Origin of the sequence: Streptomyces sp. NPDC007917, assembly GCF_042959105.1 — a bacterium.
Taxonomy (GTDB): Bacteria; Actinomycetota; Actinomycetes; order Streptomycetales; family Streptomycetaceae; genus Streptomyces.
The window spans coordinates 1-56566 of record NZ_JBIBKK010000038.1 but is presented as its reverse complement, the minus strand read 5'-3'; the positions used below and the strand labels follow the sequence as shown (position 1 = coordinate 56566).

Annotated in this window: 48 protein-coding genes and 1 pseudogene (1 of these 49 cut by a window edge); 27 read left to right on the top strand and 22 right to left on the bottom strand. The window is 73.3% G+C overall.

The features are described 5' to 3' along the window. The 3 genes from ACFZDL_RS43145 to ACFZDL_RS43135 form a co-directional block, all read right to left on the bottom strand. On the bottom strand, positions 1-359 hold the 5' end (the start) of the coding sequence (locus ACFZDL_RS43145; protein WP_353596059.1) for a sugar ABC transporter permease. Its footprint begins 622 nt before the window's first position; the window shows 359 of its 981 coding nt (coding positions 1-359); its start codon is at positions 357-359; the stop codon falls past the left edge of the window. After that, positions 356-1660: a sugar ABC transporter substrate-binding protein gene (locus ACFZDL_RS43140; protein ID WP_353596058.1), complete on the bottom strand. Its 1305-nt coding sequence runs from the start codon at positions 1658-1660 to the stop codon at positions 356-358. Before ACFZDL_RS43140 ends, ACFZDL_RS43145 begins: the two co-directional genes overlap by 4 nt. A gap of 96 nt (positions 1661-1756) precedes the next feature. After that, positions 1757-2989, bottom strand: coding sequence for an aminotransferase class V-fold PLP-dependent enzyme (locus ACFZDL_RS43135; RefSeq protein ID WP_353596057.1), 1233 nt, complete (start codon positions 2987-2989; stop codon positions 1757-1759). Positions 2990-3229: 240 nt separating this feature from the next. Between ACFZDL_RS43135 and ACFZDL_RS43130 the strand changes: the two genes are divergently transcribed. The 4 genes from ACFZDL_RS43130 (at position 3230) to ACFZDL_RS43115 (ending at position 7839) form a co-directional block, all read left to right on the top strand. Continuing rightward, a complete protein-coding gene (locus ACFZDL_RS43130) occupies positions 3230-3943 on the top strand; it encodes a FadR/GntR family transcriptional regulator (protein ID WP_353596056.1) in 714 nt (237 codons plus the stop codon). 152 nt (positions 3944-4095) lie between these two features. Then, positions 4096-4731, top strand: coding sequence for an extensin (locus ACFZDL_RS43125; protein WP_353596055.1), 636 nt, complete (start codon positions 4096-4098; stop codon positions 4729-4731). Positions 4732-5188: 457 nt separating this feature from the next. Then, a complete protein-coding gene (gene dnaK / locus ACFZDL_RS43120) occupies positions 5189-7096 on the top strand; it encodes a molecular chaperone DnaK (RefSeq protein WP_353596054.1) in 1908 nt (635 codons plus the stop codon). After that, complete coding sequence (locus ACFZDL_RS43115; RefSeq protein WP_353596053.1) at positions 7093-7839, top strand: YoaK family protein; 747 nt, start codon at positions 7093-7095, stop codon at positions 7837-7839. Before dnaK ends, ACFZDL_RS43115 begins: the two co-directional genes overlap by 4 nt. Here ACFZDL_RS43115 and ACFZDL_RS43110 read toward each other — a convergent pair. Further along, positions 7830-9020, bottom strand: coding sequence for a sugar diacid recognition domain-containing protein (locus ACFZDL_RS43110; protein ID WP_353596052.1), 1191 nt, complete (start codon positions 9018-9020; stop codon positions 7830-7832). The two genes, ACFZDL_RS43115 and ACFZDL_RS43110, sit on opposite strands and share 10 nt — an antisense overlap. A gap of 182 nt (positions 9021-9202) precedes the next feature. Here ACFZDL_RS43110 and ACFZDL_RS43105 point away from each other — a divergent pair, with 182 nt between their 5' ends. Next, a complete protein-coding gene (locus ACFZDL_RS43105) occupies positions 9203-10474 on the top strand; it encodes a VWA domain-containing protein (protein WP_353596051.1) in 1272 nt (423 codons plus the stop codon). After that, the gene (locus tag ACFZDL_RS43100) at positions 10474-11325 is read left to right on the top strand and encodes a hypothetical protein (RefSeq protein ID WP_353596050.1); all 852 of its coding nucleotides are present in this window, start codon (positions 10474-10476) and stop codon (positions 11323-11325) included. The genes ACFZDL_RS43105 and ACFZDL_RS43100 overlap by 1 nt, the downstream gene beginning before the upstream one ends. A gap of 173 nt (positions 11326-11498) precedes the next feature. Here ACFZDL_RS43100 and ACFZDL_RS43095 read toward each other — a convergent pair whose 3' ends face one another. Together ACFZDL_RS43095 and ACFZDL_RS43090 are read right to left on the bottom strand one after the other, a co-directional pair. Further along, entirely contained in the window at positions 11499-12044 is a 546-nt protein-coding gene (locus ACFZDL_RS43095) for a DoxX family protein (protein WP_353596049.1), read from the bottom strand. Positions 12045-12173: 129 nt separating this feature from the next. Then, the gene (locus ACFZDL_RS43090) at positions 12174-12665 is read right to left on the bottom strand and encodes a macro domain-containing protein (RefSeq protein WP_353596048.1); all 492 of its coding nucleotides are present in this window, start codon (positions 12663-12665) and stop codon (positions 12174-12176) included. A gap of 79 nt (positions 12666-12744) precedes the next feature. Here ACFZDL_RS43090 and ACFZDL_RS43085 point away from each other — a divergent pair, with 79 nt between their 5' ends. Beyond that, positions 12745-13173, top strand: coding sequence for a cytidine deaminase (locus ACFZDL_RS43085; protein WP_353596047.1), 429 nt, complete (start codon positions 12745-12747; stop codon positions 13171-13173). 18 nt (positions 13174-13191) lie between these two features. Here ACFZDL_RS43085 and ACFZDL_RS43080 read toward each other — a convergent pair whose 3' ends face one another. From ACFZDL_RS43080 to ACFZDL_RS43055, 6 genes are all read right to left on the bottom strand, one after another. Further along, positions 13192-13539 (bottom strand): hypothetical protein, encoded by a 348-nt coding sequence (locus tag ACFZDL_RS43080; protein ID WP_353596046.1) that lies wholly within the window; start codon positions 13537-13539, stop codon positions 13192-13194. Between the two features lie 118 nt (positions 13540-13657). Then, complete coding sequence (locus tag ACFZDL_RS43075; protein ID WP_353596045.1) at positions 13658-14842, bottom strand: anhydro-N-acetylmuramic acid kinase; 1185 nt, start codon at positions 14840-14842, stop codon at positions 13658-13660. Beyond that, on the bottom strand, positions 14833-16251 hold the full coding sequence (locus tag ACFZDL_RS43070) for an MFS transporter (RefSeq protein WP_353596044.1): 1419 nt from the start codon (positions 16249-16251) through the stop codon (positions 14833-14835). Before ACFZDL_RS43070 ends, ACFZDL_RS43075 begins: the two co-directional genes overlap by 10 nt. Positions 16252-16371: 120 nt before the next feature. After that, positions 16372-17820, bottom strand: a complete 1449-nt coding sequence (gndA, locus tag ACFZDL_RS43065; RefSeq protein WP_353596043.1) for an NADP-dependent phosphogluconate dehydrogenase — start codon at positions 17818-17820, stop codon at positions 16372-16374. Positions 17821-17980: 160 nt separating this feature from the next. Then, a complete protein-coding gene (locus tag ACFZDL_RS43060; protein ID WP_353596042.1) occupies positions 17981-18901 on the bottom strand; it encodes an AEC family transporter in 921 nt (306 codons plus the stop codon). Between the two features lie 75 nt (positions 18902-18976). Next, positions 18977-20191, bottom strand: a complete 1215-nt coding sequence (locus ACFZDL_RS43055) for a pyridoxal phosphate-dependent aminotransferase (protein WP_353596085.1) — start codon at positions 20189-20191, stop codon at positions 18977-18979. Between the two features lie 86 nt (positions 20192-20277). Here ACFZDL_RS43055 and ACFZDL_RS43050 point away from each other — a divergent pair, with 86 nt between their 5' ends. The 3 genes from ACFZDL_RS43050 (at position 20278) to ACFZDL_RS43040 (ending at position 22651) form a co-directional block, all read left to right on the top strand. After that, positions 20278-20934: a winged helix-turn-helix transcriptional regulator gene (locus ACFZDL_RS43050; RefSeq protein WP_391194106.1), complete on the top strand. Its 657-nt coding sequence runs from the start codon at positions 20278-20280 to the stop codon at positions 20932-20934. A 237-nt stretch (positions 20935-21171) separates the two neighbouring features. Continuing rightward, on the top strand, positions 21172-21642 hold the full coding sequence (locus ACFZDL_RS43045) for a VOC family protein (RefSeq protein WP_353596040.1): 471 nt from the start codon (positions 21172-21174) through the stop codon (positions 21640-21642). A gap of 304 nt (positions 21643-21946) precedes the next feature. Next, positions 21947-22651, top strand: a complete 705-nt coding sequence (locus ACFZDL_RS43040; protein WP_353596039.1) for a prephenate dehydrogenase — start codon at positions 21947-21949, stop codon at positions 22649-22651. Positions 22652-22794: 143 nt separating this feature from the next. Here ACFZDL_RS43040 and ACFZDL_RS43035 read toward each other — a convergent pair whose 3' ends face one another. After that, positions 22795-23880, bottom strand: a complete 1086-nt coding sequence (locus ACFZDL_RS43035) for a galactosyldiacylglycerol synthase (protein ID WP_391194138.1) — start codon at positions 23878-23880, stop codon at positions 22795-22797. Positions 23881-24189: 309 nt separating this feature from the next. Here ACFZDL_RS43035 and ACFZDL_RS43030 point away from each other — a divergent pair, with 309 nt between their 5' ends. The 3 genes from ACFZDL_RS43030 to ACFZDL_RS43020 all read left to right on the top strand — a co-directional run bounded on the left by ACFZDL_RS43030 (position 24190) and on the right by ACFZDL_RS43020 (position 26909). Then, positions 24190-25008 carry an SDR family NAD(P)-dependent oxidoreductase gene (locus ACFZDL_RS43030; RefSeq protein ID WP_353596037.1) on the top strand — a complete coding sequence of 273 codons (819 nt, stop codon included), beginning with the start codon at positions 24190-24192 and terminating at the stop codon, positions 25006-25008. Positions 25009-25012: 4 nt separating this feature from the next. Further along, positions 25013-25999: a DMT family transporter gene (locus tag ACFZDL_RS43025; protein WP_353596036.1), complete on the top strand. Its 987-nt coding sequence runs from the start codon at positions 25013-25015 to the stop codon at positions 25997-25999. Positions 26000-26114: 115 nt separating this feature from the next. After that, the gene (locus tag ACFZDL_RS43020; protein ID WP_353596035.1) at positions 26115-26909 is read left to right on the top strand and encodes a polysaccharide deacetylase family protein; all 795 of its coding nucleotides are present in this window, start codon (positions 26115-26117) and stop codon (positions 26907-26909) included. A gap of 121 nt (positions 26910-27030) precedes the next feature. Here ACFZDL_RS43020 and ACFZDL_RS43015 read toward each other — a convergent pair whose 3' ends face one another. Further along, complete coding sequence (locus ACFZDL_RS43015; RefSeq protein WP_353596034.1) at positions 27031-27891, bottom strand: SMI1/KNR4 family protein; 861 nt, start codon at positions 27889-27891, stop codon at positions 27031-27033. A gap of 52 nt (positions 27892-27943) precedes the next feature. Between ACFZDL_RS43015 and ACFZDL_RS43010 the strand changes: the two genes are divergently transcribed. The 6 genes from ACFZDL_RS43010 to ACFZDL_RS42985 all read left to right on the top strand — a co-directional run bounded on the left by ACFZDL_RS43010 (position 27944) and on the right by ACFZDL_RS42985 (position 38372). Beyond that, positions 27944-30163, top strand: coding sequence for a serine/threonine-protein kinase (locus tag ACFZDL_RS43010; protein ID WP_353596084.1), 2220 nt, complete (start codon positions 27944-27946; stop codon positions 30161-30163). A 129-nt stretch (positions 30164-30292) separates the two neighbouring features. Next, positions 30293-32737 carry a PQQ-binding-like beta-propeller repeat protein gene (locus ACFZDL_RS43005; RefSeq protein ID WP_353596033.1) on the top strand — a complete coding sequence of 815 codons (2445 nt, stop codon included), beginning with the start codon at positions 30293-30295 and terminating at the stop codon, positions 32735-32737. A gap of 4 nt (positions 32738-32741) precedes the next feature. Continuing rightward, a complete protein-coding gene (locus ACFZDL_RS43000; RefSeq protein WP_353596032.1) occupies positions 32742-35087 on the top strand; it encodes a serine/threonine-protein kinase in 2346 nt (781 codons plus the stop codon). A 192-nt stretch (positions 35088-35279) separates the two neighbouring features. Further along, positions 35280-36740 carry a DHA2 family efflux MFS transporter permease subunit gene (locus ACFZDL_RS42995; protein ID WP_353596031.1) on the top strand — a complete coding sequence of 487 codons (1461 nt, stop codon included), beginning with the start codon at positions 35280-35282 and terminating at the stop codon, positions 36738-36740. A 122-nt stretch (positions 36741-36862) separates the two neighbouring features. After that, positions 36863-37822: a TIGR03564 family F420-dependent LLM class oxidoreductase gene (locus ACFZDL_RS42990; protein WP_353596030.1), complete on the top strand. Its 960-nt coding sequence runs from the start codon at positions 36863-36865 to the stop codon at positions 37820-37822. Positions 37823-37883: 61 nt separating this feature from the next. Continuing rightward, positions 37884-38372, top strand: a complete 489-nt coding sequence (locus ACFZDL_RS42985) for a GNAT family N-acetyltransferase (RefSeq protein ID WP_353596029.1) — start codon at positions 37884-37886, stop codon at positions 38370-38372. A gap of 34 nt (positions 38373-38406) precedes the next feature. Here ACFZDL_RS42985 and ACFZDL_RS42980 read toward each other — a convergent pair whose 3' ends face one another. After that, a complete protein-coding gene (locus ACFZDL_RS42980; RefSeq protein WP_353596028.1) occupies positions 38407-39114 on the bottom strand; it encodes a FadR/GntR family transcriptional regulator in 708 nt (235 codons plus the stop codon). Positions 39115-39402: 288 nt separating this feature from the next. Between ACFZDL_RS42980 and ACFZDL_RS42975 the strand changes: the two genes are divergently transcribed. The 7 genes from ACFZDL_RS42975 (at position 39403) to ACFZDL_RS42945 (ending at position 47337) form a co-directional block, all read left to right on the top strand. Further along, positions 39403-41040, top strand: a complete 1638-nt coding sequence (locus tag ACFZDL_RS42975) for an ABC transporter substrate-binding protein (RefSeq protein WP_353596027.1) — start codon at positions 39403-39405, stop codon at positions 41038-41040. 11 nt (positions 41041-41051) lie between these two features. Continuing rightward, the gene (locus ACFZDL_RS42970; RefSeq protein ID WP_391194135.1) at positions 41052-42005 is read left to right on the top strand and encodes an ABC transporter permease subunit; all 954 of its coding nucleotides are present in this window, start codon (positions 41052-41054) and stop codon (positions 42003-42005) included. Beyond that, positions 42002-42907, top strand: coding sequence for an ABC transporter permease subunit (locus tag ACFZDL_RS42965; RefSeq protein WP_391194096.1), 906 nt, complete (start codon positions 42002-42004; stop codon positions 42905-42907). Before ACFZDL_RS42970 ends, ACFZDL_RS42965 begins: the two co-directional genes overlap by 4 nt. Beyond that, positions 42904-43929, top strand: coding sequence for an ABC transporter ATP-binding protein (locus ACFZDL_RS42960; protein ID WP_353596025.1), 1026 nt, complete (start codon positions 42904-42906; stop codon positions 43927-43929). Before ACFZDL_RS42965 ends, ACFZDL_RS42960 begins: the two co-directional genes overlap by 4 nt. Then, positions 43926-44954, top strand: coding sequence for an oligopeptide/dipeptide ABC transporter ATP-binding protein (locus ACFZDL_RS42955; protein WP_353596024.1), 1029 nt, complete (start codon positions 43926-43928; stop codon positions 44952-44954). Before ACFZDL_RS42960 ends, ACFZDL_RS42955 begins: the two co-directional genes overlap by 4 nt. Before the next feature lie 117 nt (positions 44955-45071). Then, the gene (locus ACFZDL_RS42950) at positions 45072-46886 is read left to right on the top strand and encodes a gamma-glutamyltransferase (protein WP_353596023.1); all 1815 of its coding nucleotides are present in this window, start codon (positions 45072-45074) and stop codon (positions 46884-46886) included. Between the two features lie 100 nt (positions 46887-46986). Further along, entirely contained in the window at positions 46987-47337 is a 351-nt protein-coding gene (locus ACFZDL_RS42945) for an MmcQ/YjbR family DNA-binding protein (protein WP_353596022.1), read from the top strand. Positions 47338-47358: 21 nt separating this feature from the next. Here ACFZDL_RS42945 and ACFZDL_RS42940 read toward each other — a convergent pair whose 3' ends face one another. The 6 genes from ACFZDL_RS42940 to ACFZDL_RS42915 all read right to left on the bottom strand — a co-directional run bounded on the left by ACFZDL_RS42940 (position 47359) and on the right by ACFZDL_RS42915 (position 54448). Beyond that, a complete protein-coding gene (locus ACFZDL_RS42940) occupies positions 47359-49059 on the bottom strand; it encodes an NAD(P)/FAD-dependent oxidoreductase (protein WP_353596021.1) in 1701 nt (566 codons plus the stop codon). A gap of 257 nt (positions 49060-49316) precedes the next feature. Next, positions 49317-50282, bottom strand: coding sequence for a threonine/serine dehydratase (locus ACFZDL_RS42935; protein ID WP_353596020.1), 966 nt, complete (start codon positions 50280-50282; stop codon positions 49317-49319). A gap of 59 nt (positions 50283-50341) precedes the next feature. Further along, positions 50342-51025: an alpha-ketoglutarate-dependent dioxygenase AlkB gene (locus tag ACFZDL_RS42930; protein WP_353596019.1), complete on the bottom strand. Its 684-nt coding sequence runs from the start codon at positions 51023-51025 to the stop codon at positions 50342-50344. A 217-nt stretch (positions 51026-51242) separates the two neighbouring features. Further along, positions 51243-51737: a methylated-DNA--[protein]-cysteine S-methyltransferase gene (locus ACFZDL_RS42925; protein WP_353596018.1), complete on the bottom strand. Its 495-nt coding sequence runs from the start codon at positions 51735-51737 to the stop codon at positions 51243-51245. Beyond that, positions 51734-53299: an AlkA N-terminal domain-containing protein gene (locus ACFZDL_RS42920; protein ID WP_353596017.1), complete on the bottom strand. Its 1566-nt coding sequence runs from the start codon at positions 53297-53299 to the stop codon at positions 51734-51736. The genes ACFZDL_RS42925 and ACFZDL_RS42920 overlap by 4 nt, the downstream gene beginning before the upstream one ends. A 153-nt stretch (positions 53300-53452) precedes the next feature. Further along, positions 53453-54448, bottom strand: a complete 996-nt coding sequence (locus ACFZDL_RS42915) for a TauD/TfdA family dioxygenase (RefSeq protein WP_353596016.1) — start codon at positions 54446-54448, stop codon at positions 53453-53455. A gap of 247 nt (positions 54449-54695) precedes the next feature. On the opposite strand from ACFZDL_RS42915, the gene ACFZDL_RS42910 reads away from it, so the two are divergent. Beyond that, complete coding sequence (locus tag ACFZDL_RS42910; RefSeq protein WP_353596015.1) at positions 54696-56024, top strand: enolase C-terminal domain-like protein; 1329 nt, start codon at positions 54696-54698, stop codon at positions 56022-56024. A 432-nt stretch (positions 56025-56456) separates the two neighbouring features. Here ACFZDL_RS42910 and ACFZDL_RS42905 read toward each other — a convergent pair. After that, a pseudogene (locus ACFZDL_RS42905) lies at positions 56457-56566 on the bottom strand (6-phosphogluconate dehydrogenase); the annotation flags it as partial.

Sequence of the window (56566 nt, the reverse complement as noted above, 5' to 3'; positions counted from 1 at the left end):
AAGCCGATCACCAGCTGGGGGACGAGCGAGGCGACCACCCAGATCGCGGTGTTGTCGAGCACGGTGTAGAACACCGGGTCGTCGAAGATCCTTCGGAAGTTCTCGATCCCCACCCACGAGGTGTCGGTGAGGTCATTGAGGTTCCAGTTGCGGAACGCCATCTGACTGCCCGAAATCATCGGGTAGTAGATGAAGACCGCGACGAAGAGGGCGGCCGGAGCCATGAACCCGGCGATGGCCAGGCTCCGGCGGACGGTGAACACCGGTTTGCGGGAGCGCCCGCCCGTCGTCTTGACGGGCGCGGGCCGGGCGCCCCGCCGGGTGGGGCGCCCCGCCTGCTTGGAAGTCGACAGGCTCACGTCCGGCTCTTCCACTTCTTCGTCCAGTACGCGTCCCAGCCGGCCAGCAGCTGCTCGGGCGTCATCTTGCCCAGCAGCATCTTCTGCACGTCGGCGTCGGACTTCTGGACCCACTCGGTCCACCAGGACGCGTCACGCGGCTGGGTGACGGTGAGGTAGGTGTCCGGGTTCTCGGTCATCGTCACATAGCTCGCCCAGGGCCCGGTCTTGTAGAAGGAGTCCTCGCTCGCGCCCTTGAGGATCGGGACCAGGCTGTTCTCCTTGGTGAAGGTGGTCGAGGCGTCGCCCTGCGAAAGGAACTCGATCAGCTTGACGGCCTCCGCCTTGTGCTTGCTGCCTGCGGCTATGCCCCAGCCCGCGGTCGCCACCGGCTGGACGGCCTTGCCGCTGGGGCCGGCCAGCAGGGGGGCCGTGGTCCACTGGCTCTCCTTGATCGACTTCGACTGGCGCACCGTGGCGATGACCTCGGGGTCCTGCAGCAGGAAGGCCGTGGAGCCGTTGGAGAAGCCCTCCACCATCTCCGGGTAACCCCAGGCGACGGACGAGGGCGGCGACGCCTTCTTGAACAGCTTGAGGTAGGTCTTCATGGCGTCGAGCGCCTCGGGCGCCGAGAAGATCGTCTTGCCGTCGGTGAGCTTGAACCCGTTCTCGCGGTCGATCTTGTCCGCGACATACGCCTCGATGACGGCGACCGCGTTGCTGTTGGCGTTGGCCCCGCCCCGGAACGCATAGCCGTAACTGCGCTTGGACGGGTTCTGGATCGCGCTCGCCTGGTTCAGCAGCTCCTCCCAACTGGCCGGAGGCTTCTTGAAGCCCGCCTCCTTGACCAGGTCGGAGCGGTAGAACAGGCTCAGTCCGTAGAAGCCGTAGGGGATGTAGTACGTCCGGCCCTTGGCGTCCTTGGAGTACTTGGCGGCGTTGTCGGTGAGGTCCTTCCAGCCGGCCCAGCCCTTCAGGTCCTTGCTCATGTCGTAGAGCCACCCGTTGGTCGCCCACGGCCCGGAGGTGATGTCCCGGACCTCGAGCGCGTCGACCCCGCTGCCGGACTGCAGCATCTGCTGGATCTTCTGGTCCGCCTGGTCGGTCGGCGGCGAGATGAGATCGACCTTGATCTTCGGATTCTTCTTCTCGAAGTCCGCGATGAGCTTCTTCAGGACCGCGGTGCGGCTGGGGTTGGTCAGGCTCTCCACCATCTTGAGATGGACTTTGCCGTCGCTCACCCCGGAGGTACAGCCCGTCAGGGCCGTCATGACCGTGGTGGCGGCCAGGCCGAGGGCGACGACTGCCTTCCTTCTTCTCATCCCTGTCCTCATTCCATGGATCTTGTGTGGGAGTTCCGCGGGCGTCGGTATGCGCCACGGGCGCCGTGGCGGGTCATGAAGGTGTGCAGTGCGGGATCACGGGGCGACGCCCGGAGTGCGGGCCCATTCGGCGAGCTGGGGGACACAGCGCTCGGCGAAGTACTCGAAGTCGGCCGCCGTGTTGTACACATGCGTCGACAGACGGAAGTAGCCGACGCCGCCGAAGCTGGTGAAGGCCGCCTCCACCGCCAGCTCGCGCGCCACCCGGTCGCGCAGCGCGTCGGCCTCCAAGCGGGTGGTGCCGAGCCCCTCCGGCAGCCGCACCAGGCGCATGGCGCCCACCGGCATCCCGACGTCCACGGCCGCGCTCTCGCCCATGACCTCGGCGAAGGCCTCGCCGATGACGCGCTCCGCGTAGTCGGCCAGCTCGCTCATATAGGTACGGGCGCGCTCCCAGCCCCAGGTGGTCCCGATGAAGTCCGTCGCGGTCGACGCCGCCAGATAGCTGGTGGCGTCCACCGTCCCCTGGGTGTCGAACCGGTCGGGGAAGGGCTCGGCGGCGCCCCAGGAGTCGATCAGCGGATAGAGCTCCTCGCGCAGCGGACCCCGGGCCACCAGCGCCGCGGTGCCGCGCGGCGCGCAGCCGAACTTGTGCAGATTGGCGATCCAGAAGTCGCAGTCGAGCCCCGCCAGCGGGTCGTCGAGCAGACCGGGCACATGCGCCCCGTCCACCAGCAGCGGAATGCCCCGCTCCTTCGCCACCGCGGCGATCCGCTCCACCGGCATCCGACGGGCGGTCGCCGAGGTGATGTGGTCCAGCACGATCAGCCCGGTGGCCTCGCTCAGCTCGGCCACCACGGCCGCACAGGCCTGCTCCGCATCGGCGTCGAGCGGTACGCGCGCGGTACGGACCGTGCCGCCCCGGCGCCGGGCCAGGCGCTCGGCCCCCATGGTCACCGCCCCGTACCCGTGGTCGGTGACCAGGATCTCGGCGCCGGACCGCAGCGGCACATTCGCGTACACGACGCTCGCGCCGCCGCTCGCGTTCGGCACCAGCGCCAGGTCCTCGGGGGCGACGAGCAGAAACCCGGCCACGGCGGTCCGGGCCGCGGCGACCCGGCCCGGAAGCGTCGCGAACCACAGCACGGGTGACCGGTCCATCTCCTCGCGCAGCCGCTGCTGCTCGCGCTGCGCCACCACCGGAACCGCTCCGAAGGACCCGTGGTTGAGATGGCGCTCCCCGGGATGCAGGGACCACGCCTCCGCGGCGGGGCGGCCGTCGGCGAGGAGCAGGGGGCGCGGCGCTGTGCTGACGTCGGTCTCGCTCACGTGACTGGACACTCCCAGGAATCGGACCGAGACATCAGACGCTCGATGAGAACAGATCTGATGACTTGGTCGGTGACTTGGCCCGGGATCCTGGCACAGCAGCCAGGATGGAGGCAATAGGTGTCCGCCACCGACAAGTCATCTGATGACTTTCTGCTGTGACGGGGGAGATATCTGATGACTCGGTAGAGTGAGAACCTGAGGCACGGCGCCGTCGCCGAGCCACGGGGAAGGGAAGCGATGTCCGCAGTCGACAAGGCCTTTCACGGCCTACGGCACATGATCGCCACCGGCCGGCTGGTCGCCGGGCAGCGCATTCCGCCCGAGAACGAGCTGTGCGACGGGCTGGGGGTCTCCCGGGGGTCCCTCCGTGAGGCGGTGCGCATGCTGGCGGCCCTGGGCGTCATCGAGCCGCGCCACGGCTCGGGCACCTATGTCTCCCAGCTGCGCCCGGAGGACATCGTCGGCAGCCTCTCGCTGACCGTCGACCTGCTGCCGCTCGAGGGGCTGCTGGAGATGTTCGAGATCCGGCGCGTCCTGGAGTCCCACGCCGCGGCGCAGGCGGCCGCGCGGATGACGCCCGAGACGCTGGCCACGCTCTTCGAGTACATCGAGGCCATGGAGGCCACCGAGGACCCGACCGAGGTCTCCGAGCTCGACCACCGCTTCCACGCCGAGATCGCCCGGGTGGGCGGCAACCCCACCCTCGGCTCGCTGCTCGGGGTGTTCCGCGCGCGCTCCCGGGCCTACCAGGTGTTCACGCTGCCCGAGGGGCCCGGCATCAAGCGCGCCAGCGACGAGGACCACCGGGCGATCGCGGGAGCCATCGCCCGGCGCGACCCGGCCGCCGCCGGGAACGCGGCCGCGGCGCATGTCGCCCACACCGAGAAGTGGCTGCACGCGTTTCTGCCGGGCCGGCCCGATCCGGCCGACACCGATGGCTCGGACGGGTAGCCGGGCGCCCACCGCCCGGCCCCTGACCAGGCATCGGGGGACGAATCGCCCCGTCGCGTAACAACTCCGTATCGGAAATGCCCTTCGAGCCGGTGATCAGGCTTTACTGGGGCGCCGTAGCAAGGACATGTCATACGGGAGACTCGAGCGAGATGGGCCGACACAGCCGCCCCACCCCTGCGCAGCAGGCACGTGCCAACACGATCAAGGCTGCCGCCGCCCTGGGGGTGGCGGGCACCATCGCCTTCGCTCTCCACTCGTCGGTCGGCAGCGACAAGACGGTTCAGGCGCGCTCCGACGTCAGCTCCCAGCCGACCGGGACGCCCGAGACCGACCCCGCCGGCGCCGACCGGCCGAGCGGCGCGCACCGGTCCACCGACACCGACCGGCCCACCGGTGGGGGCCTGGCCCCCACCGCCTCCGCCAAGCCGAAGCTCGTACAGGACGGTGACGGCGAAACCTCCCGGGGTGACACCGCGCGGACCCGCGAGCCGTCGCACACCCCGGCGAGCGGCGCCCCCACGACCGCGCCCACGAGCGACCCCGGTTCCGCGGCGCCCTCGGCCTCCGAGCCGGACACCACGAAGCCGTCCTCGCCCGACCAGGACCCCACCACCGACCCGGCCACCCCTGGTGGGTCCGACGACCAGCAGTCCGGTGGTCAGCAGTCCGGCGGCCAGGAGGGCGACGACTCCGGGAAGGGCAAGGACCGCGGGCTGGTGGGCGGTGTGATCGACGGCGTCGGCGACACGGTCGGCGGCGTGCTCGGCGGTCTCCTCGGCGGCTGAGCGTCCCTGCCGACCGGCCCCGGGACCTCGGCCGTCTCGGCGCGGTCACGGCCTTCTTCTCCCTGCTGACGCCGGACCGCCCCCCGGGCCCCTGGCGCTGCGGCCGCACACCACCGGCCCCGGGCCCCGGAGCCGGACACCGAGCCGGAGACCGGCCCCGGGGTGGCCGACCCCGCGCCGCTGACCGCCACCGGCAGGTTCGCCGAGGTGCTGCCGGCCGGGCGGCCGGTGTTCGGCGACACGCCGGGGATCGCGACGGCGGTGGGCCGGCTGCCGCGCGGCGGCGCCGGCGGCCATGGGCCCGTACCGTCGGCCCAGCGGCTGCGACGACTGGCCGCAGCTGCCCCGGATGCGCCGCGCCCGGCTGGTAAAACCACAAAGATGTTGTTTTGTAGCATTGGGCATAAATCGGATCACTCTGTGAAGGACTCCCATCTCGCAGGAGAGGAGTGCTGAGATGACCCGCGCAGTCGGGATCGACCTGGGGACGACGAACTCCGTGGTGTGTGTCCTGGAGGGCGGTGAGCCGACCGTCATCACCAACACCGAGGGCGCCCGGACCACCCCTTCCGTGGTGGCCTTCGCCAAGAACGGCGAGGTGCTGGTGGGCGAGGTGGCCAAGCGCCAGGCGGTGACCAACGTGGAGCGCACCGCGCGGTCGGTCAAGCGCCACATGGGGGAGGCGCAGTGGCGCTTCCCGGCCACCGGCGAGGTGGACGGCAAGCGCTACACCGCGCAGGAGATCTCCGCGCGCGTGCTGCAGAAGCTCAAGCGCGACGCGGAGGGCTACCTCGGCGAGGACGTGACGGATGCGGTGGTCACCGTCCCGGCGTACTTCAACGACACCCAGCGCACCGCCACCAAGGAGGCGGGCGAGATCGCCGGCCTGAAGGTGCTGCGGATCATCAACGAGCCGACGGCCGCCGCCCTGGCCTACGGCCTGGACAAGGAGAACGACCAGACCATCCTGGTCTTCGACCTCGGCGGCGGCACGTTCGACGTCTCGCTGCTGGAGATCGGCGAGGGGGTCGTCGAGGTCAAGGCCACCAACGGCGACACCCACCTCGGCGGCGACGACTGGGACCAGCGGATCGTCGACCACCTCGTCACCCGGTTCAAAGGCGGCTACGGGGTCGACCTGTCCAAGGACAAGATGGCGCTCCAGCGGCTGCGCGAGACGGCGGAGAAGGCGAAGATCGAGCTGTCCGCCGCGTCCGAGACCACCATCAACCTGCCCTACATCACGGCCTCCGACCAGGGCCCGCTGCACCTGGACGAGAAGCTCACCCGCGCCCAGTTCGAGCAGCTGACCGAGGATCTGCTGGACCGCTGCAAGGGGCCGTTCCACCAGGCGATCAAGGACGCCGGGATCAAGGTGTCCGACATCGACCATGTGATCCTGGTCGGCGGCTCCACCCGGATGCCCGCCGTGACCGGGCTGGTCAGGGAGCTGACCGGCAAGGACCCGCACCGGGGCGTCAACCCGGACGAGGTGGTCGCGGTCGGTGCCTCGCTCCAGGCCGGTGTCCTCAGGGGTGAGGTCAAGGACGTCCTGCTGCTGGACGTCACCCCGCTGTCCCTCGGCATCGAGACCAAGGGCGGCATCATGACCAGGCTGATCGAGCGCAACACGACCATTCCGACCAAGCGCTCGGAGATCTTCACCACGGCCGAGGACAACCAGCCGTCGGTGCAGATCCAGGTGTTCCAGGGCGAGCGCGAGATCGCGGCGTACAACAAGAAGCTCGGCATGTTCGAGCTGACCGGCCTGCCGCCGGCCCCGCGCGGTGTGCCGCAGATCGAGGTCACCTTCGACATCGACGCCAACGGGATCATGCATGTGTCGGCGAAGGACCTCGGCACCGGCAGGGAACAGCGGATGACCGTCACCGGTGGCTCCGCGCTGCCGAAGGACGACATCGACCGGATGATGCGCGAGGCCGAGCGGTACGCGGACGAGGACCGCCGCAAGCGCGAGGCGGCCGAGACCCGCAACTCCGCCGAAGCCCTCGTCTACAACACCGAGAAACTGCTGCGCGACCAGGCGGACAAGGTGCCGCAGGACGTGCGGCAGGAGACCGAGACGGCCATCGCCGAGCTGAAGGAGACGCTGAAGGGCGAGGACTCCGGCCGGATCCGCGCGGCCACCGACAAGGCGGCCGCCGCCGCGCAGAAGATCGGTGCGGCCATGTACGCCCGGGCCGGGGCGCAGGGTGACACCGCCGGGCCGGCCGGCGGCGGGGGTGGCGACGGCGCGGGCCCGGACCACGGGCCCGACGACGACGTCGTCGAGGCGGAGATCGTCGACGAGGACCGTCCCAAGGGGGACGGGGCACAGGACGGGCCCAAGGGGGGCGCCGGATGAGCGACCCCCTGCCACCCCGGGACGGCGGTCCGGCGGGTCCGGCCGGCGGCTTATCGGGCGGGCGTGGCCAGGTCGGGCCGGGCGGTGGTGGTCTGGCGGCCGCCCTGGCGCTGACCGTGGCCACCGGCTCGATGGACGCGATCGCCTTTCTCGCGCTCGGCGAGGTCTTCACCAGCGTGATGACCGCGAACCTCTCGCTGCTCGGCATGGCGGCGGGGACCCGCGACCCCGCGCTCGCCGGCCACGCCGCCGTGGCGGTCGTCGGCTATGTCCTGGGGTCGCTGGTGAGCGGGCGGATCGTCAGGGGGCCCGACAAGAGACGGCCGGCCTGCCGGGCGCTCGGCGGCGAAGTGCTCGCGCTCGGCGTCCTGTGGGCACTGTGGGCCGCCGCCGGCGGCCACCCCGACGGAGGGCTGCGGCAGGGGCTGCTGGCCCTGGCCGCCGTGGCCATGGGAGGGCAGAGCACATTGGTGCGCGCCGTCGCGCCGGCCGGGGTCTCGACCACGTACTTCACCGGCATGCTGACCGGCCTGCTGGCCGACCTCGCCGCCACCGGCCGGGTGCGCGGGTCCCGTGTGGCGCTGCTGTCCGCCCTGGTCACCGGGGCGGTCGGGGGAGGGCTTCTGCTCACCCTGGCGCCCCGGACCGCGCCCGCGCTGCCGACCGGGCTGGTCGCCGCCGTCTGGCTGGGCTCCCTCGTGGGCGAAGCCTGCGAGGATCGGAGAGCGGAGAGTCAGGGCTGAGTGTCGAGCTGATCGGCCAGACAGGCCAGGTAAAGGGCGAGCGTGGTGCGGTGGTCGCGCAGCGGGCGGCCGCTGATCTGCTCGATCTTGTTCATTCGGTAGACGAGGGTGTTGCGGTGGATGTGCAGCGCCGAGGAGGCGCGGACTAAGTTGAAGCCGTTCTCGCACCAGGCCACCACGGTGTCCCGGAGCACCGGCCAGTCCGGCTGCTCACGCAGGTCGGCGGCGGTGAGCGTGAGCAGCCGGGCGCGGGTGTGGTGGCCGGCGGAGGCGAGCAGCTGGTGGGCGCGCAGATCGGAGACGAGGTGCACCGGCAGCTCGGGCGCGACCCGGGCCCCCAGACGCAGCGCGTCGCGCGCGTCCTGGTACGAGTCGTGCAGACCGCCGACCGAGGTGGCCGGCTCGCCGATCCCGACCCGGGCCTCGAGGCCGTGCTGGACACCCACGAGGTCCGCCAGCCGCTGACAGGCCGTCATCACCCGGCTGGCCGAGCCCTGTTCCGGCAGCCGGTGCAGCACCCCGATCCACCCCGGAGCCGCCCCCGCGACGACGTCCTGCGGATCGGCGAACACCTCCCGCACCGTGCGCAGCAGCTCCGAGCGGACCAGCGAGGTGTCCGGCACAGGCGGCCCGGCGCGGTGGCGGGCGCCGCTCGTCCCGCCGGACGCGGACACCTCCACGACCACCGCGATCCGGCGCAGCCGCAGATCGAAGCCCACCTCGGCGGCGCGGAAGACGATGAAGTCCGGCTCGACGGCCTCGGCGTCGTACGTGGCGACATCGGCGAGCAGATCCTCGAGCACCCGCTCCCTGACCACGTGTGAGCGCAGCACGGCCGATTCGCGCAGCAGGATCTCCGTCTGCCGCTTGACCACCAGACCGAAGCGCCGCACCTGGGCAGGCGTCCCCGTGATGCCGACCGTGCCCACCGCGTGTCCGTCCATGACCAGCGGCAGTGTCACCCCGGCGCGCACCCCTTTGAGCTCCTGCGCCTGGGTGGCGGTGTGTATGGCGGCCTCCTGAGTGCGCATCACCTCCACGGACGCCTCGTGGAAGGTGCCGACGCGGCTGCTGTCACCGCTGCCGATGACGATGCCCTCGCTGTCGGTGATGAGGACGTTCAAACCGATGACCGCGGAGGTGTCCCCGGCGATCTCCTGGGCGAGTGAGGGGCTGAGCACGAACTGGATCCTCCGGCCGGTGGGCTGGACGCACCGTACAGCGCCATGACCCCGGTTCGCCACACATTCATACGGAGTGACCAACGACCTTGCGGCTCGGCCACCGCACCGCCCCGCAGACGGCGAGCCGCCGCACACCACCGCTTTTGGAGCGGTCATATGAAGCTCCATAAGATGCCGCGGTGATCATAAAGAAACGCCTGGCGACAGGCGCCTTCGGGCTGCTCGCGGCCGTGGCCTGCGGCCTGTTGTCCCCGGCCGCGGCCGTCGCCGACGACGAACCGGCCCGCGAGTCCCCCAAAGTCGAACTCGTCCTGGACGTCAGCGGCTCGATGCGCGCCCGCGACGTCGACGGCATGTCCCGCATGGCCGCGGCCAAACAGGCGTTCAACGAGGTGATCGACGCCGTGCCCGACGAGGTGCGGCTCGGCATACGCACCCTCGGCGCCACCTACCCCGGCAAGGACCGCGAGACCGGCTGCCTGGACAGCAAACAGCTCTACCCCGTCGGGCGGGTGGATCGCACCGAGGCCAAGACCGCCGTCGCCACGCTCCGCCCCACCGGCTGGACCCCCATCGGACTCGCCCTGCGCGGCGCGTCCAAGGACCTCGCCGGCGGCGACGCCACCCGCCGGATCGTGCTCATCACCGACGGCGAGGACTCCTGCGGGCAGCCCGACCCGTGCGACGTGGCCCGGGAACTGGCGGCCCAGGGGACCCATCTGGTCGTCGACACGCTCGGGCTGACCCTGGACAGCAAGGTCCGTGACCAGCTCAGCTGCATCGCCGAGGCCACCGGTGGCACCTACACCGCGGTCCAGCACACCGACCAGCTCTCCACCCGCATCAAGCAGTTGGTACGGCGCGCCGCGGACACCCCGGTCCAGACCCCGGCCGCGGTACAGGGCGCCGAGGCGTGCGCCCAGGCCCCGGTGCTCGGCGCGGGCCTCTACAACGACCGGGAGGGCTTCGGCGAGCACCGCTGGTACCGGGTGAAGGTCGCCCCCGGCCAGGAGCTGCGGGCGTCGGCGACCGTGGGCGCCGACCGCGCCGTCGACCCGGACTACGGCGTGCTGGTGCGGGCGGTGACCGAGCGCGGCCGCGAGCTGGTGCGCGGCAGCGAGGCGGGCAGCGGCCGCACCGATGTCATCTCGACCGGGCTGCGCTACCCGGTGGCCGAGGGCCGCGACGTGGAGGACCGTACGCCGCGCACGATCTGCCTCGAGGTGAGCCAGTCGTTCTCCGCGCCCGCCTCCGTCAAGCGCACCCCCGGACTCCCCGTGGAACTGGCCGTGAACATCGTCGACGCCGGCGACCCGCCCGGTGACGTGGCCGCCTTCGGCCTCGGCCGCGGCTGGGTGCTGCTGGCCGTGCTCGCCGTCACCGGGCTGCTCGTGGGACTGCTGTGGGGCTGGCTGGCCCGCTGGCGCGTCACCGTCTGGAGGACCAACTGATGCGTGCCCTACGTACCGCGGGCGCCGCGTTCGCGCTGTGCGCCGCCCTGTTCGCCGCCGCGCCGGCGGCGGTTGCCGACGCGTCCCCGAGCGCGAGTGCGGGCACGGACGGCGACGACGGGCCTTCCGAGGCGGGCACCGGCTTCCGGACCGCCACGGCGATCGAGCAGGGGCAGACCGCCACCGCCTCGGCGTCGGTCGGCGACTACCTGTACTGGGTGTTCCCCGCGGCGGCCGGGCAGGTCCCCACCGTCAAGGCCACCGTCAAGCTCCCCGAGGCACAGGCCCGGCACGGCAGGACCACCTGGCAGCTCGATGTCTACGACGGGCTGCGCCGCCGCCAGGCCTGCACCTCGGGCAGCCAGACCGCCACCGCGGCCCAGCAGGACGCCTCCGTCGACCTCAGCTGCCGGCTGCGCCGGGTGCGCCCCTGGTCCGAGGCCTGGGCCAACGATCCGCTGCCGGGCTCGTACTACGTCCGCCTGACGGTCGTGAACCTGCCGGAGCAGGACCTCGGGCTGTCCTTCACCACCGAGATCACCGCCTCCACCCGGGACGTCGGCGGAAAGCACGCCGAGGGCGGCGAACTCTCCCCGCTGACCCCGGCCGTGCGGGCCGGGGCCACCCAGGCGCCGGACGCCGAGCCGAGCCCGGACGCGTCCGACTCCTCGGCCGGGGAGGACGCCTCGTCGCACACCGCGGCCGAGCCGAACGGAGGCTGGGGTTCCGGCTGGTGGTCGGACCGCTGGGTGTGGACCGTGGTGGGCGGTGCGCTGGGCGCGCTCGCGGGTGTGGGCGGCTACGCGCTCACCCGCGGCCGCGGCTCCCGCCGCCCGCCGGCCGCCGAGTGAACGGCGCCGACCCCCACTGACCCGGCCACCGGCGGGATGCCTGCCGAGGCCGGGCCACCGGCGGGATGCCCGCCGGCTGAACGGCACGCCGCACCGCCCCTCGCCCCGGCGAGCGGGCGGTGCGCGCCCACCCGACGCCGCGGGGGCTCCACGCCGCCGTGAGGGCACGGGTATCAGCTGCGGATTCCGATGGTGATCGCCGCCAGGACGGCCGCGATCAGCAGCATCACCACCCCGTACATCACATGATGGGACCGCACCCCGGGGATCACCGCGTCCACGGCGATCCGGCCCGGCCCGCTCAGTGCCAGCCCCGCCGCCCCCACGCCGATGAGCAGGGGATACTCAAAGCCGCCGAAGAACCCCAACGGCCATACGACATCCACCGCGTTGGCCATCGTGCCCGCCACGGCGGCGCCCGCCAGCGGCGTGAGCAGGCCTGCGGCCAGTGCCAGGCCGCCGAACGTCTCGATGACACCGGCCACCCACGCCATGAACGTGGGCGCCGGATAGCCGAACTTCTCAAAGAACCGGCTCGTGCCCTCGAGCCCGGGGCCGCCCCACCAGCCGAACAGATGCTGCGTGCCCCGCGCGGCGACGGTCAGCCCGACCCCCAGCCGTATCACCAGCAGTCCCACGTCATGGGCGAGCAGCACATGGGGCAGGGACCGCGGTGAGGACGCGTGGTTCGGGGGAGGGGTGCGATGGTAGTCGGACATGGCGCCCTCGTCTGGTCGGATGCGTAACTCAGGCTGCCTGGGCCCTGCGGAACCACTCGGACCATCAGACAGGCGAACCGGATCCGGCAACGCGCCTTATGTCAAATATGCCCCCGATGGGTGGAGCGCTCAACTCGGGCGTCCGCCGCCGTGGTCATAGACGGTGACCGGGATTCCACGCGCCACCAGCCGCTCGGATATCAGCGGCTCGATCCGCTCCCAGCGCCCACCGGCCAGCCCGCAGCCGATGCGCGGCATATGGACCGAGGCCCCCAGCTCGGCGGCGCTCGCCGCGACCACGCCCAGCGCCGCGCCGATCGCCTCGTACCGCACCGGCACCCCCTTGCTGCCCGCGCGCATCCCGCGCTGGCCGACCATGTTGGCCACCCACACATACCGGCTCACCTGCACGAACTGGACCGCGCCCAGCCCGAAGTCATTGCGCGCCCGCTCGCGGTGCCAGCGGCGGTAGGCCGCCTCGGGCTCCGGCCAGCGCCGGGATACGGCCAGCACAAAGCCCTTTCCCCAGCCGCCCAGGTCATTGCAGACATGGGCGATGATCTTCTTTCCTTTCCCGTGCGGCGCGGTGGCGTCCCCGCGCACGTACTCGATCGCTGCCATAATCCGCACCCTACGGTCCGGCACCGACAGTCCCCGCCTGCGGTCCGGCACCGGCAGTCCCCCGGCGAGAGCGGAGAAGATGACCAGGCAGCCCCCCACCGCCGACACGGAGCTCATCGCGGCCGCCGCCCATGTCGCACGGACCTACTGCCGGGGCGACGACCACACCATGGCCGCCGCCGCGCGCGCCGCCGACGGCCGTGTCATCACGGCGGTCAACGCCTACCACTTCACCGGGGGCCCGTGCGCGGAGATGGTGGCCGTCGGGGCCGCGGCGGCCCAGGGCGCCTACGAGCTGGTCAGGATGGTGGCGGTCGGCGACCGCGAGCGCGGGGTGGTCCCGCCGTGCGGCCGCTGCCGCCAGTTCCTGTTCGACTACTTCCCCGAGCTCGAGGTCATCGTCGGGACGGTGGACCGCCCGCGCACCGTCCCCGTCGCCGAACTGCTTCCCGTCGCCTACGTCTGGGCGGACCACCAGCACGACGAGGAAGCCGGCGGCCGGGAATGAGCCGCGGCGGGGGAAGGGTCAGCTGTGGTTCCTGAGGGTCACGGAGGACACCGTGACCCGCTGGGGCGACCCACAGGACGCGACCGACCAGCGCCCGGCGCGCTTCCACGGGCCGTAGACGGTGTACCCCCGCCCCGACACGCCGTCCTTGCAGCGCACCACCACGCGGGTCTTCCCCCTGCCGCACTTGGCGTGGCCCGTGTTGCTGTTGACCTTCCCCCACCAGCACGTGTTGGCCCGGGCCACCACGGAGTGGGTGGTGTCGGCCGGTGCGGCCTGGGCGGCCGGGCCGGTGGCGAGCCCGCCGCCCAGGACGAGGGCGGCCACGGCGGCGGCCATCAGGCCGCGGGCGTTGCTGATCGACACAGGGCGTCTCCTTCGACTGCGGCCGCCCCGGTGGCGGCCCCGCACCACCGAGTTCACCTGCCGCGGAGTTGTTCGGCAGCCCGTCGCGCCGCACGGAACAATCCCGGCGCGGCGGAACTCACGGTGGCGAGATCTCCAGCCGGGACGGCGCGACCCGGGCGAGCGGGGGCAGCCGCAGGCCGTGGCGGCCCGGGGTGATCGACCCGAGCACGCTGGGGTGGCGGGCGCCGGTGCAGGCCGGCACCGTGCCGGCCAGCCCCTGGGCGGTCAGGAAGCCGAGGACGGCGAAGGCGTACGCCTCCTTGGCGGCCGAGGGGAGGCCCAGCTCGTCCGAGGTGCGCAGCGGGACGGCCCCCAGGGCCCGGCGCAGGGCGGCCAGCAGCGTGGGGTTGCGGGTGCCGCCCCCCGAGGCGATCACCTCGCCCGCCCGCGCGGAGCGCACCGCGTCCGCCACGGTGGCGGCGGTGAGCTCGGTGACGGTGGCGACCACGTCGTCGGCCGGCAGCGGGCCGAGGCCCGCGAGCGCGGCCTGCAGATAGGGCAGGTGAAAGAGCTCCTTCCCGGTCGTCTTGGGGGCCGGCCGCGCGTAGTAGGGCTCGGCCAGCAGCCGGTCCAGCAGCGGGCCGTGCACCGTGCCGCGCGCGGCCATCGCCCCGTCCTTGTCGTAGTCGAGCCGGCCACCCGTCAGATGGAGCACCGCCGCGTCGATGAGCGCGTTGCCCGGCCCGGTGTCGTACGCGAGGGGTTCCCCGGCGTCCTCGGCTCGGTTCGCCACCACGGTGACATTGGCGATGCCGCCGAGGTTCAGCGCCACGCACACCCCGGGCCGCCCGCGCAGCCACAGGGTGTCCACGATGCTCACCAGGGGCGCCCCCTGCCCGCCCGCCGCGATGTCGCGGCTGCGCAGATCGGAGACGACCGGGCGGCCGGTGGCCTCGGCGATCCAGGCGGGCCGCCCCAGTTGCAGGGTGCCGTACGCCCGGCCGTCCGCCACCCAGTGGTAGACGGTCTGCCCGTGTGAGCTGATGAGCTCGGCGCGCCCGTCACACAGTTCCCGGTCGGCCCGCACGGCCAGGGAGGCGAACGCCTGGCCGATGCGCGTGTCGAGCTCGCACACGGCCCGCATGGTCGTCGGCGCCGGTGGCAGCGCGGCGCTCAGCGCCTCGCGCAACTCCTCCGCGTACGGGGCGCTGACCAGGCCCAGCGGGGTCAGCACCAGCCGGTCCCCGTCGAGGGTCAGATCGGCGGCCGCGGCGTCGATGGCGTCGTACGAGGTGCCCGACATCAGCCCGATCACCCGCACCGGCCGGCTCCCTGTCCGTCGCCCGGGCCCGCTTCGTCCGGCCGCGGTGTCCCGTCCTGCCGCGCCCGGGGGCCTTCGCGCAGCGGGCCGCGGTGGTCGTCCCCGCGCAGGGTGAGAAGCGCCAGGAGGCTGATGGCGCAGGTCACGGTGGTGTAGTACGCGGGGATGTCCACCTCGCCGGTCCGCTCGATGGTCTTGGTGATGATGAGCCCGGCGCAGCCGGAGAACACGGCGTTCGACAGCGCGTACGCCAGGCCGAGCCCGGTGTAGCGGACCCGGGTGGGGAACATCTCGGCCAGCATGGCCGGGCCGGGGCCGGCCATCAGCCCGACCGCGGCCCCGGCGGCGAACACCGCCACCCCCTTGACCAGGTTCGAACGGCCCGCGTCCTGCAACAGGTCCAGCAGCGGGATCGCGGAGACGGCCACCAGCGCCGCCCCGGACAGCATCACCGGCCGTCTGCCGATCCGGTCGCTGAGCCATCCGGCCGGGAGGATGGAGGCGGCGAAACCCAGATTGGCCACCACGGTCGCGATCAGCGCCTGCCGGAAGCTGGCCCCCAGTGTGCTCTGCAGATACGACGGCAGGACGACCAGGAAGGTGTAACCGGCCGCGGCCCAGCCCATGATGCGCCCGGCGCCCAGGACGATGGCCCGCGCCACCTCGGCAGCGGGCGGCGCGGGCGAGGACGCGGCCACGCCACCGGTCTGCTTCTCGGCGGCCCCGGCGCCCCGGAAGGCGGGGGTCTCCTCGAGCCGCAGCCGCAGCCACAGGGCACCGAGGCCCATGGGCAGTGTGAGCAGGAACGGCAGCCGCCAGCCCCAGTCGTTCAGTGCCTGCTCGCTCAACACCGTGGCCAGCAGCGCGGCCACCCCGGCCCCGCCCAGCAGGCCCAGCGCCACCGTGAAGGACTGCCACGCCCCGTACAGCCCTCGCCGCCCCTCCGGAGCGAACTCCGTCATGATCGAGACCGCGCCGCCGAACTCGCCGCCCGCGGACAGGCCCTGCAGCACCCTCAGAAAGGTGAGCAGCCACGGCGCGGCCGCGCCCGCCGTGTCGTAGGTGGGAAGCAGCCCGATCAGCGTGGTGGCCACGGTCATCAGCAGCACCACGAGGATCAGGGTGGGGCGCCGGCCGATCCGGTCCCCGACGCGGCCGAAGACGGCGGCGCCGACCGGCCGGAAGAAGAAGGCGAGCGCGAAGGACGCATAGGTCTTGACCAGGCCTTCGAGGTCGTTTCCTCCGTCGGGGGTGAAGAAGTTCGCGGCGATGACCGTCGCGAAGTAGCCGTAGACGCCGAACTCGTACCACTCGATGAAGTTGCCCACCGACCCCGCCACCAGGGCGCGGCGCGTCGGGCGGACGGCCTCCCCGGTGGCCCGGGGCGGATCCGGTATGGATACGGTCACCTGTGTTCCCTCCAGCCGTCGCGGTCCTCGCGCGGTCAGAAGCCGGTTTCCGTTCCTGATTCCCCCGTTTCCCGCATCTCCACCGGGGAGCCGCCGATCACCTCGCGCCCCGGCGCGGCCTCACCTGCGGGTCTCGCTCCGGTCGCCGGACCACTCGGTGTGGAAGACGCCCTCGCGGTCGGTGCGCCGGTAGGTGTGGGCGCCGAAGTAGTCCCGCAGCCCCTGGATGAGGGCGGCGGGCAGGCGGTCGGCGCGCAGCGCGTCGTAGTAGGCGAGCGCGGAGGAGAACCCGGGCGTGGGGATCCCCTGCTGGGCGGCGGTGGTCACCACGGCCCGCCACGCGTTCTGCGCCTCGCCGAGCTGGCGGGCGAACCGCTCGTCGGCCAGCAGCGTGGGCAGCGCGGGGTCGGACGCGTACGCGCTGCGGATCTCGTCCAGGAACCCGGCCCGGATGATGCAGCCGCCGCGCCAGATCTTGGCCACCGAGCCCAGGTCGATGTCCCAGCCGAACTGGTCGGCCGCGGTCTGGATCATGTTCCAGCCCTGTGCGTACGAGACGATCTTCGACGCGTACAGGGCCTGTTCGACCCGGTCGACCAGGCCCTCGGCGTCCTGCCCTGACAGGGCGGGCCCCTGCGGCCCCGACAGCTGCCGGGCGGCCGCGCGCAGCTCGGTGTGTCCGGACAGCGAGCGTGCGAAGACGGCCTCGGCGATGCCGGGGACCGGCGCGCCCACGTCGAGCGCGATCTGCACGGTCCAGCGGCCGGTGCCCTTCTGCTCGGCGGCGTCGGCGACGATGTCCACGAACGGATCGCCGGTCTCCCGGTCGGCGTGGGCGAGGACTTCGGCGGTGATCTCGATGAGGTAGGAGTTCAGCATGCCGGTGTTCCAGCGGCGGAAGATCTCCGCGATCTGCGCGGGGGTGTGTCCTGCCGCACGCCGCAGCAGGTCGTACGCCTCGGCGATCAGCTGCATATCGGCGTACTCGATGCCGTTGTGCACCATCTTGACGAAGTGTCCGGCGCCGTCCGCGCCGATGTGGGTGCAGCACGGCTCGCCGTCGACATGCGCGCTGATCTTCTCCAGCATCGGCCCGACCTCGGCGTAGGCCTCAGCCGATCCGCCGGGCATGATGGAGGGCCCGTGCAGCGCGCCCTCCTCGCCGCCGGAGATGCCCGTCCCCACGAAGTGGATGCCCCGCTCGCGCAGCGCGGCCTCGCGGCGGCGGGTGTCCTCGAAGTGGGCGTTGCCGCCGTCGATGACGATGTCCCCGGGGTCCAGCAGCGGTACGAACTCGTCGATCACCGCGTCGGTCGGCTCACCCGCCTTCACCATCACCACCAGCCGCCGGGGCCGCTCCAGCGCGGCCACGAAATCCGCGGGCTTCTCGGCCGGCACGAAGGAGCCCTCGTGCCCGAACCCCTCGATCAGGGCGCGGGTGCGGGTGGGGGTCCGGTTGTGCGCCGCGACGGTGTAGCCGTGCCGGGCGAAGTTGCGGGCGAGGTTGCTGCCCATGACGGCGAGCCCGGTGACTCCGATGGAGGCGGTGGGTGACGCGGAGGGTGCCATTGCGGTACCTCGATTCCTGGCGGGGTCCGAGTGACATCGACGGTAGCCGGGCCGCCGGACGTACGCAGTGCGACACTCACATCCGGCAGATCTCGCCGCGGACGGGTGGAGATCGCCGGTGTCCGCCGGCGGGCCGCGCCCCCTGCCTGACCGGCGGTGCTCAGCCCAGCAGCGCCGCCACCGTGAGCAGCACCGGGGCCGCGAGAAACGTCGACAGCAGAATCGACTCGCGCGCCAGCCTGGTCGCGGTCTGGTACCGCACGGCGTACGTGAAGAGGTTCTGCGCCGCCGGGAGCGCGGAGGTGACGACGGCGGCGAACAGCGCGGCGCCGCCAAGACCGAAGACCCCGGCCGCGATGGCCCAGGCCACCACCGGCTGCGCGAAGGACTTGAGCGCCACGGACAGCAGCACCGCACCGCGGTCCTCGCCGCGTCCCGGCAGGGCGCTGCCGGGCAGCGAGAGACCGAAGGCCAGCAGCACACCGGGCACCGCCATCCCGCCCATCAGCGACACCGGCTCCATCACCGGCCCGGGAATCCGCCAGCCCGCGGCGGCCACCACCACCCCGCACAGGGAGCCGACGACGATGGGGTTGCGCAGCGGTGTGGTCAGCCGCCGCAGCGGCGACGGCCGGCCCTCGGTGCTGCTGAGGTCGATGACCGTCAGGGCGATCGGGGACACGACGAGTTGCTGGAAAAGCAGGACCGGCGCGATCAGGGAGGCGTCCCCCAGGACGTACATGGCGACGGGGATGCCCAGATTCCCGGAGTTGACGTAGCTGGCGCACAGCGCGCCGATCGTCGTCCGGCCGACGCTCCAGCGCCGCACGGCGCCGACGGCGATGAACGTCCCCGCGACGACGAAGGTGCTCAAGGCGGTGACGAGCATCGGGACCGACAGCAGGACCGAGAGGTCGGCCCGCGCCAGCGTGGAGAACAGCAGCGCCGGGCTGGCCACCTGGAAGGCGACCGCGGTGAGCACATCGCGCCCCTGCTCGCCCAGCGAGCCGCGGCGCCCCAGGAGATAACCGGTGACGACGATGCTCGCGATGACACCGAAACCCGAGAGCACCCCACCCATAAGCATGCACCTTACAAGCGGTTGCCCGCCCGTGGGGCGTGACACCCCTGCGAAGCCGGGACCAGGCGCCCGCGGTCACGACTGCCGGTAGCCGCCGAGGAACCGCCCGATCCTGCTGATGGCCGACTCGAGGTCGTCGACGTGGGGGAGGGTGAGGATGCGGAAGTGGTCGGGGCGCGGCCAGTTGAAGCCGGTGCCCTGCACCACCTGGATCTTCTCGCGCAACAGCAGGTCCAGGACGAACCGCTCGTCGTCGTGGATCCGGTGGACGCCGAGGTCGATGCGCGGAAACGCGTACAGCGCGCCCTTGGGCTTGACGCAGGAGACTCCGGGGATCTCGTTGAGCTTCTCCCACGCGCGGTCGCGCTGCTCGTGCAGCCGTCCGCCGGGCAGTACGAGGTCTTCGATGGACTGCCGGCCGCCCAGGGCCGCCTGGATGGCGAACTGCGCGGGGGTGTTGGGGCACAGCCGCATCGAGGCCAGCATGGTCAGGCCCTCCAGGTAGTTCCTGGCGTGCTGGCGCGGGCCGGACACCACCACCCAGCCGGACCGGAACCCGGCCACCCGGTAGGCCTTGGACAGGCCGCTGAAGGTCAGGCACACCAGGTCCGGGGCGAGCACGGCGGGGCTGTGGTGGACCGCCCCGTCGTAGAGGATCTTGTCGTAGATCTCGTCGGAGAAGACCATCAGGTGGTGGCGGCGCGCCAGATCGAGAATGCCTTCCATGATCTCGCGCGGATACACGGCCCCGGTGGGGTTGTTCGGGCTGATGATCACCACGGCCTTCGTTCGGTCGGTGATCTTCGATTCCATGTCGTCGAGGTCCGGGTACCAGTCGGCGGACTCGTCGCACACATAGTGCACGGCCTTGCCGCCCGCCAGGGTGGTCACCGCCGTCCACAGCGGAAAGTCGGGGGCCGGGATGAGGACTTCGTCCCCGTCCTCGACCAGGGCCTGGACGGCCATGGACACCAGTTCGGAGACGCCGTTGCCCAGGAAGACGTCGTCCACGCCGATGTCGTCCAGGCCGCGCTGCTGGTAGTGCTGGACCACGGCCCGGCGGGCGGGGAGGATGCCGCGCGAGTCGCTGTAGCCGTGGGCCTGCGGCAGCATCCGGATCATGTCCTGAAGGATCTCCTCCGGGGCCTCGAATCCGAACAGCGCCGGATTGCCCGTGTTGAGGCGCAGCACGCTGTGTCCGGCCTCCTCCAGCGCGTTGGCGTGCTCGATCACCGGCCCCCGGATCTCGTAGCAGACCTCGCTGAGCTTGCTCGACTGCCGGAACTCCATGTCGCGCCCTCCCGGTTCGCTCCGCCTCATCACTCGACGATGGCTTGCTTTGTTCTACCAAGGTGCCACTTGGAAAGTCCAACTAAATGGCTAGACTGGGGCGCATGCCACGCCGAAGCTATGACCAGTACTGCGCGATCGCGCGGGCCCTCGATGCCGTCGGTGACCGGTGGACGCTGCTGATCGCGCGGGAGTTGCTGGCGGGTCCCCGCAGATACACCGACCTCCACACCGACCTGCCCGGGGTCAGCACGGACATGCTCGCCTCACGGCTGAAGGACATGGAGCGCGACGGCGTACTCGCCCGCCGCAAGCTGCCGCCGCCGGCGTCGGTCGCCGTCTACGAACTCACCCCCCACGGCCACGCGCTGCTGCCCGTCCTCACCGCCCTCGCCGCCTGGGGCGCGCCCGCGCTGGCCGAGCGGCAGCCCACCGACGCCATCCGGGCCCACTGGTTCGCCCTGCCGCTGCTCCACCGGCTGGGCCCCCTCGCGGGGGACCGCGAAGGGGTCCTCGACGTGGTGCTGGAGGAGGGCGGCTTCCACCTGGTGTTCGGCGCGGCCGAGCCGTCGTACGGGGACGGACCGGCCGAGCGCGCGGACGCCCGGCTCGTCGTGGACGCCGACACCTGCGTCGCCCTCGCCCAGGGCACCCTCACGGTCGCCGACGGCATCGCCGCCGGAGCCATCGAGCTGACCGGAGCGGGACCGCTCGCCGACGCGCTGCGCGGCGCCGGCTCCTGACCCGCCGACGGCCCTGCCACCGCCCGCAGGCGCGGCTCCTGGCGGCGTATGACGAGGATCACGCCCGGCCCGTCACGCGATGGCGCCCGGATCCGAGGACTGACGCGGTGCGGCCACTGCCGCATCGCGCGGACTCCCGGTTTTCCTCCCGACTTTCCGCCCGGCCGATGAGTTCTCGCGGCCCGGCCGGTCCTAGGACACACAGGCACCGGCCCGAGCAGGCAAGGAGAGCACATCATGCAGAAGATCACGACGTTCCTGTGGTTCGACCACCAGGCCGAGGAGGCGGCCCAGCACTACACGTCCATCTTCGACGACTCCCGGGTGGTGGACATCCAGCGCTACGGCGAGGGCGGGCCGGGGGAGCCGGGTACGGTCATGACCGTCACCTTCGAGCTCGCCGGGCAGAGGTTCATCGCGCTCAACGGCGGCCCCCACTTCACCTTCACCGAAGCCATCTCGCTCTCCGTGGACTGCGCGACGCAGGAGGAGGTGGACGAGCTGTGGGCGCGGCTCGGCGAGGGCGGGGAACCGGGGCCCTGCGGCTGGCTGAAGGACAAGTACGGGCTGTCGTGGCAGATCGTGCCGAGGAAGCTGACCGAGCTGATGAGCGACCCCGACCCGGCCAAGTCGGCGCGGGTCACCAAGGCCATGCTCGGTATGAAGAAGATCGACATCCAGGGCCTGGTGGACGCCTACGAGCAGTGATCCGCCACACCGATATGGCCGCCGTCGACCACGGCGGCCATATTCATGTGGTGGCCACTTCCGTGTGGCAGCCACATTCGTATCGCCAACCGGTGTTCCATTGAGCCCGGTTGCACCTCTACGCTCGGCTTTCGACAGGCTTCTGACACCCAGTCGGACATTCACACGCGGGGAAACGCATGTGTTCGAAGTGGTGCGCAAGTGGATTCGATGGTGTTGTGTGGCGGTGTGGAGGGCACCGTACACATCTGAACACCGTGCATAATCGCAGCTGCGATGGGCGTAGAAAGGGTACGAAGTGGTGGTGAACGCATTGAGTGCGGACAGCAGTGTGGGATCGACGATCGAGGCGCTGGAGGCAGAGCTCCCGCGACTCGAGGAGCAGCAGGAGGCTCTCAAGAAGGATTTGGAATCCGTCACCAAGCGACTGGAGGCGGTCAGCGGCGCGCTGAACAGCCTTCAAGCGCTCTCCAGCCTGCCGACGCCGCAGCAGGCGCCGGAGGAGCCGGTGGCCTACACCGCGCCACCGGCCGCGGAGCCGGTAGCCGAGGACACCGCGGCCACGGCGGCCGAGCCCGCCGCCGAGGCGGCACCGGAACCGGCCGCTGAGCCGGCGCCCGCCGCCGGGGCCACCGCCACCGCCACGCGGAAGGCCGCCATCGGCCGTCAGCGCAGCAAGGGCAAGGCCAAGGCCCCCGCCGCCGCGCGGACTTCGAAGGCCGCCGCGAAGAAGGCCACGGCCACCAAGAAGACGGCCAAGAAGGCCGCCGCGGCGCCCAAGGCGGCGGCGCCCAAGACCGAGCCGGCGGCGGAGCGCACGGGCGGGCTCTCGGACAACGTGCTGGCCGCCCTGCGCAAGGCGGGCCGCCCGCTGCGGGCCGCAGAGGTCAACGAGGCCCTGGGGCGCGACGAGACGCGCACGAACGTCAACTCCGTGCGTAACACTTTGGAGCGACTCCGCAAGGCGGACCGGGCCAAGAGCGCCGGCCGCGGCCTGTACGAGGCCTGACCCAGGCCCAGGAGGTCGGCGCCTGACGGGCGGGCAAACCGCCCATCCACCGTCCGGCAGGCGCCTCCTCGACATCCACTCGAACACCCTCGGGAAAACCTGCCCCTCCTGGGCACACCCCGGCACCCCCCGAGACAACCGGCCTAATCGCCCGCCGCACCGCGGGCGGCCCCGGCCACCCGGCCGACCTCGGCCAGAGCGGCCGCCGCGTCGCCGGTGAACAGGCGGCGCCCCGCGGCGATACGGCGGTCACGCGCCGCGCCCGGCGCGGTGAGCGTGTCGAGCAGCCGTACGAGCTCACCCGCGTCCCGCGCGTGGTCGCTCACACCCAGCGCCGCCATGTGGCGGACACCCTCCCGCCCGTGGCCCGGGATGGGGCGGTAGCCGACCACGGGCACCCCCGCGGCCAGCGCCTCCAGGGCGGTCTGCCCGGCGGCGTTGTCCACCAGGGCCCGCGACGCGGCCAGCAGACCGGGCAGATCCGGCTCCCAGCCGATGGCCCACACCCCGGGCGACCGCGACAGGTCCCGGCGCAGCCGCTCATTGCGGCCGCACAGCGCCACCGGGAGATAGCCCGCCGAGGCCAGCAGCCGCGCCGTGGCGGCCAGTCGGGTACCGGCCCCCCACGCACCCGCCGCCAGCGCCACCGCCGGCCTCCCGGGCGCGCGGGCCGTGAAGCGGCTCCGCCAGTCGGCCGCCCCCGGGGCGGGGGCGAAGAAGCGTCCGGCCACCACCGGACCCGTGGCCACCGCGGGCCGGCCGATGGCCCGCCGCACGGTGTCGGCCGCCTCGGCGGTGACGCACAGATGCAGATCGTTGCCCGGGTGCAGCCACTGCCGGTGCACCGCGAAGTCGGTGACGACGACGGCGCTGGGCACCGGCAGCGCCCCGCCCGCGCGGAGCCGGCCGGTGAGCTGGGCGGCGAGGTGGAAGACCGGGACGACCACATCCGGCCGCCACCGCTCCACCAGGTCCAGCAGGCGGCGTTCGGCGAGCGCCGCGAGCGGGGCGCTGCCCGGCCGCGGGCCGGGGCCCGGACGGAAGAAGGCGGCGTAGATCCCCGCGTAGAGGACGGGGAGGTGGCGGATCGCCGCCCGGTAGCCGGAGCGCAGCCCCGGGCCGATCCCGGCGGGCAGCATCGCGAGGACATCCGTCCGGTCCACCCGGTGCCCCCGGGCGGTCAGACGCCGCGCCAGCTCCCCGGCCACCGCGTCGTGACCGGAGCCCATGCTGGCGCTCACCACGAGGAAACGCCTGCTCACCGGCGCTCCCGGGGAGGGCGCGCGGAGCGCTGGTCATCGCATGGCGGATACGCGGGAAACATCGTCACCTCCGCTGGTGTGCACGCGCGGCGCGCCGCGGGCGGGGCGGCGGGCGCGTGGGGTGGGGCGTCGGGTGTGTGGTCCGAGGGAGTGCGTAGTCCGGGGCGCGTGTGGTGCGTGGTGAAGCTGGACGTGGCTAACTGGAGGTAACCGTTCCGCGTGTCGCCAAACCGCACGGCGGCCGCGCGCCCCGGCCGGCCGTCACAGGGAGTCGCCATGACCAGCCCCCTCCCGGACACAGGAACCCACCGTGGCCCGGCCCGGGACGCGCAGGGCCCCGCTGCCGCGTGGCGCGGCGTCGCGCTGGTGACCGGCGCGTCCTCGGGCATCGGCGCCGCCGTCGCGGACCGGTTGGCAGCCGAAGGCGGCTGGCGGCTGCTGGTCAGCGGCCGCCACCGGGAGCGGCTGGACCGCGTGGCGGCCCGGACCTCGGCCACCGCCCTCCCCGCCGACCTCGCCACGGAGGAGGGGAGCGGCCGTCTGGTCCGCGAGGCCTTCCACGTGGCCGGGCGGATCGACCTGCTCGTCGCCGGGGCGGGGGTCGGCTGGGCCGGACCGTTCGGCTCGATGCCGCCCCCGGCCATCGACCGGGTGATCTCCGTCGACCTGCTCGCCGCCGTACGCCTGGCGCGCCTGGTGCTGCCGCGCATGCTGGCCGAGCGGCGTGGCCACATCGTGTTCATCGGATCGGTCGCCGGCAGCGTGGGGGTCAGGGGCGAGGCGGTCTACTCCGCCGCCAAAGCGGCGCTCGGCACCTTCGCCGACGCCCTGCGGTACGAGCTCCAAGGGTCCGGCGTCCGGGTCACCCATGTCGTCCCGGGGGTGGTGGACACCCCGTTCTTCGCCCGCCGCGGCACCCCCTACACCCGCCGCCGGCCCCGACCGCTGCCCCCGGCCACGGTCGCCGCCGCGCTCTGCGACGCCGTCGCGCGAGGCCGCGACGAGGTCTACGTACCCGGCTGGCTGCGCCTGCCCGCGCTGGTCCGCAGCGCGGCCCCGGCGCTCTACCGCCGACTGGCTTCCCGTTTCGGGTGACGCGGTGCACGACGCGCTGACGGTCCTGCTGGCGTTGTTGTCCGCCCTGGGCAACGGCGCGGCGTCGGTGCTGCAGCGACGCGCCGCGATGGAGCAGGAACAGGAACAGGAACAGGAGCGGCAGCGGGAGCAGGCGGGGCGGGGGATCGGGCGGCGGGCCGGACAGACCCTGCTCCGGCTGGCCCGCCTGCTGCGACGCCCGTTCTGGCTGGCCGGCGGGGCGGCGATGGTGGTGTCGGCGGTGGCCCAGGTGGGCGCGCTCGCGGTCGGGCGGCTCTCCGTCGTCCAGCCGCTGCTGGTGACCGAACTGCTGTTCACCCTGGTGGTCGGCAGCCTGGTCTTCCGCCACCGCCCGGACGGCCGGACGTGGCTGGCGTTTGTGACGCTCGCCGCCGGGCTGGCGCTCTTCCTCGTGGCCGCAGACCCCTCGCACGGCCAGAGCACCGCGAAGAACGGCCGCTGGCTCCCGGTGGGGCTGTTGGCGGCGCTCGCCGTGGGCGTCCTGACCGCGGTGGCCCGCGCGCTGCGCGGCCCGGCCCGCGCCGCCGTCCTGGGCTGCGCCGCCGCGGCGGGTTTCGCCTGCACGGCGGCGCTGATCAAGGAGTTCACCGGCCGCTTCTCCGGCGGTGTGGCCGCCGTGTTCACCAGCTGGCCGCTCTACGCGGTGTGCGGTGTCGGGCTGCTGAGCTTCCTGTTGCTGCAGAGCACCCTGCGGGCCGGCACCCTCGCGGCGTCCCAGCCCGCGCTGACCCTCGGCGACGCGCTGCTGAGCATCGTGCTGGGCTGGGTGCTGTTCGGCGAGCGAGTGGCCCTGGGGCCGCGCATCGTGCCCGAGGCGATCGGCGTCGTCCTGATGGCGGCCGGGATCGTCGGCCTGACCCACTCGCCCGCCGTCGCCGACGGCTGGGACACGGCCACCAGCACACCCACCGACCGCCCCGCCCGCCCACCCGGCGCGACGCGGCGGACCGAAAGCGGCGGCGCGTCGTGACGGGGGCGGCGGTCCGGCGCGGCCGAAGGGGGCGGTCACAGGGGGACGGTGGTCCCTCGTGCCCGGAAGCGCCGCTCCCGCGTCGCCGGAAGCGGCAGCCCCACGCGGGGCGCTCATGAGCCGCGCGGCGGCTGGACACGACGGCCGCCACGGCACCACGAGCACCACGCGCACCTCGCACCACCGGCCCGAGACCGCGGCCGTGGCCGCGGCCACGGTGGCCCTGGTGGCAGCCGCGCATGTGGTCCCCGCAGCCGCCTGGCTGCCGGGTGTGCGGAGCGCCCTGTTCCCGGCCCTGGCCGGGCGCGGCCGGCCCGATCACATCGCCCTCACGTTCGACGACGGACCCGACCCGGGGTCCACCCCGTACTTCCTCGACGCCCTCGACGAGCTCGCCGTACGCGCCACGTTCTTCGTCCTCGGCGACAGCGTCCTGCGCCACCCGCGGACCGCGCGTGACATCTCCCGCCGTGGCCATGAGCTCGCCGTCCACGGCTGGACGCACAGCCGCCCATGGCTGCCCGCGGTCGGCCGCGACCTGCGCGAGGTCGCGGCCGCCGCCCGCGTCGTACGGCAGACCACGGGCACGGTGCCGCGCTGGTACCGGCCGCCGTACGGGGTCCTGACCGGCGGGCGGGCGCTGGCCGCCGTACGGGCCGGGCTCAGGCCCGTGCTCTGGACGGCGTGGGGCCGGGACTGGACCGCTCGGGCCACACCGGCCTCGGTGCTCGCCACCGTACGCCGCGATCTGCGCGGCGGCGGCACGGTGCTGCTGCACGACTCCGACCGGGCGGCCGAGCCCGGCTGCTGGCGGGCGACGCTCGGCGCGCTGCCCGCCCTCGTCCGCGCATGCCGGGACGAGGGCTGGACGGTGGGCACGCTCGCCGACCACGGCATCGGCGGCGGCTGAACGGCGCCCCGGCCACCGGCGACGCCACCTCCTCCTCCCGCTCAGTCTCGGGGCGCTCCTACGCGCGGGCTTCCTTCGTCACTGCTCACGCAGCGCCCCGAGGCACGCTTGTCGACGAGGCTCATGCCAGGGGCTGCCACGTGGCCGTGCCGTGCACGGTCGACAGCCTGAGCACCTCACAGCCCATCAGCCTCGCCGCGCCCAGTACGGCCAGCCGCGCCCGGTCGCTGTCCTCGGGAGGGAAGGCCACCCGGATCTGATGGCAGTACGCCGTCTCGTACGTCACCTCCCAGCCACCGTCGACGGTGGCGAAATGATCCTGCCGCTTCCCGTCGTACTCGGACACGAAGCCGCCCCGGTCGGCGGTGGGCGCCAGCGCCTCGCGCAGGATCCGCAGCCGCTCCGGGTAGGGCCGCCCGCCTTCCGCCAGCTCGACGTACACATGGGCCAGCTCGCGCGCCGCGTCGAACCACGGGACCAGGTCGGCGTGCTGGTTGGGCATGGCCTCCGAGACGATCCGCCCCGTGATCCACCCCTCGAGGAAGTCCGCGGCCCCGGGCCCGTACTCCTCGTAGTCGTCGTCGCGCGACCACACCACGACCGGCCACTCGTCCGGCGGCCCCGCGGTGCGCCAGCACAGATGGTGTCCGCTGCCCGTCACCGCCCACGCGATCAGCCCGCCCGGCTCGGGAAACAGCGGATGGGGGAAGTTCTCGGGGAACATCTCCCGCATGCCGCCGTAGTCGTCGAGCAGATCCGCCTCGAGCCGGACCGGGTTGTCCTCGCCGAACGGCGTGCGCAGGCAGATGTGGTCGCAGAACTCGCCCCGCCCGTACGTCTCGACCAGCGCCTTGAAGTCCGTGGGCAGCCGCACCCCCAGCGCGGCCTCGGCCGCCTCCCAGTCGCCGTGGCCGTCCACGGCCTCGGGCGGGGGCGGTACGCGGCGGACGAGCTCGGACAGCGGGGTGCGCGGAAAGATCACGGGCACAGCGTAGACGCCGGTCCGGGGCCGTCTACGATCGCGCTTCGTGGCCATGACCGAGAACCCGACACTCGCCCAGCTCGCCGATGACGACCCGGTGCGGCTCGGGCCGTACCGGCTGCTCGGGGTCGTCGGCGCGGGCGGCATGGGGAAGGTCTACCTGGGGGTGGACGCGGAGGGCAGGGTCGCCGCCGTGAAGGCGCTGCGGGCCGCGGACGGCGTGGACCCCGGGATGCTGGACCGCTTCCGGCGGGAGGCCGAGGTGGCGCGGTCGGTGCGCGGGCCCGGGGTGGCGGCTGTCCTGGGGCACGGGACGTGGGGCGAACGGCCCTGGCTCGCCTCGGAATTCCTCCCGGGGCTGACACTGACCCGCGCCGTGGAGCGGTTCGGGCCGTTCGCGGAGGCGGACGTACGGGCGCTGGGGGCGGCGCTGGCCGGAACGCTGGCGGAGATCCACGCGGCCGGACTGGTGCACCGGGACCTGAAGCCGTCGAACGTGGTGCTCACCCGTGGCGGCCCGTACATCATCGACTTCGGCATCGCCAGGCCCGAGCACGGAATGACCCTCACCGGCGCCGGTTCGGCCCCCGCCACCCCCGGCTTCTCCGCCCCCGAGCAGGCTCTGGGCCGGCGCACCGGGCCACCAGGCGACGTCTTCGCGCTGGGCGCCGTGCTCGCGTTCGCCGCCGGCGGGCGCCTTCCCTTCGGCGACGGTCACCCGGCGGCCGTCCAGTTCCGCACCGTCCATGAGGAGCCGGACCTGGAGGGCGTACCGCGGGCCCTGCTGGGGGTGGTGACCGACTGCCTGGCAAAGGAGCCCGCGCAGCGCCCCGAGCCGCGCGAGGTCGCGCGGCGGTTGCGCACAGAGCGCAGCGCCGAACGCGGCACGGAGCGCGGCACGGCACACGACGCTGAACGGGGCACGGAGCGCGGCACGGAACACGGCGCTGAACGGAGCGGGGAACCGGGCACGGCGCGCCGTACGGGATGGCGCGCCGCGCACCGGCCGCGCCTGGCCCCGCCCCTGTGCCGGCGCCGCCCCGCCTGGCGCTCCGGGCCACTCGCCGCCGAACTCGCCCGCCGCGCGGCGGACGTCGACCGTACGGTCCGCTCCGCCGCCCCCGAGGCGGCCCCGTCCCGGCGCCGGGTGACGGCCGCGGCTGCCTCCGCGGCCGCCGTCACCGTCTGCGCCGCGGGCGGCGCCGCGGGGTGGTGGCTGCTGCGCGGCGACGGCCGCGGCCCCGGGGTCCCCGCCGCCACCCCGCTGGCGCGGTACACCACCGGCACCGCGCCCTCCCCGCTGTGGACCCGCGACGGCCTCGCCACCGACGGCGCCGGCCCGCTCGTGGCAGGCGAAGTCGTGGTCGCCGGAACGCCCAAGGGCCTGACCGCCTGGGCCGCGGACACCGGGCGGCGGGCGTGGACGTGGACCGACCGGGGCGCTCCGACGGCCGCCGCGGGCCTGCTGGCGGCGGGCGGTGTCGTCCTCGCCGTCACCGCCGGCGGGCGGTTGACCGCGGTGGACGCCCGCGACGGGCGGGAGCGCTGGTCCCGGGCGGTCGGCGCGACGCGGCTCCTGGCCGCCGACGCCGAGGCGGCGTACGTACTGGACGGCGAACGGCGGCTGAGCGCACTGCCGCTGACGGGCGCTCGGGCCCGCTGGGCGACACCGGCGGCGACCGGCACGGCGAAGGGCGCCGCAGCGGCGGCGGGCGCCGGGCGGCTCGTCGTCGCCGGATCCGACGGGACGGTGACGGCGTACCGCACGGACCACGACGGCTCGGTCGCCTGGCGTCAGGACACCGCCGCCGAGGTGGTCCTCACGCCCGCCGTCGCGGGCGACACCGTGTACCTGGGCGGCGCCTCGCTCAGGGCGCTCGCCCTCGCGGACGGCACACGGCGCTGGGCCACCCCCGCCCCCGGCGGCGGCGTCTGGGGCTCGCCCACCCCGGCTCACGGCTCACTCCACCTGGTGTGGCAGGACCAGTTGATCGCGGTCGACGCCCGCAGCGGCGGGCAGACCTGGTCCCTCCGCCCCGGTACGCACGCCCTCCCCACGACCGCGCCCGTGGTCCAGGGCCAGTCCCTCTACCACCCGCTCGGCGCGGACCGGTTCGGCCCGGACGACGGAGTCGTGACCGTCGACCTGCGGAAGGCCGCGGCGGCGTGGGCGCTCGGCGGCGGAGGCGACCGGCCCTGGCGCCTGACCGGCGCGGCCAACCGGGTCTTCCTCACCCACGCCGGCACCCTGCACGCCATGCCGGTCCTGTGACCCGTGGACGCCGATGCGCTGCCCGGAGACGTTCGGGCCGTGTGAAACCTCCATGCTTCGACACCCTTAGGCTGCGGTACGTACAGATAGCGGGGGCGCGGCACACCGTGCCGGGAGGGCTGCCGACACATGCACACCTTGCACAACGCGGATCCGCGTCGCCTCGGGCCGTTCCGGATGCTGGCCCGGTTGGGGGAGACGGAGAGCGGCGTGCGGCTGCTGGGGCGGCGCGTCGGCGCGGGGCCGACCGTGGAGGTCGTGCTGGTGCGCGCCGTGCTCGCCGACGACCAGCGGATGCGGGCCCGGCTGCGCCGCGATGTGACGGCGTCACGGGCCGCCGCCGGGCGCTGGGTGCGCTCCGTCGAGGACGCCGAACTCGACGCGGAGGCCCCGTGGGTGGCCTACGCCTACGTCCCCGCCGTGTCGCTCGCCGAGGCCGTCCGTGCCGCGCCCCGGGGGCTCGCGGAGGACGACGTACGCGCGCTGGGCGCCGCGCTCGCCGAGGCGCTGGAGCGGGTCCACGCGGCCGGAATGGTGCACGGCGGCATCTCGGCCGACGCGGTCCTGGTCGCCGGGGACGGCCCCCGGCTGACCGGGTTTCACCACGCCCGCCTGCCGCGGCAGCGAGCCGACGGGGGGAGAGCGGACGGCGGAAGGCGGGACGGCGGGGGAGAGGAGGGCGGGGAGGAGGACGCGTACGACAGCGACACCGGCCGGTTCGCCGGGCCGGCCCCCTTCCTGTCGCCCGAACAGGCCAGGGGCCGGGCCCCCGTCCCGGCCTCCGACGTGTTCTCCCTGGGCGCGGTCCTCGCCTACGCCGCTTCCGGGCGCCCTCCGTTCGGCGACGACGCGCCGCCGCAGGTGCTGTACCGGATCGCCGCACAACCGCCGGACCTCGGCCATCTGTCCGACCCACTGGCCGGGATCCTGACGAGTTGTCTGGCCAAGGACCCCGCGGGCCGCCCGGAAGCCGCCGCGCTGCGCGCGGCCTTCGGCGGTCCCGGCCCGGCCGCACCACCGCCGCCACCGAGGCTGCCGAGCGCCGTGGTCGCCCGGCTGGCCCGCGAGGCCGCGCGGGCGCTGGTGCTGGAGGAGCCCGCGGCCGCCCCCGGGCCTGCCGACGCGGCCCCGCCCGGCGTCCGCGACGAACCGGCCGCCGAGGTGGGGGTGTTCCCGGACGACGATGTGTTCACGGCGCCCACGCGCGGCGAGGGCCGCAACCGCTCGCATCCGGCCGCCGACCAGCCGCCCTCCCGCACCGCGGCCACCTCCCGCCGCGCCGTGCTCACCACCGCCGCCGCGGGGGCCGCCGGGCTGCTGGCCGGGGGCGCGGCGGTGGCCGGGTGGGTGGCGGGCCGCGGCGGGCTGTCCGCCCTGACCGACCCCGGCCAGGCCCGGGGCCGCGCCACGAGCCCGGCGCCCCGCCCCCCGGCCGGCACCGCCCCCGTCGCCCGGTGGCGCTTCGACCTGACCGACGTGACCTCCGTACCGCCGCTGGTGTGGCGCGGCAGGCTCGCCATCATCACCAACGCCCAGGAGGCGGTCGCGCTGGACCTGCGCACCGGCCGCCCGAGCTGGCGCCGCGACGACCTGGGCACCATCGCCACCCCCGAACCCATCAGCCGCGAACTCGCCCTCGTCGCCATCGGCGACAGACTCGTCGCCTTCAACGCCCGCGACGGCCACCAGCGCTGGGTGGAATCCAAGTACTCGGGCACCGGATTCACCTTCCAGAAGATGCTCTCCGTCGACGCGGACGGCCGCCACGCCTACTTCACCGCGACCGGAACCGCGACCGGCAAGGGCACCGGAACCGGCGCCGGAACCGGCACCGGCTCGGGCTCCGGAAGCGGTGGCGGCAAGCCCCCCACCTACGTGGTCGCGTACGACACCCGAACCCGCCGAGAGCGGTGGCGGAGCCGGCTGCCCGCCGCGTACGGCGATGACATCGGGGCGTTCCCCGCCCGCCGCTCGCTGGTGGGCCTCGGCTACCCCGGCGGCAAGGTGGAGCTCATCTCGCTGCGGCTGTCCGACGGACACCAGGAGTGGCGCAGGCGCTTCGACGGCGTCGGCACGGGGGACAAGGTGGGGATCTCGGCCGGCCGTGGCTTGCTCTACGTGGCGCGGGGGGCCACGCTGCGCGCCGTGGACATCGACTCGGGCAGACAGCGGTGGTCGCTGGACATCAACAGCTACGCGACGACGAAGTCCCCGCTGGGCCACCCGGTGGTCCGTCAGGGGCCGGGCGGGAAAGGCGATGTGCTGTATGTGTCCGACGGCACCAAGCTGGTCTACGCGGTCGACCCGGACCGCGGCACCGAGCTGTGGCGGTCCGCGCTGCCCGACGACACCGTGTGGAAGGCGACCCCCACCCTCTCGGTCACCGACTCCGGCCTTACGGTGCTGGCCGCCGTGGCGGCGGGCGTGTTCGCGCTCGACGCCCGGACGGGCAGGGTGCGGTGGCGGTTCCAGGAGAGCAGCGGAGAGCTCCTGGACGAGTACTACGTCTACCCGGCCAGAACGTCGGCCGTCGTCGCGCACGGCGCCGCCGTGTTCATGCTTCCGGTGGAGTGAAGGGATGACCGTGAACGCGACCGCGGACGAGCCCGCCCTGCCTGTGCGGCCGCTGCTCGGCCACGACCCGGAGTCGTTCGGCCGCTACCGGCTGCTGGCCCGCCTCGGGTCCGGCGGAATGGGGACCGTCTTCCTGGCCCGCTCCGACGGCGGACGGACCGTGGCCCTCAAGGCCGTCCACCGCGACCTGGCCGAGGAGAAGGAGTTCCGCGAGCGGTTCCGGCAGGAGCTCCAGGTCGCCCGCTCCCTGGGCGGAGCCGACTTCTTCCCGTCCGTCGTGGACGCCGACACCGCCGGGCCGCGGCCGTGGCTGGCCTCCGAATATCTGCTCGGCCCCTCCCTGTCACAGGCCGTGGAGGCCCACGGCCCCTGGCCGTACGCGGCGTTGCGCGCCCTCGGGGTCGCGCTCGCCCGGGGCCTGGCCACGGTGCACCACCAGGGCCTGGTGCACCGCGACCTCAAGCCCTCCAACGTGCTGATCACCGCCGACGGCCCCAAGCTGATCGACTTCGGGCTCGCCCGGGCCGTGGGCGCCGAGCGGCTGACCCGCACCGGCCGCCAGATGGGCACCCCCGCCTACATATCGCCCGAACAGGCGCGCCCCGTCGGCGGGCAGAGCGTCGGACCGCCCGCCGATGTGTTCGCGCTGGGCGGCCTGCTGGTGTACGCCGCCACCGGGAGGGCGCCGTTCGGCGAGGGCGGGGCCAACGACGTGCTGTACCGCGTGGCGTACGCGGAGCCGGACCTCGCCGGGGTGCCGGAGGAGCTGTGGCCGCTGGTCGTCGGGTGTCTGGCCAAGGACCCGGCCGACCGGCCCGCGGCCGACCGTATCGCGCGCACCCTGGCGGGCACGGGCACGGGCACGGGCGAGGACGGCGGACGCGAAGGGGAGCGGGAAGCGCAGCGGGTCGGCGAACACGCACGGCAGGGGGAAGGTGAACACGAGCGGTTCGCCGGGCTGCTCCCGGCGGGCGTCCTGCACGACATCGCGCTGCGCACCGCGACCGTCTGGGACGTGGCGGTGCGGCGGCCCGAAGAGTCCCAGGCCCCGCCGCCCGCCACCGACCCCGAGGCGCCACCTGCCCAGGACGGCCCGCGCCCGGTCCGCCGCCGGCTGGTGCTGGGCGGGCTGGGGGCGATGGCCGCCGCCGGGGTGGCCGGCGGCGTGTGGTGGGCCGCGGCCGGCCCCGGCGACGACGACACCCCGAGCGAGCCCAGGACCGGCCCCGGCGCCACCGGCCCGGACACCGCGCCGCAGCCGCTGTGGGAGTACCGCGGCCCCATCGGAGACCTGGGCACGCCGCTGTTGTACCGGGGAGTCATCGCCGTCCAGGCCGACCCGGGGGACGGCATCCTCGGTGTGGACGCCCGCCGTGGCACGCTGCGCTGGACCGCGCCCGCGGTGTCCGGGTACACGCCGATGGCCTGCGGCGGTCTGCTCGCCATGAAGGCCACCTACGCCGACGGGGACGACCGGCTGGCGATGGTCGACCCCGCCGACGGCAGGACCTGGTACTCCGACCCGCTGGGGGTGACCTTCCGCTTCACGGACCACCCGGTCAGCGCCGGGGACGCCCGCACCGCGTATGTGATCGGCCACTCGGGCGCGCACCGCGACGGCTCGCCGGACACCCGCGGCCGGTATCTGCTCGCCTACGACACGATGGCCCGGAAGGTGCGCTGGCGCCGGGACCTCGGGCGCGGCTCGGCCACCCATCTGCCGGGCATGGTGGCGGGCGGCCGACTGGTGCTCGTCGACGCCGGTTCGGTGACCGCGTACGACACGGCCGACGGCCGGCGGCGGTGGCGGGTGGAACTGCCCGGGGATGACGATGTGGTCGCGGGTGACGGCAGCGACATGGTGCCGCGGTGGACCGCGGCGGTGGCACGCGGCACGGTGCTGATGAGCGGGCCCGGACTGCGCACGATCGACCTGCGCACCGGCCGCGGGGGGTGGCGGCTCGACCCCGACGAACTGCCCTCCTCCGGCAGCTCCTACGGACCGGCGTTCGGCGCCCCGGCCGTGGCGGACGGCGTCGCCTACCTCACGGTCCTGGGCACGCATGTGTTCGCCATCGACCTGGCGTCCCATCATGTGCGGTGGAAGTGGAAGGCGGACACCGACCTCGCCTCGCCGCCCGCCCGCCCCATGGTGGCCGACGGGCTGGTCTTCCCGCCGTCCTCCGACATCCGCGCCTCCGCGGTCGCGGTGGACCGCCGCACCGGACGGACGCGGTGGACTCTGCGCGACTCGTCCGGCTCCGTGCTCGGCACCACACAGCCGCTGGTGGGACAGGGCCGGCTGTACGTCGCGCGGGGCAAGTCGATCCGGGCGCTGCCGCTGACCTGAAGCCGACGAGCGCGGCCCGCGAGCCCGGCCCTGCGGTCACCGCGCGGGGTCACGGCGCGGGGTCACGGCGCGTGGGCCGAACAACATGCCGGAGCCGGTCCCCGGTTGACTTGAACCTTGGTTCATATCGGAGTCTCGGAACGCGGGCGGGCGATCCACCCGCCCCGCCGATCACGAGGACAAGGCTCCGTCATGTCACACACACAGCAAGCTCCCGGCGACGCCCCGCCCACCTCACCCCGGCTGGCGGTCCTCGCCGCCGTGGTCACGCTCGGTTCCATCATGTCGGTGCTGGACACCACCGTGGTGAACGTCGCCATCAATCCGCTGGCCCAGCGGTTCGGCGCCCCGCTCCCCACGGTCCAGTGGGTGTCCTCCGGCTACTCCCTGGCCCTGGCCGCGGTGATCCCGGTGACCGCCTGGGCGATCCGGCGGTTCGGCACCAAGCGCGTGTACATGACGGCCATCGCGCTGTTCACCCTGGGCTCCCTGCTGGCCGGGACGGCGTGGTCGATCGAGTCGCTGGTGGCCTTCCGGATGGTGCAGGGGCTGGGCGGCGGCATGATCGTGCCGACCGGGATGACGATCATGATGCAGGCCGCCACCCCGGAGACCATGGGCCGCATCATGAGCATCATGGGCATCCCCATCCTCATCGGCCCCGTCAGCGGACCGGTCCTGGGCGGCTGGCTGGTGGACTCCTTCTCCTGGCGCTGGATGTTCACCATCAATGTGCCCATCGGCGTCACCGCCCTGGTCGTCGCCGCCCGCGCGCTGCCACGCGCCGGGGGAGCCCCCGGTCAGCGGCTGGACGTCCCCGGCCTGCTGATGCTCTCCCCGGGCCTGGCCGCACTGATCTACGGCCTGTCCACCGGCGCGGAGCGCCGGGACTTCGGCGACGCGGGTGTGGTGCTCCCGGCGGTCGTGGGGGCCGCGCTGGTCGTGGGCTTCGTCGTACGGGCCCGGGTCAGCGCGCATCCGCTGATCGATCTGCGGCTGTACCGCGACCGGGCCTTCGCGGCCGGCGCCGGGACGCTGGGCCTGTTCGTCGTCGGCTACTTCGGCAGCATGCTGCTCCTGCCCATGTACTTCCAGGTGGTACGGGGCGAGAGCGCCACGGCCTCCGGCCTGCTGGGCGCTCCGCTGGGGCTGGCGGCAGGGGTGACCATGCAGTTCTCCGGGCGGCTCGCGGACAAGGTCGCGCCGCGGTGGCTGGTGACCGGGGGTGTCACCACGGCGGCGCTCGGCATGGGGCTGCTGACCCTGCAACTGTCGGACACCGTCGTGTACTGGAGAGTGGCCCTCCCGCTCCTGGTGCTGGGCATCGGCGTCGGGATGACCATGATGCCGACCATGGCCGCCGCCACCCGCGGGCTCTCGCCGCACGACGCCCCCACGGCCTCGACGGCCCTTCAGATCACCTCGCAGGTGGCCGCCGCGACCGGTGTGGCCTTCTTCTCCGTCACGCTCTCCATCAACGGCGGCGGCACCACCACCCCCACACACGCCGGGCCATTCTCCGACACCTATCTGTGGGCCGTGGCCCTGATGCTCGCCGCCCTCCTCCCCGCCCTGCTCCTCCCGCGCCGCCGCCCGGCGGCCCCGGCGGCGGCGCACGCCCCGACCGAGGAGCGCACCCCGGAACGCACCTGACGCCGCGTCGGCGCATCCGCGGCAATCTTAACCCGGTAACTTTCGTTACCGGGTTAAGATATGCTCCCGGTCCCGCCCACGGCGGGTTCCGCCGTCCGTCGACCGTCGATTCGGAGCACGTCATGCGCATCGGTGTCGCCCTGCCCACCGACCCCACCGGCCATTCTCACGAGGCCAACTCCGTCGACACCCTGATCGGCCAGGTGAAGGAGCTGGCCGACGCCGGGCTGTCCGCGGCCTGGTTCACCCAGCGGTTCGACCACGACGCCATCACGGTGGCCGCCCTGGCGGCACGCGAGGTCCCCGGCATCGACGTCGGCACCGCGGTCGTACCCATCTACCCGCGCCATCCCATCGCGCTGTCCATGCAGGCCCAGACCGCGCAGGCGGCCTCCCACGGACGCTTCACGCTGGGCGTCGGGCTCTCCACCAAGTCGTTCGTCGAGCAGACCTATGGGCTCGCGCCGCACTCCAGGATCCGCCATCTGCGCGAACACCTGGAGGCGCTGCGCTCCTTGCTGGAGACCGGCGCGGTGGACCTGCACGGCGAGACGCTGGTCGCCAAGACCTCGCTGCCGGCCAGTGTGCCGGGCGCCCGGCCGCGGGTGCCGGTGCTGGTCGCGGCCGCCGCGGGGGAGCATGCCCTGCGCGCCGCCGGCGAACTCGCCGACGGCGCGCTGCCGATCTTCTCCGGCCCGCGCACCCTGGCCGAGTACACCGTCCCCACCCTCACCCGCCACGCCGAGGCCGCCGGCCGCCCGGCGCCCCGTGTGGCTGTGATCGTCTCCGGCGTCGTGACCGCCGACGTGGAGGGCGCCCGCGCCCGCGCCGAGCAGAACATGGCCCCGTACAAGAACCTCCCCGCCTACCGCGCCGCGCTGGACCGCGAGGGCATCGACAACCCCGTCGACCTCGTCGCGATCGGCGACGAGGAACTGCTCGCGGCCCAAGTGGCCGCGTACTTCGAGGCGGGCGCCACCGAACTCATCTACACCCAGACCGCGATCGGCTCCCTTGAGGACGAGCGCCGCACCTGGAAACTCCTCGGCGAGCTGGCGGGGCGGAGCCGACCCCGGCCGTAGCCCGGGCGCGGCGCGCGGAAAACGCTGGCGGACCCGCGGAACCCCTCGGCATCATGTCCGGATGCTGATCAGGGAAGCCACACCGCGGGACTGGCCCGTCATCTGGCCCTTCTTCCACGAGATCGTCGCCGCGGGGGAGACCTTCACCTACCCGCTCGACCTCAGCGAGGAACAGGGCCGCGACTGGTGGCTCCTGCGGCCACCGAACCGTACGGTCGTCGCCGTGGACGAGTCGGGCACCGTCCTCGGCACGGCGAAGATGAACAACAACCAGATGGGCAACGGCGCGCACATCGCGAGCGCCAGCTACATGGTCGACCCGGCCCACTCCGGACAGGGCGTGGGCCGGGCGCTGTGCGCGTACTCACTGGACTGGGCCCGGGCGGCGGGCTTCCGCAGGATGCAGTTCAACGCGGTCGTGGAGACCAACGTGCACGCGGTGCGGCTGTACCGCTCGCTCGGCTTCGAGGTGCTGGGCACGCTCCCGGAGGGCTTCCGCCACCCGACGCAGGGATACGTGGGGCTGCACATCATGCACCGCGCACTGTGAGGCGCCGGAGCCCTCCCGCCCGGCGCCGCGCCGCTCAGCCGGCGGTCCTCCGCTGCTGGGCCTCGATCCGGCGCAGAACGGACTCAAGGTGTGCCTCGGAGGCGGCCCGGGCCGCCTCCGGGTCGCGGGCCTCGATGGCCCGCAGGATGGCCTGGTGCTCCTCGATGGTCGAGCGCCGCCGGGCGGCGGACAGGGGAGAGGAGCGCCGCCCCGGTTCACCGATCTCGTAGACCCGGTCGAGCAGGCGCAGCAGCAGGGGATTGCGGGTGTACTGCGCGATGGCGCGGTGGAAGGTGCGGTCCAGGTCGGTGAACTCCTGCCGCGACGGCTCGCGCCGCATCGCGTCGAGGAGGGCGTGGAGCTGGACGATGTCGGCGGGCGTCGCGCGCGCCGCCGCCCGTGCGGTCACCGACGGTTCGATGCATGCGCGCACCTCCATGACCTGGAGGAGTTCGGCCGTGGCGTCGAGGCCCGCTGCCAGGACATCGCCGCGCGGGGTGGCTCCCGGGTCGAGGACGACGGTGCCCGCGCCCGGGCGGCGGGCGACCAGCCCGCGGGAGGCGAGCGCGCGCAGCGCCTCGCGGACCGAGCCGCGGGAGACCCCGAGGCTCTCCGCGAGTTCCCGTTCGGGGGGAACCCGCGAGCCGGGCGGCAGCTCGCCGCTGAGGATCAGCCGCTCCAGACCGACGGCCAGCGCGTCCGGCCTCGACAGGGTGGAGTGCCGCAGTTGCCGCCAGTCCATTTGTGGTTTCTCAGCCTTCTGACGATCCGGTCGGTGATTCAGGCTCTCATATCGCGAAGAAGCCGGAGCAAGGCGATTTAACCAGGTGGTGACGGTGTCGAAACCACGCGCCCGAGGCCTTCGCACTAGCGTCACCTGGCATCAACTTGGTCCTACCAATGGACCAATCGGAGTTTCTGCGCCATGCTGGGCCGCACCGCGCCGGCCCGTCTCACCTTCCTCGCCCCTCCCTGCCTTTCCCCTCCCTGCCTTCCACCCCCTGGTCCCCATCAGTAAGGCAAGACAGCCATGCGCCCACGCCGCCTGCCCCTGTCTCTTCCCCACCGGGCCGCCACCGCCCTCGTCCTTGGCGCCCTGCTCGGCGCCACCACCGGCTGCGCGTCCCTGGCCACTCCCGCGACCGAGACCGGACCGGACCGGATGGCCGACACCCGGCCCGTCCGCGACGGAGGCACGCTCACCGTCGCGCTCAAGTCCGACCCGGACAAACTCGACCCGACCCTGGCCAGTACCGCCGTCGGCCGGACCGTCTTCTCCGCCCTGTGCGAGAAGCTCTACGACGTCGACCAGGACAACCAGGTCGTACCGCAGCTCGCCGCCGCGCTGCCCAAGACCACCGACCACGGACGCACCGTCACCATCCGGCTCCGCCAGGGCATCCGGTTCGCCGACGGCACCCGGCTGGACGCACGGGCCGTCAAGACCTCCCTCGAACGGCACAAGACACTGCCCGGCTCCACCCGCGCGGGCGAGCTGAAGCCCGTGACCGGTGTGAGCGTCGTCGGTGAGGACACGGTCCGGCTGCGGCTGAGCGAGCCGTACGTCCCCCTGCTCTCGCTCCTCGCCGACCGCTCCGGGATGGTCATGTCCCCCAGGGCGCTGAAGACCTACGGCGACCGGTTCGCGAGCCACCCCACCTGCGTCGGCCCGTTCCGCTACGTGGAGCGGGTCGTGGGCGACCGCATCGTGCTGCGCAAGGACCCGTACTACTACGACGCCGCGAAGGTCCGCCTCGACCGGGTCGTCTACCGGACCATCACCGACGGCAACGTCCGGATGGCGAATCTGCTCTCCGGCGACATCCAGGTCGGTGACCAGATGGACCCGGTCCAGGTCGGCCGGGCGCTCACCGAGCCGGGGCTGCAGCTGTTCCACTCGCCCTCGCTCGGCTACTACGGGCTCACCCTCAACATCGGCAACACCAAGGGCGCCGGGGCATCCCCAGGCCGTATCGACACCCCGGTCGCCCGCGACGTACGGGTGCGCGAGGCGTTCGACCTGTCCCTGGACCGGGCGCTGATCAACAAGATCGTCTTCCAGGGGATGTACCGGCCCACCTGCGGCCCGCTCCCCGAGGGCACCCCCTACGCCGCCGCGGCCGACTGCCCCGCCGCCGATCCCGCGAGGGCCAGACGGCTGCTGGGACAGGCCGGGGTGTCCACCCCCGTCAAGGTGCGGCTGCAGGTCAGCACCACACCGGAGGACAGCCGGCTCGGCCAGGTCATCCAGGCCATGGCCAAGGAGGCGGGCTTCGAGGTGACCCTGCGGCCGACCGAGTTCGCCACCGGGCTGCAACACGCCCGCGCCGGCGACTTCCAGGCGGCCACCACCAACTGGTCCGGCCGGCTCGACCCGGCCGGAAACATCGACGCGTTCGCCGGCACGGGCGGCGCCCAGAACTACGGCGGTCTGTCCGACCCCACCATCGACAAGCTCATCGCCGACGGACACTCCACCGCCGAGGTGACCGACCGCAAGAAGATCTACGAACGGCTCGTGAAAGCCGTCAGGGACCGGCACACCGTGCTCTACCTCATCCAGCCCAACAACTACGTCTCCGCCACCAAGGACATCGCCGGTCTGCGTGTCCTCGGCGACGGCCTGATCCGCGTCAAGGAAGCCGGCTACGCGAAGGGAGACGGCTGATGTCCCGGCCGATGCCCCGCTATCTGCTGCGCCGCCTCGGCGAGTCGCTGATCACCCTCTTCCTGGTCAGCATCGTGGTCTTCGCCGGCGTACGGGCCCTGCCCGGCGACACGGCCACCGCCCTGGCCGGAGAGGAGGCCACCCCCGAGGCGATCGAGCAGATCCGCCGCGCCTACGGACTCGACGACAACATCGCGATCCAGTACCTGCGCTATGTCCGCCACGCCCTCACCGGCGATCTGGGGACCTCGTCCCGCACCGGCCTCCCGGTCCTCGACTCCGTCCTGGACGCCCTGCCCGTGACCCTGGAACTGTCCGCGCTGGCCCTGCTGCTAGCCGTCCTCGTCGGCGTCAGCGCCGGTGTCGTGGCGGCGGTCCGGCGCGGCAGGCCCGAGGAGTGGCTGGTGAACGCCCTGGCGCTGCTCGGGCTTTCGATCCCCGCCTTCTGGCTGGGCATCGTGCTCATCCTCACCTTCGCCATCGCCGTCCCCGTGTTCTCCGCCTCCGGCTTCGTCCCCTTCGGCGTCGACCCCGTGGAGAACCTGCGGCACATGGTGCTCCCGGCCATCGTCCTCGGCTCCGGACTCGCGGCGGTCGTCATGCGGCAGACCCGCGCCGCCATGCTCGGCTCGCTGTCCGCCGACTACATCCGCACCGCACGCGCCAAGGGCCTCTCCCGGCGTCAGGTGATCGGCTCGCACGCGCTGCGCAACAGCCTGGTCACCGTCGTCACCGTCCTCGGCCTGCAACTCGGCCACCTCATCTCGGGCGCGGTGGTCACCGAGCAGATCTTCGTCCTGCCCGGCTTCGGCAAGCTCACCATCGACGCGGTGTTCTCCCGGGACTACGCGATGGTCCAGGGCGTCGTGCTGTTCACCTCCGCCGCCTACATCCTGGTCAACCTGCTGGTGGACCTGGCCTATTCGCTGATCGACCCCCGCATCCGGCTCGGAGGTGCCCGGTGACCGCCCTCGCCCCCGCCACCGGCGAACCAGCCCTCGCGCCCGGCGAACCCGCCACCGCCCCCGGCGCGCCGCCCTCCCCGCTCCGGCTGCTGGTCCGCAATCCACTCGCCCTCACCGGCGCCGTCGCCGCCGCGATCCTGATCCTGGTCGCCGTGTTCGCGCCGCTGATCGCGCCGTACGACCCCACCCGGCCCGACTTCACCGCCGCCCTCCACCCGCCGAGCTGGGCACACTGGCTCGGCACCGACGACCTCGGCCGCGACCAGCTCTCCCGGGTCATCCACGGGGTGCGGGCCTCCCTCCAGATCGGGCTGCTCGCGGTGGCGCTGGCCTTCGCCGTCGGCGTGCCCCTCGGCCTCGCCGCGGGCTACTACGGACGCCTCGCCGACTCCGTGGTCTCCCGGCTCACCGACACCCTCCTCGCCTTCCCGTTCCTGGTGCTGGCGGTCGGCCTCGCCACCATCCTCGGCCCCTCGCTCCTCAACGCCACGATCGCCATCGGCGTGTCCCAGATCCCCGCCGTCATCCGCATCACCCGGGCCGAGACGCTGCGCCTCAAACACCTCGACTACGTCGCCGCGGCCGTCGCCAACGGCGGCGGCGACCGGACCGTGCTCTTCCGGCACATCCTGCCCAACTCCCTGTCGGCGCTCACCGTCCAGGCCACCGTCGGCATCCCGGGCGCCATCATCGGCGAGGCGCTGCTGAGCTTCCTCGGCCTCGGCGTCCAGCCCCCGTCGCCCTCGCTCGGGGTGATGCTCGCAAGCGCCCAGGCGTACATCGCCGCCGCCCCCTGGACGGCCGTCTTCCCGGGCCTGGCGATCGTCGCCGCGACCCTCGCGTTCAACCTGCTCGGCGACGGGCTGCGCGACATCCTCGACCCCCGCGGAGACAGCCGATGACCACGCACCCCGCCCCCGCGCTCAGCGTCCGGGACCTGTCCGTCGTCTTCCGCACCCCCGGCCGCCCGGTGCACGCGGTCGACGGGCTGTCGTACGACGTGGCCGCCGGCGAAGTCCTGGCCGTCGTCGGCGAGTCCGGCTGCGGCAAGTCCGTGACCTCCACCGCCGTCATGGGCCTGCTGCCGCCCACCGCCGAGGTCACCGGTTCGGTACGGCTTCGCGGCCGGGAGCTGGTCGGGGCCCCCGACAGGGAACTGCGGGACGTGCGCGGCAAGGAGATCGCGATGATCTTCCAGGAGCCGATGACCTCGCTGAACCCCGTCCTGACCATCGGCCGCCAGGTCCGCGAGGTCCTCAGCCGCCACCGGGGGATGAGCCGACGGGAGGCCCGCGACCACGCCGTCGAACTGCTCGACCTCGTCGGCATCCCCGCCCCCGGCAGCCGCGCCCGCGACTACCCCCACCAGCTCAGCGGCGGTATGCGCCAGCGGGTGATGATCGCCATGGCCATCGCCTGCGACCCCGCCGTCCTCATCGCCGACGAACCCACCACCGCCCTCGACGTCACCGTCCAGGCGGGCATCCTGGAGGTCCTGCGATCCCTGCGGCAGCGGCTCGGCACCGCCATCGTCCTGATCACCCATGACCTGGGCGTGGTCGCCGACATCGCCGACCGGGTCCTGGTGATGTACGCGGGGCGCGCCGTCGAACAGGCCCCGGTGGACGACCTGTTCGCCGATCCTCGCCACCCGTACACCCGAGGACTCCTGGGCGCCGTGCCCGTCCGCCACCGCCCGGCCGCCCGCGAGGGCCGGCCACGGCTCCAGGAGATTCCCGGCCTCGTCCCGAGCCTCGCCGAACAGCCCGACTGGTGCACCTTCCAGCCCCGCTGCGCGGCCGCCGACCAGCGGTGCGCCACCGACCGGCCGACCCTGCGGCCGCTGCGGGACGGCCACGACGCCGCCTGCTGGCACCCCGCACAGACATCCGCGCCCCACCGGTCCGAGGAGGCCGCCCAGTGAACGCCACAGCCGCAGCCGACCCCGGCCACCCGGGCCACCCCGTTCTGGATCTCCATGGCCTCACCCGCCACTTCCCCGGCGGCGCCGGCACCGTCAGGGCCGTGGACGGGGTCAGCCTGACCATCGGCCGGGGCGAGATCGTCGGCCTGGTCGGCGAGTCGGGCAGCGGCAAGTCCACCGTCGGGCGGTGCGCGGTACGGCTCGACCGGCCCACCGGCGGCACCGTACGGATCAACGGCCGCGACATCACCCGCCTGTCCCGGCGCGCGCTGCGCCCGCTGCGCAAGGACTTCCACCTCGTCTTCCAGGACCCGTCCTCCTCGCTTGACCCCCGGATGACCGTCGGCGCCATCGTCGCCGAACCCCTGCGGCTGCACCGCATCGCCTCCGGCGACGCCCTGTGCGAGCGGGTCGCCGCGCTGCTGGAGCAGGTGGGGCTGCGCCCCGAGCACGCCCGGCGGCGCCCGCACGAGCTCTCGGGCGGTCAGCGGCAGCGCGTCTCCATCGCCCGCGCCCTGTCCGTGGACCCGCAACTGCTGGTGGCCGACGAGCCGACCTCGGCGCTCGACGTCTCCGTCCAGGCGTCCGTCCTCAATCTGCTGGCGGACCTCCAGCGGGACCGGCGCTTCGGCTGTCTGTTCATCACCCACGACCTGGCCGCGGTCGAATACCTCGCCGACCGGATCGCCGTCATGTACCTCGGACAGCTGGTGGAGCAGGCCCCGGCCGCCGAGCTGTTCGCCGACCCCAAGCACCCCTACACCCAGGCGCTGCTGTCCGCCGCCCCCGTGCCCGACCCGCCCCGGCAGCGGACCCGCGCCCGGATCCTGCTCAGCGGGGAGCTGCCCAGCCCACTGGACCCGCCGGCGGGCTGCCGCTTCCACACCCGCTGCCCGCTCGCCACCGACCGGTGCCGCACCGAGCCACCCGCCCTGCGGGAACTGCCCGGCGGAGCGCGCCAGGTCTCCTGCCATCTGGTGGCCGACGACGGCACCGCGCCGGACGCCTCGGCCCCGGCCCGCTGACCTCGGCCCGCCGCCATCGCGGACTCCCCCTGACAGACCCGCCGCCACGAGCCCGCCTCGCCCGCGCCCGCACCCGCGTGGAACGATCAAGCCGTACCGAGACCAGGAGAGCCCGTCATGTTCACCACCCGCCCCACCCTCCAGGGCACCCACGGCATGGTGTCCTCCACCCACTGGCTGGCGTCCCAGTCCGCCATGGCCGTCCTGGAGGACGGCGGCAACGCCTTCGACGCGGCCGTGGCCGCCGGGTTCGTCCTGCACGTCGTCGAACCGCATCTGAACGGACCGGCCGGCGAGGTGCCCATCATCCTCGCGCCGGCGGGCTCCGCCCCCACCGTCCTGTGCGGCCAGGGACCCGCCCCCGCCGGGGCCACCATCGACCACTACACCTCGCTCGGCCTCGACCTGGTCCCGGGCACCGGCCCGCTCGCCGCGGCCGTGCCCGGCGCGTTCGACGCCTGGATGCTGCTGCTGCGCGACCACGGCACCAAGCAGCTCGCCGAGGTCCTGAAGTACGCCATCGGCTACGCCGAGCACGGCCACCCCGCCGTCGAGCGCGTCGGCGAGACCGTCGAGACCGTACGGGAGCTCTTCGAGACCGAGTGGACCACCTCGGCCGAGCTGTATCTGCCCGGCGGCAGGGCCCCCGCCCCCGGGCGGCTGCTGAAGAACCCCGCCCTCGCCGCGACATGGCGGCGCCTCCTCGCCGAGGCCGAGGCCGGCTCAACGGGGTCCGGCCGTGAGAACCGGATCGACGCCGCCCGCAGGATCTGGCGCGAGGGCTTCATCGCCGAGGCGCTGGCCGAGGCCGCCGCCCGGCCCACCATGGACTCGTCCGGGGAGCGCCACGCCGGCACCCTCACCCGCGACGACCTCGCCGCCTACTCGGCCGCCTACGAGCCCCCCGTCACCCACGACTGGAACGGCTGGACGGTGTGCAAGGCCGGGCCCTGGAGCCAGGGCCCGGTGTTCCTGCAGCAACTGGCCCTGCTGCCGCCCGGCCTGACCGCCGACGACTACGGGACCCCCGACTATCTGCACACCCTCATCGAGGGCGGCAAACTGGCCATGGCCGACCGCGAGGCCTGGTACGGCGACGCCGCCGACGTCCCGCTCGACGACCTGCTGTCCACCCCGTACAACGACGAGCGCCGGGCGCTCATCGGCGAGCGCGCCAGCCATGAGCTGCGGCCGGGGCGGCCCGGCGGCCGCGAGCCGCGGCTGAGCAAGCAGGCCCTGGCCGCGGTCGCGCGGGCCGCCTCGCACGCCCCCGGGCCCGCCACCGCGCCCGGCGCCGGGGAGCCCACCGTCGGCCCCGACGGCACCACCCGCGGCGACACCTGCCACCTCGACGTCGTCGACCGCTGGGGGAACATGGTCGCGGCCACCCCCAGTGGCGGCTGGCTGCAGTCCAACCCCGTGATCCCGGCGCTCGGCTTTCCGCTCGGCACCCGGCTGCAGATGACCTGGCTGGACGCCGGGCTGCCGGGCTCCCTCACCCCCGGCCGCCGCCCCCGCACCACCCTCAGCCCCTCCCTCGCCCTGCGCGGCGGCACCCCCGTGATGGCCTTCGGCACACCCGGCGGCGATCAGCAGGACCAGTGGAGCACCCACTTCTTCCTCGCCGTCGCCCTGCGCGAGCCGGTCCGCTCCGGGCTCGATCTGCAAGGCGCCATCGACGCGCCCAACTGGCATCAGGAGAGCTTCCCCGGCTCGTTCCATCCGCGGTCGATGGCGGCGGGGAAGGTCGTGGTCGAGTCCCGGATCGGCGAGCCGGCCATCACCGGGCTCCGCCGCCGCGGCCATGACGTCACGGTCGGCGGCGCCTGGACCGAGGGCCGGCTGTGCGCGGTGGCCCGCGACCCCGACACCGGTGTCCTCCTGGCGGCCGCCAACCCGCGTGGCGCCCAGGGGTACGCCGTGGGCCGCTGACAGCCGCGCCCCGGGCCCGGCCAGGAGCGGCCCGGCCCGGGGGCCCGGGCGGGGAACGGCCTGGCGGGCGGGTGTCGGTGGCGTGCCTTACGGTCGTCCCATGACCACGTCCGACGATGTCCGTGCAATCGCGCTGTCGCTCCCCGAGACGACGGAGAAGACCGCCTGGTCCATGCCCACCTTCCGGGTCGCCGGGAAGATGTTCGCCACGCTCCCCGAGGACGAGACCTCAATGGCCGTCAGATGTCCCAAGGAGGAGCGGGACGAGCTGGTCCTCGCCGAGCCGGAGAAGTTCTGGATCGCCGCCCATGAGGCGAGCTTCGCCTGGGTGCGGGTGCGGCTCGCCGCGCTGGACGACACGGACGAGCTGCGCGACATCCTCGTGGACTCCTGGCAGCAGGCCGCACCGCCCAGGCTCCTGGAGCAGCGGGCCCAGAAGACGGGGCGGTGAGCCCGTGGCCCAAGCGCGCCGTCAGCCGATGCGCGCCAGGCCCTTCGCCTGCTGACGGGCCCGGCCGCGGGAGACCCTGAGCGGATCCCAGTCCGGCCCGCGGTCGGGGAGCCGCGCCGGGTCTCCCACGACGGCGCCCCGGTGCACCTCGGCCAGCAGCTGACGGCCGAGCACCTGGGAGGCACACACCATGCCGCCGTTGGCCGCGCCGGCCACTCCGCTGCCGTACCGGGTGCTCTGACCGACCACATACAGCCCTTCGACGCCGGTGCGCACATCGGGGCGCCTGCCCACACCGCCCCAGTTGCCAAGACCGTACGGGGTGCCCCCGCTGGCCAGGATGTAGCGCTCGTTGGTCAGCGGGGTGGCGGTCTCCACATGCGTGATGCGGTCCCGGAAGGGGCCGATGACTTTCTCGGCGGTGGCCAGCATCGTGTCGGTGATCTGCTTCTTCCGCGCCAGGTAGGTGGCGTTGCGACGGTAGCGCTCGCCGTCGGCCGGGCCCTTGGGGACACCCCAGAACTCATGGCCGGGCGGGCAGACCGTCATGATCTGGAAGTTGCTGTGGCCGGGCGGGCACACATTGGGCGCCCCGGCGTCCTTGACCGAGGCGAAGGAGAAGATCAGCTGAGGCACCTCCCGCATCTGCTCCTCGATCATCCGTGCGTGTGCCCGCTCCAGGTCGTCGCTGTCGTGCCACCAGATGTTGGCGTTGGGGAGGTCGGGCAGCTCGGTGTCCAGCGCGACGTACACCGCGGTCAGCGGACATCGCATGGTCGCTTCCCGGGTCTGTCTGACCAGGTGGGCGGGGAAGGCCGCCTCCCCGCCGCACAGGTCGAGGACGGTCCTGCGGTAGTCGGCGTTGGAGATCACCAGCGGCGCCAGGACGCGCTCGCCGTCGGCCAGTTCGACCCCGACCGCCGTGTCGTTCTCGATGAGGATACGAGCCACCGCCGTCCGGGTGCGCAGCTCCCCGCCGTGCCCCTCGAACGCCTCGACCAGGGTGGCCACCAGCACCTGGCCGCCGCCCTCGGGGTAGTAGGCGCCGCGCATGTAGTGGTCCATCAGGCCGGCGTGCACGGAGAAGCCGACGTCGTCGGGGAGCGCCCCGTAGTTTCCGTACTGCGCGGCCAGCAGGGTCCTGGCCCTGGGGGAGAAACCGCAGTGGTCGAAGAGCTTGCCCAGGGACCGCCGGCTCCAGCGCGTCGCCTCAGGGCTGGCACGGTAGAGGTCCATGACGGGCTCGCCGAGCAGACTCGCCCGGCTCAGCGCGGTCGTGCTCTTGCAGAGGTCGATGTACGTGTCGATCCCGGCGGCCTCGCCCGGCAGCGCGCGCTTGAGCCTGTCGCGGTAGTTGTCCCAGCCGGAGGGCACGTCCAGCGTGGTGGTGGGGGTGATCACCCGGTCGAAGCCGCGCTCGTTGTCCATCGGCCGGAAACGCACCCGGTCGCCGACGCCGAGTCCGGAGAGGATGGCCGGGATGATCCCGTCCGTCCCGCAGTCGCCCAGGTAGTGCGTGCCGACGTCGAATTCGTATCTGCGCCGTCTGCGGAAGACATGTGCGTTTCCGCCCGCCACGTCGTGCTGTTCCAGGACCAGCACCCGGCGGCCGTCGGCGGCGAGATAGCCGCCGCACACCAGGCCGGCGATGCCGCTGCCGACGATGATCGCGTCATAGCGATCCGGCCGCGCCGCCCGGTCGGAGATCACATCGGTGGTCATCCCAGCCCCCTGTATGATGCAGCCTGGACCCGAGACCAACTATGACGTATCGGCCCGGTCCAGGACTTGACGACATGAACCACCTGTTCGTGGATGAATCCTGACTGCAATATAGGGCCCGGAGCGCGGGCCGATGGCGAAAACGCGCATACGCGTGAGCGGCCCGGGATGCTGAAGGGCCGTCAGTCCAGTGTCATCGCAGTCGGTTGGGCCGGGCGCGCTGTCCACCATGTGGGCCGGACCGCCGGGGGGCCGGTTCAGCGCAGGCCGAAGCGGTCCGCCCAGGACATGACGTCCCACGTGGTCACATTGCCACCGCAGACCACCAGCCCCAACCGCGCACCCTCGCCCACCCGCTCCAACACCCGCCGCGCGGCCGGAAGGAGGCAGCCGGCGGCGGGCTCGGCCCAGACCTTCGCGTGCTCGGCGAGATCGAGGGTGCCCCGCACCGCCTCGGCGTCCGACACCACCAGGACCTCGGTGACCAAGGCGGACACATGGTCGTAGGTGAGCCGGGAGACGGACGGCGCGCTGAGAGTGGAGACGATCGAGGAGAGCGCCACCGGCACCGGGCCGCCCGCGGCCAGCGCCTCGGACATGGCCTGGGCCCCTTCGGTCTCCACCCCCCAGATCCGCACCCCGGGCCGCCGCGCGCGCAGCGCCGCCGCGACCCCGGAGATCAGCCCGCCGCCGCCGATGCTGACCAGCACATCGGTCAGCTCGCCGGCGTCGTCGGCCAACTCCAGACCGACGGTGCCCTGCGCGGCGACCACCACGGGGTCGTCGTAGGGGTGCACCAGCGTCAGACCCTCGGCCTCCAACTGCGCCATCAAGGAGAACGCGCCGTCCATGTCGTCCGTCAGACGCACCGAGGCCCCCGCCTCCTCCGCGATCCGCACGGCCCGCGCGGGAGCCGACCGCGGCATCACGACGGTCGCCTTCACATCCAGGGCGCCCGCCATGACCGCGACCGCGATCCCGTGGTTGCCACCGCTCACCGCCACCACGCCCGCCGCGCGGTCCGCCTCGCTCAGCGACAGGAGCTTCGCCGCCGCCCCACGCGCCTTGAAGGAGCCGGTGCGCTGCAGCAACTCCAGCTTGGCGGTGACCGGCGCACCGAGCAGACCGGTGAGGCCCGGGCTCGGCAGGGTCGGGGTGCGTACGACATGGCCGGCGATCCGTTCCGCCACCGACTCGATCGCCTCGATGTCCGCGATGCCCATGACGGCAACCACCTTTCCGTGAGCGTGTGATCAACACCCTAACCACCCCGCTCCGGGTGTCACGGCCCGTTCGGCAACCCGGTCACCCGCATGGTGATGTTCAGCCGCCCCGCGCGCAGCCCGGTGGCCGGGTCGCCGGTGCCCTCGTGGACCCTCGGCACCCCGTGGTACACGTAGCGCGAGGGGCCGCCGAAGACGAACAGATCGCCGGAGGCCAGCTCGATGTCCGTGTACGGCTTGGTGCGGGTCGCGGTGTTGCCGACCCGGAAGACGCAGGTGTCGCCGATGCTCAGCGAGACGACCGGGGCGGAGGACTTCTCGTCCTTGTCCTGGTGCATGCCCAGCCTGGCCTCGCCGTCGTAGAAATTGATCAGCGCCGTATCGGGGGAGTAGTCGGCCGCGGCCGACCCGGCCATCTCCTCCACGTCGTCCTGGTACGCCTCCGCCAGCGCCCGGCGGCCCAGGTCCACCATCCAGCCGGGGAATTCCGCGGCCCGGGCGCCGTTCACATCGTCGGCCGTACGGCTGTACCGGTACGGCAGCCAGTGCCAGCCCACGCACACGGTCTGCACGGACATGACACCCCCGCTGGGCAGCCTGGTGCGCCGGATGGGGACGGGCCCCGCGGCCCAGGCCCGGCAGGCTGCGACGAGCTCGCGCTGCTGTGGGAGCGTGAGCCAGTCGGGCACATGCACCGCGCCCGGTGCGACCTCCCGGCGCAGGCGTGGGATCAGGGCGCTCATGCCCCTCCCTCCCGCTCAGTCCTGGCGCGCTTGAACGCGCGGGCTTCCTTCGTCGCTGTGCGGCTCCTCAGTCCAGCCCGCGCAGCGCGCCAAGACACGCACCCCTCACCCCGCTCAGTCTTGCCGCGCTCTGACGCGCGGGCTTCCTTCGTCGCTGCTCGCTCCTTCGTCGCTGTGCGGCTCCTCAGTCCAGCCCGCGCAGCGCGCCAAGACACGCTCATACGCCCTCGTGCGCCAGCAGCTGTCGCTTGCGCTCCAGGCCGCCGGCGTAGCCGGTCAGCGAGCCGTTCGCGCCGATCACGCGGTGGCAGGGGCGCACCACCAGCACCGGGTTCGCACCGAGCGCCGTGCCGAGGGCGCGCACCGCCGCGCGCGGGGCCCCGATCCGCTCGGCGAGCCGGCCGTAGGTGGTCGTGGTGCCGTACGGGATGGTGTCCAGGGCCTGCCACACCCGCTGCTGGAATGCGCTGCCGCGGGTCACATACTCGATGTCGAACCAGGTCAGGCCGCCGTTGAAGTAGGCGCGCAGCTGGGCGACGATCTCGTCGAACGCCTCCGGAGAGCGCCGCCAGCCGTCCTGGACGACCGCGCCGCCCTTCTGGCCGGGTACGGACAGGGAGGCGAGCGCGGTGCCGCCCTTGGCGGTCTTCGACTCCTCGCCCACCAGCAGCAGTTCGCCCAGCGGGCTGTCGACCGTCGTGTAGACCGTCATCGGTCTTTCCTTTCGTGGTCCTCGTGCGTCTCGTGCGTCTCGTGCGTCTCGTGCGTCTCGTGTGTGTCGTGCGTGTCGCGTTCGGTGAAGTCTCCACGGTCCCTGGCGGCGTTCCAGAAGTGGTGCATGGCGTAGCTGCGCCAGGGCCTCCAGGCCTCGGAGTCGACCGCCGCCGCGCCCGTCGCCCGCATCCCGGCCCGTACGGCCACATCCGCGGTCAGCAGCACGTCCGGGTCGCCCAGGGCCCGCATGCGGATGTAGCCGGCGGTCCAGGGGCCGACGCCGCGCAGGCCGAGGAGCGCCTTTTCGGCCTCGTCCCGGTCGGCGCCGGGGTCGAGCCGGACGGCGCCGCCGGCGAGCGCCGCGCTGACCGTGCGCACCGTGTCACGGCGCGCGTCCGGCATCCCGAGCTCGCCCAGCGCCGCCTCGGCCAGCCGCTCCGCGCTCGGGAAGAGACGGGTCAGCCCGCCGCTCGGCGTGCGCAGCGGCTCCCCGTACGCCGCCAGCAGCGCCTCGCCGAGCCTGCGGCCGGCGGCCACCGAGACCTGCTGGCCCAGCACCGTGCGGACCGCCAGCTCGTGCGGATCGGCAGCGCCGGGGGCGCGCAGCCCCGGCCGCAGGGCGACCAGCGGGGCGAGCGCCGGGTCCGCGCCCAGCCGCTCGCCGACCGCGTACGGATCGGCGTCGAGGTCGAACAGGCGGCGCACCCGCTGGGTGGCGGTGGTCAGATCGCGCAGATCGCCCAGGTGCAGCCGGCACTCAAGCCAGCCGCCCGCGCCGGGTGCCTCGCCGACCTCCGCGATCCCGGCCCCGTTCGGCAGCCGCAGGGCGCGCCGGTAGACCCGGGCGCCGCGCTCGCCGGTCATCTCCTCGACGCCCGCGAGGGCTCGGGCGCCCAGGTAGTCGAAGACCTCGGCGGAGGCGTACGGACCGCGGAAGGCGAGCCGCAGCGGTATCCCGGCCGCGCCGTCCCCGGAGCCGACCGGCGCGACGCGCGCGCCCTGCCCGGGGCGGGCGGCGCGCAGCTCGCTGGGCGTGAGGGCGTAGATCTCGCGGATGGTGTCGTTGAACTGCCGCACGCTGGCGAAACCGGCCGCGAAGGCGATCTCGGCGGCCTGCATGGAGGTGGTCTGCAGCAGGATCCGCGCGGTGTGGCCGCGCTGCACCCGCGCGAGCGCGAGCGGGCCCGCGCCCAGCTCGGCGTTCAGCTGGCGCTGTACCTGGCGGGCGCTGTAGCCCAGCCGCCCGGCGAGCCCGGCCACGCCCTCGCGGTCGACGACGCCGTCACCGATCAGCCGCACCGCCCGGCCGACCACATCGGCCCGGGTGTTCCACTCCGCGGACCCGGGCACCGCGTCCGGGCGGCAGCGGCGGCAGGCCCGGAAGCCGGCGCCCTGGGCCGCGGCCGCGGTCGGGAAGAAGCGGACGTTCTTGCGCTTGGGCGTGTTGGCGGGGCAGCTCGGCCGGCAGTAGATGCCGGTCGTGGAGACGGCGAGGAAGAACTCGCCGTCGAACCGGGAGTCGCGGCTGCACACCGCCTCGTACTTGCTGTCGTCGGTCATCACCCCTCCACTCTGCGGCAGGGCGGGGCGGTGTGCTGGCGGGAATCGGACATGGCGCTGCGCGGCGCGTGGCCCTCGTCCGTCCGGTGCGCGGGAGGCGGGCGGGACGCCCGGGCGTGGGACCGCCGCGGCGCACCCCGACGGCGCCCGGGCTCAGCCGGCCTGCGCGGGCCCGGACGCCGGCCGGTAGGCGTAGCAGCGCCGCAGCCAGCGGGCCCGGCCCTCGGCGAGCGGCTGGAACGGCACCCGGCGGTGCATCACGCGCCGGTTGTCGAAGATGTGGAACCCGCCCTCCTCGACCAGCACCGGAGTGCCCGGCAGGGCGGCCGCGTGGCGCTCGAAGTCCGCCAGCGCCTCGCGTGCCCCGTCGGTGAGGCCGGTGAGCCTGCCGGGTCCGTAGCGCAGGGCGGCGTTGCCGTCCGGGAGGGTCCAGAGCATGGGGACGCCGCTGCGGCTCAGCGGCCTGCCGTCGTCGTCGGCGGTGTACGACTCGGGCGCGGTCACCGTGAAGTCGGGGCGCCGCAGCGCCTCGGCCGTCCGGGCCGGCAGCGTCTCGAGGAGGGCGTCGACGGGCAGCAGGTCCGTGGGCACCTGCTCGTCGTTGCGCATGCCGATGAAGGACAGGTAGTGGGGGATGGCCTTGGCGGCGGGCGCGCCCGGCCGGTGGTCGAGCACCGAGTCGTCGGTGTGCCAGTCCAGCGGCTGTGCGTAGCCCCAGGAGGTGAGGGTGCGGGCGGAGGCCGCGCGCGGCGCCACGTTCCTGATCAGCCGCCCGTCGTTCTCCCACGGGTAGGCGATCGGCGTGAGCCCGAGCAGGTGCAGGATGCCGAAGTGCACCAGGTTCGGCGTCCTCAGGAGCGATTCGTCGCAGAACCCGTCCCGGGGCGTGGGCACGGGTTCCTGGGGGCCGGGCAGATTGGTCAGGGTGAACCACGCGGTGGGGGAGTGCCGCCACCGCGCGAGCGCGTCCAGGACCTGCGCGGGCAGATGGTTGCGCAGCTGCTTGGCGCCGTACTCCAGATAGAGGTCGATGCCGGTGTCGGGCACGGCGTCGCCGAGTTCGGTGACCGCGGCCAGGGCGGCCTCCGCCGCGGCCTTGGCGGAGTCCGGGATGTGCTGGGTGCGGCTGCGGGTACGGCTGTTGGTCATGATCTTGACCCTACGAACACCTCGTTCCCGCGTTCGTCTTCTGTGGAAGATTTGAGCGGATTCTGAGGATGCCGCCCCGGCGGCCGCCGGGGCTTGATCGCCATCCGTGACCGCTCGTACATCGTGACCGCTCGTAATCCGTGGGCGTGGACCCATTGACCCATCGCGTTCACGAGCCTAGCCTCCATCTTCATATGTAGATGTCGTGCGCATGCGTGAAGCTACCTCGGAGGCAAGGAACCCGTCCATGAGCCAGCCAACCGTCACCGCCTTCTCCGTCTACCCGGTCGCCGGCCGGGACTGCATGGAGCTCAACCTCTCCGGGGCGCACGGCCCCTACTTCACCCGTAACGTGGTCGTCCTCGAGGACTCCGAAGGACGCACGGGCCTGGGTGAGGTGCCGGGCGGCGAGAAGATCACACAGACGCTGCGGGACGCCGCCTCCCTCGTCGTCGGCGCGCGCGTGGGCGACTACAAGCGTGTGCTGCGCGAGATCGGGGACAGGTTCGCCGACCGCGACTCCGGGGGGCGGGGGCTGCAGACCTTCGATCTGCGCACCACCGTCCACGCCGTCACCGCGGTCGAGTCGGCGCTGCTCGACCTGCTGGGACAGCACCTCGACGTCCCGGTCGCGGCGCTCCTGGGCGACGGACAGCAGCGTGACTCCGTCCGGGTCCTCGGCTATCTGTTCTACGTCGGCGACCCCGACCGCACCGACCTGGAGTACGTCCGCGAGCCGGACGCCGACGAGGAGTGGTACCGCGTCCGGCACGAGGAGGCGCTGACCCCCGAGGCGATCGTCCGTCAGGCCGAGGCCACCTACGACCTGTACGGCTTCCGCGACTTCAAGCTCAAGGGCGGGGTCCTGGAGGGCCATGAGGAGGTCAAGGCCATCCGGGCGCTCAAGGAGCGCTTCCCCGAGGCCCGGATCACCCTCGACCCCAACGGCGCCTGGTCACTGCGCGAGGCCATCGAGCTGTGCCGGCCCCTGCTGGGCACCCTCGCCTACGCCGAGGACCCGTGCGGAGCCGAAGAGGGCTACTCGGGCCGCGAGATCCTGGCTGAGTTCCGCCGTGCCACCGGCCTTCCCACGGCGACCAACATGATCGCCACCGACTGGCGGCAGATGACCCACACGCTGGCCCTGCAGTCCGTGTCCATCCCCCTGGCCGATCCGCACTTCTGGACCATGCAGGGCTCGGTCCGGGTCGCCCAGCTGTGCCATGAGATGGGGCTGACCTGGGGCTGCCACTCGAACAACCACTTCGACATCTCGCTGGCGATGGTGGCCCACTGCGGCGCGGCGGCGCCGGGGGAGTACAACGCCCTGGACACGCACTGGATCTGGCAGGAGGGGCTGGAGCGGCTGACCGTCGAGCCGCCCCGGATCGCCGACGGCCGGGTCGCCATCTCCGACCTCCCGGGCCTCGGCGTCCGGCTCGACATGGACCGGCTCCTCGCCGCCCATGAGCTCTACCAGGAGAAGGCGCTCGGGGCCCGCGACGACGCGGTCGCGATGCGGTACCTCGTCCCGGACTGGACGTTCGACAACAAGCGCCCCTGCCTCGTGCGCTAGGCCCTGTCGTCAAAGTCCCGCCTGCCCCACGGCGCCTGGCACGCACGCTCGCTGCGTTGTCGGGATCGTCCGAGTAGCCCACTACGAGGACGACCCTCCGCCTTGCGATCGCACGCACCAGACGCCGTGGGGCCCGCCCTGCGGGCGGACGGCGCTACTTTGACGACAGGACCTAGCGGCGCGGCGGGCCGGGGCGCGGCGTGTGCCGCCGGGTGTGCCGGCCGGGTCCTCGTCCTCCCCGAAGGACCCGGCCGGGCCCGCGCCGTACGGTGGGAGCGGACCGGCTCCGCGGTACGGTCCGATCACCGGTGCCCCAGGAGGAACAGTGGAACCACGCGTCACGGACAATCCGGGGCAGTCGCGCTTCGAGATCTTCGACGCCCACCTCTGAGCGGGGGTCCCGGCCCGCCGCGGCGGACCGGGACGGGCCTCTCAGCCCTCGCTTGCCTCGACCGCGTGGCCGCCGAACTGGTTGCGCAGTGCGGCGATCATCTTCATCTGCGGGGAGTCGTCCTGGCGGGACGCGAACCGGGCGAAGAGCG

Bases quoted from the DNA above. Each gene is read 5' to 3' on its own strand.
- ACFZDL_RS43140 (WP_353596058.1), bottom strand. From the start codon at position 1,660: ATGAGAAGAAGGAAGGCAGTCGTCGCCCTCGGCCTGGCCGCCACCACG.
- ACFZDL_RS43130 (WP_353596056.1), top strand. From the start codon at position 3,230: ATGTCCGCAGTCGACAAGGCCTTTCACGGCCTACGGCACATGATCGCC.
- ACFZDL_RS43125 (WP_353596055.1), top strand. From the start codon at position 4,096: ATGGGCCGACACAGCCGCCCCACCCCTGCGCAGCAGGCACGTGCCAAC.
- dnaK (WP_353596054.1), top strand. From the start codon at position 5,189: ATGACCCGCGCAGTCGGGATCGACCTGGGGACGACGAACTCCGTGGTG.
- ACFZDL_RS43115 (WP_353596053.1), top strand. From the start codon at position 7,093: ATGAGCGACCCCCTGCCACCCCGGGACGGCGGTCCGGCGGGTCCGGCC.
- ACFZDL_RS43100 (WP_353596050.1), top strand. From the start codon at position 10,474: ATGCGTGCCCTACGTACCGCGGGCGCCGCGTTCGCGCTGTGCGCCGCC.
- ACFZDL_RS43095 (WP_353596049.1), bottom strand. From the start codon at position 12,044: ATGTCCGACTACCATCGCACCCCTCCCCCGAACCACGCGTCCTCACCG.
- ACFZDL_RS43090 (WP_353596048.1), bottom strand. From the start codon at position 12,665: ATGGCAGCGATCGAGTACGTGCGCGGGGACGCCACCGCGCCGCACGGG.
- ACFZDL_RS43085 (WP_353596047.1), top strand. From the start codon at position 12,745: ATGACCAGGCAGCCCCCCACCGCCGACACGGAGCTCATCGCGGCCGCC.
- gndA (WP_353596043.1), bottom strand. From the start codon at position 17,820: ATGGCACCCTCCGCGTCACCCACCGCCTCCATCGGAGTCACCGGGCTC.
- ACFZDL_RS43060 (WP_353596042.1), bottom strand. From the start codon at position 18,901: ATGGGTGGGGTGCTCTCGGGTTTCGGTGTCATCGCGAGCATCGTCGTC.
- ACFZDL_RS43055 (WP_353596085.1), bottom strand. From the start codon at position 20,191: ATGGAGTTCCGGCAGTCGAGCAAGCTCAGCGAGGTCTGCTACGAGATC.
- ACFZDL_RS43050 (WP_391194106.1), top strand. From the start codon at position 20,278: ATGGCTAGACTGGGGCGCATGCCACGCCGAAGCTATGACCAGTACTGC.
- ACFZDL_RS43045 (WP_353596040.1), top strand. From the start codon at position 21,172: ATGCAGAAGATCACGACGTTCCTGTGGTTCGACCACCAGGCCGAGGAG.
- ACFZDL_RS43035 (WP_391194138.1), bottom strand. From the start codon at position 23,880: ATGGGCTCCGGTCACGACGCGGTGGCCGGGGAGCTGGCGCGGCGTCTG.
- ACFZDL_RS43030 (WP_353596037.1), top strand. From the start codon at position 24,190: ATGACCAGCCCCCTCCCGGACACAGGAACCCACCGTGGCCCGGCCCGG.
- ACFZDL_RS43020 (WP_353596035.1), top strand. From the start codon at position 26,115: ATGAGCCGCGCGGCGGCTGGACACGACGGCCGCCACGGCACCACGAGC.
- ACFZDL_RS43010 (WP_353596084.1), top strand. From the start codon at position 27,944: ATGACCGAGAACCCGACACTCGCCCAGCTCGCCGATGACGACCCGGTG.
- ACFZDL_RS43005 (WP_353596033.1), top strand. From the start codon at position 30,293: ATGCACACCTTGCACAACGCGGATCCGCGTCGCCTCGGGCCGTTCCGG.
- ACFZDL_RS43000 (WP_353596032.1), top strand. From the start codon at position 32,742: ATGACCGTGAACGCGACCGCGGACGAGCCCGCCCTGCCTGTGCGGCCG.
- ACFZDL_RS42995 (WP_353596031.1), top strand. From the start codon at position 35,280: ATGTCACACACACAGCAAGCTCCCGGCGACGCCCCGCCCACCTCACCC.
- ACFZDL_RS42990 (WP_353596030.1), top strand. From the start codon at position 36,863: ATGCGCATCGGTGTCGCCCTGCCCACCGACCCCACCGGCCATTCTCAC.
- ACFZDL_RS42985 (WP_353596029.1), top strand. From the start codon at position 37,884: ATGCTGATCAGGGAAGCCACACCGCGGGACTGGCCCGTCATCTGGCCC.
- ACFZDL_RS42980 (WP_353596028.1), bottom strand. From the start codon at position 39,114: ATGGACTGGCGGCAACTGCGGCACTCCACCCTGTCGAGGCCGGACGCG.
- ACFZDL_RS42975 (WP_353596027.1), top strand. From the start codon at position 39,403: ATGCGCCCACGCCGCCTGCCCCTGTCTCTTCCCCACCGGGCCGCCACC.
- ACFZDL_RS42970 (WP_391194135.1), top strand. From the start codon at position 41,052: ATGCCCCGCTATCTGCTGCGCCGCCTCGGCGAGTCGCTGATCACCCTC.
- ACFZDL_RS42960 (WP_353596025.1), top strand. From the start codon at position 42,904: ATGACCACGCACCCCGCCCCCGCGCTCAGCGTCCGGGACCTGTCCGTC.
- ACFZDL_RS42950 (WP_353596023.1), top strand. From the start codon at position 45,072: ATGTTCACCACCCGCCCCACCCTCCAGGGCACCCACGGCATGGTGTCC.
- ACFZDL_RS42945 (WP_353596022.1), top strand. From the start codon at position 46,987: ATGACCACGTCCGACGATGTCCGTGCAATCGCGCTGTCGCTCCCCGAG.
- ACFZDL_RS42940 (WP_353596021.1), bottom strand. From the start codon at position 49,059: ATGACCACCGATGTGATCTCCGACCGGGCGGCGCGGCCGGATCGCTAT.
- ACFZDL_RS42935 (WP_353596020.1), bottom strand. From the start codon at position 50,282: ATGGGCATCGCGGACATCGAGGCGATCGAGTCGGTGGCGGAACGGATC.
- ACFZDL_RS42930 (WP_353596019.1), bottom strand. From the start codon at position 51,025: ATGAGCGCCCTGATCCCACGCCTGCGCCGGGAGGTCGCACCGGGCGCG.
- ACFZDL_RS42925 (WP_353596018.1), bottom strand. From the start codon at position 51,737: ATGACGGTCTACACGACGGTCGACAGCCCGCTGGGCGAACTGCTGCTG.
- ACFZDL_RS42920 (WP_353596017.1), bottom strand. From the start codon at position 53,299: ATGACCGACGACAGCAAGTACGAGGCGGTGTGCAGCCGCGACTCCCGG.
- ACFZDL_RS42915 (WP_353596016.1), bottom strand. From the start codon at position 54,448: ATGACCAACAGCCGTACCCGCAGCCGCACCCAGCACATCCCGGACTCC.
- ACFZDL_RS42910 (WP_353596015.1), top strand. From the start codon at position 54,696: ATGAGCCAGCCAACCGTCACCGCCTTCTCCGTCTACCCGGTCGCCGGC.